Annotated in this window: 52 protein-coding genes, 1 tRNA gene and 1 riboswitch (1 of these 54 running past the window's edge); of the genes, 42 read left to right on the top strand and 11 right to left on the bottom strand. The window is 56.3% G+C overall.

All coding sequences use genetic code 11. From position 1 onward, the window contains the following. The 3 genes from IEX44_RS06410 to IEX44_RS06400 all read left to right on the top strand — a co-directional run. Positions 1-66: the 3' portion of an HPr family phosphocarrier protein gene (locus IEX44_RS06410; RefSeq protein WP_188690622.1), read on the top strand. It extends 204 nt beyond the left edge of the window; only the last 66 of its 270 coding nucleotides appear in the window; the start codon falls outside the window, past its left edge; the stop codon is at positions 64-66. 107 nt (positions 67-173) lie between these two features. Then, positions 174-1,901, top strand: coding sequence for a phosphoenolpyruvate--protein phosphotransferase (gene ptsP, locus IEX44_RS06405; RefSeq protein ID WP_188690619.1), 1,728 nt, complete (start codon positions 174-176; stop codon positions 1,899-1,901). 167 nt (positions 1,902-2,068) lie between these two features. Next, the gene (locus tag IEX44_RS06400) at positions 2,069-2,398 is read left to right on the top strand and encodes a YegP family protein (RefSeq protein ID WP_188690617.1); all 330 of its coding nucleotides are present in this window, start codon (positions 2,069-2,071) and stop codon (positions 2,396-2,398) included. Positions 2,399-2,465: 67 nt separating this feature from the next. On the opposite strand, the gene IEX44_RS06395 is transcribed toward IEX44_RS06400, so the two are convergent. Continuing rightward, positions 2,466-3,860: a phosphohexomutase domain-containing protein gene (locus IEX44_RS06395; RefSeq protein ID WP_188690614.1), complete on the bottom strand. Its 1,395-nt coding sequence runs from the start codon at positions 3,858-3,860 to the stop codon at positions 2,466-2,468. Next, positions 3,857-5,296, bottom strand: a complete 1,440-nt coding sequence (locus IEX44_RS06390) for a mannose-1-phosphate guanylyltransferase/mannose-6-phosphate isomerase (protein WP_188690612.1) — start codon at positions 5,294-5,296, stop codon at positions 3,857-3,859. The genes IEX44_RS06395 and IEX44_RS06390 overlap by 4 nt, the downstream gene beginning before the upstream one ends. Between IEX44_RS06390 and IEX44_RS20830 the strand changes: the two genes are divergently transcribed. Further along, a complete protein-coding gene (locus IEX44_RS20830; protein ID WP_194468903.1) occupies positions 5,295-5,453 on the top strand; it encodes a hypothetical protein in 159 nt (52 codons plus the stop codon). The two genes, IEX44_RS06390 and IEX44_RS20830, sit on opposite strands and share 2 nt — an antisense overlap. A 203-nt stretch (positions 5,454-5,656) precedes the next feature. Here IEX44_RS20830 and thiC read toward each other — a convergent pair whose 3' ends face one another. Further along, positions 5,657-7,570 carry a phosphomethylpyrimidine synthase ThiC gene (gene thiC, locus IEX44_RS06385; RefSeq protein WP_188690610.1) on the bottom strand — a complete coding sequence of 638 codons (1,914 nt, stop codon included), beginning with the start codon at positions 7,568-7,570 and terminating at the stop codon, positions 5,657-5,659. A 62-nt stretch (positions 7,571-7,632) separates the two neighbouring features. Continuing rightward, a riboswitch (TPP riboswitch) is annotated at positions 7,633-7,729 on the bottom strand. Between the two features lie 157 nt (positions 7,730-7,886). Here thiC and IEX44_RS06380 point away from each other — a divergent pair. From IEX44_RS06380 to IEX44_RS06260, 25 genes are all read left to right on the top strand, one after another. Continuing rightward, entirely contained in the window at positions 7,887-8,540 is a 654-nt protein-coding gene (locus IEX44_RS06380; RefSeq protein ID WP_188690609.1) for a protein-L-isoaspartate O-methyltransferase family protein, read from the top strand. An 85-nt stretch (positions 8,541-8,625) separates the two neighbouring features. Then, a complete protein-coding gene (locus IEX44_RS06375; protein WP_188690607.1) occupies positions 8,626-8,949 on the top strand; it encodes a rhodanese-like domain-containing protein in 324 nt (107 codons plus the stop codon). Positions 8,950-9,103: 154 nt separating this feature from the next. Beyond that, positions 9,104-10,162, top strand: a complete 1,059-nt coding sequence (gene rfbB, locus IEX44_RS06370) for a dTDP-glucose 4,6-dehydratase (RefSeq protein ID WP_188690605.1) — start codon at positions 9,104-9,106, stop codon at positions 10,160-10,162. A gap of 1 nt (position 10,163) precedes the next feature. Next, positions 10,164-11,072, top strand: coding sequence for a dTDP-4-dehydrorhamnose reductase (gene rfbD, locus IEX44_RS06365; RefSeq protein WP_229678799.1), 909 nt, complete (start codon positions 10,164-10,166; stop codon positions 11,070-11,072). After that, entirely contained in the window at positions 11,069-11,953 is an 885-nt protein-coding gene (gene rfbA, locus IEX44_RS06360; protein WP_188690601.1) for a glucose-1-phosphate thymidylyltransferase RfbA, read from the top strand. Before rfbD ends, rfbA begins: the two co-directional genes overlap by 4 nt. Positions 11,954-11,955: 2 nt before the next feature. Further along, a complete protein-coding gene (rfbC, locus tag IEX44_RS06355) occupies positions 11,956-12,510 on the top strand; it encodes a dTDP-4-dehydrorhamnose 3,5-epimerase (protein WP_188690598.1) in 555 nt (184 codons plus the stop codon). Positions 12,511-12,623: 113 nt separating this feature from the next. After that, on the top strand, positions 12,624-12,998 hold the full coding sequence (locus IEX44_RS06350) for a GtrA family protein (RefSeq protein WP_229678895.1): 375 nt from the start codon (positions 12,624-12,626) through the stop codon (positions 12,996-12,998). Further along, on the top strand, positions 12,983-13,774 hold the full coding sequence (locus IEX44_RS06345) for a glycosyltransferase family 2 protein (RefSeq protein WP_229678798.1): 792 nt from the start codon (positions 12,983-12,985) through the stop codon (positions 13,772-13,774). Before IEX44_RS06350 ends, IEX44_RS06345 begins: the two co-directional genes overlap by 16 nt. After that, on the top strand, positions 13,771-15,858 hold the full coding sequence (locus IEX44_RS06340) for a hypothetical protein (protein ID WP_188690589.1): 2,088 nt from the start codon (positions 13,771-13,773) through the stop codon (positions 15,856-15,858). The genes IEX44_RS06345 and IEX44_RS06340 overlap by 4 nt, the downstream gene beginning before the upstream one ends. A 26-nt stretch (positions 15,859-15,884) precedes the next feature. Next, on the top strand, positions 15,885-16,643 hold the full coding sequence (locus tag IEX44_RS06335) for a glycosyltransferase family 2 protein (protein WP_188690586.1): 759 nt from the start codon (positions 15,885-15,887) through the stop codon (positions 16,641-16,643). Continuing rightward, the gene (locus tag IEX44_RS06330; protein WP_188690583.1) at positions 16,640-17,263 is read left to right on the top strand and encodes a PI-PLC domain-containing protein; all 624 of its coding nucleotides are present in this window, start codon (positions 16,640-16,642) and stop codon (positions 17,261-17,263) included. The genes IEX44_RS06335 and IEX44_RS06330 overlap by 4 nt, the downstream gene beginning before the upstream one ends. Then, on the top strand, positions 17,260-17,892 hold the full coding sequence (locus IEX44_RS06325; protein WP_188690580.1) for an HAD family hydrolase: 633 nt from the start codon (positions 17,260-17,262) through the stop codon (positions 17,890-17,892). Before IEX44_RS06330 ends, IEX44_RS06325 begins: the two co-directional genes overlap by 4 nt. Further along, complete coding sequence (locus tag IEX44_RS06320; RefSeq protein ID WP_188690577.1) at positions 17,889-18,620, top strand: glycosyltransferase family 2 protein; 732 nt, start codon at positions 17,889-17,891, stop codon at positions 18,618-18,620. Before IEX44_RS06325 ends, IEX44_RS06320 begins: the two co-directional genes overlap by 4 nt. Continuing rightward, entirely contained in the window at positions 18,620-18,952 is a 333-nt protein-coding gene (locus IEX44_RS06315) for a cupin domain-containing protein (protein ID WP_188690575.1), read from the top strand. The genes IEX44_RS06320 and IEX44_RS06315 overlap by 1 nt, the downstream gene beginning before the upstream one ends. Positions 18,953-19,012: 60 nt before the next feature. Next, complete coding sequence (locus IEX44_RS06310) at positions 19,013-20,440, top strand: mannose-1-phosphate guanylyltransferase/mannose-6-phosphate isomerase (protein WP_188690573.1); 1,428 nt, start codon at positions 19,013-19,015, stop codon at positions 20,438-20,440. Positions 20,441-20,446: 6 nt separating this feature from the next. Next, positions 20,447-21,817, top strand: a complete 1,371-nt coding sequence (cpsG, locus tag IEX44_RS06305) for a phosphomannomutase CpsG (protein WP_188690571.1) — start codon at positions 20,447-20,449, stop codon at positions 21,815-21,817. Positions 21,818-21,825: 8 nt separating this feature from the next. After that, positions 21,826-22,623 (top strand): ABC transporter permease, encoded by a 798-nt coding sequence (locus IEX44_RS06300; RefSeq protein WP_188690568.1) that lies wholly within the window; start codon positions 21,826-21,828, stop codon positions 22,621-22,623. Next, positions 22,623-23,846 carry an ABC transporter ATP-binding protein gene (locus IEX44_RS06295; protein WP_188690566.1) on the top strand — a complete coding sequence of 408 codons (1,224 nt, stop codon included), beginning with the start codon at positions 22,623-22,625 and terminating at the stop codon, positions 23,844-23,846. Before IEX44_RS06300 ends, IEX44_RS06295 begins: the two co-directional genes overlap by 1 nt. Next, the gene (locus IEX44_RS06290) at positions 23,843-25,057 is read left to right on the top strand and encodes an FkbM family methyltransferase (RefSeq protein WP_188690564.1); all 1,215 of its coding nucleotides are present in this window, start codon (positions 23,843-23,845) and stop codon (positions 25,055-25,057) included. The genes IEX44_RS06295 and IEX44_RS06290 overlap by 4 nt, the downstream gene beginning before the upstream one ends. Then, a complete protein-coding gene (locus tag IEX44_RS06285; protein ID WP_188690562.1) occupies positions 25,057-28,266 on the top strand; it encodes a glycosyltransferase in 3,210 nt (1,069 codons plus the stop codon). Before IEX44_RS06290 ends, IEX44_RS06285 begins: the two co-directional genes overlap by 1 nt. A 121-nt stretch (positions 28,267-28,387) precedes the next feature. Continuing rightward, complete coding sequence (gene gmd, locus IEX44_RS06280) at positions 28,388-29,422, top strand: GDP-mannose 4,6-dehydratase (RefSeq protein ID WP_188690559.1); 1,035 nt, start codon at positions 28,388-28,390, stop codon at positions 29,420-29,422. A gap of 11 nt (positions 29,423-29,433) precedes the next feature. Further along, positions 29,434-30,318 carry an NAD-dependent epimerase/dehydratase family protein gene (locus IEX44_RS06275; protein WP_188690556.1) on the top strand — a complete coding sequence of 295 codons (885 nt, stop codon included), beginning with the start codon at positions 29,434-29,436 and terminating at the stop codon, positions 30,316-30,318. After that, on the top strand, positions 30,318-31,439 hold the full coding sequence (locus IEX44_RS06270) for a glycosyltransferase family 4 protein (RefSeq protein ID WP_188690554.1): 1,122 nt from the start codon (positions 30,318-30,320) through the stop codon (positions 31,437-31,439). The genes IEX44_RS06275 and IEX44_RS06270 overlap by 1 nt, the downstream gene beginning before the upstream one ends. Positions 31,440-31,442: 3 nt before the next feature. Further along, a complete protein-coding gene (locus tag IEX44_RS06265; protein ID WP_188690551.1) occupies positions 31,443-32,567 on the top strand; it encodes a glycosyltransferase in 1,125 nt (374 codons plus the stop codon). A gap of 389 nt (positions 32,568-32,956) precedes the next feature. Then, positions 32,957-34,036 carry an MraY family glycosyltransferase gene (locus IEX44_RS06260; protein WP_229678893.1) on the top strand — a complete coding sequence of 360 codons (1,080 nt, stop codon included), beginning with the start codon at positions 32,957-32,959 and terminating at the stop codon, positions 34,034-34,036. Positions 34,037-34,112: 76 nt separating this feature from the next. Here IEX44_RS06260 and rng read toward each other — a convergent pair whose 3' ends face one another. The 4 genes from rng to leuS all read right to left on the bottom strand — a co-directional run bounded on the left by rng (position 34,113) and on the right by leuS (position 39,819). Beyond that, positions 34,113-35,564 (bottom strand): ribonuclease G, encoded by a 1,452-nt coding sequence (rng, locus tag IEX44_RS06255; protein ID WP_188690544.1) that lies wholly within the window; start codon positions 35,562-35,564, stop codon positions 34,113-34,115. Positions 35,565-35,652: 88 nt separating this feature from the next. Further along, a complete protein-coding gene (gene holA, locus IEX44_RS06250; RefSeq protein WP_188690542.1) occupies positions 35,653-36,672 on the bottom strand; it encodes a DNA polymerase III subunit delta in 1,020 nt (339 codons plus the stop codon). Continuing rightward, positions 36,662-37,177 (bottom strand): LPS-assembly lipoprotein LptE, encoded by a 516-nt coding sequence (locus IEX44_RS06245; RefSeq protein WP_188690539.1) that lies wholly within the window; start codon positions 37,175-37,177, stop codon positions 36,662-36,664. Before IEX44_RS06245 ends, holA begins: the two co-directional genes overlap by 11 nt. Positions 37,178-37,203: 26 nt before the next feature. After that, entirely contained in the window at positions 37,204-39,819 is a 2,616-nt protein-coding gene (leuS, locus tag IEX44_RS06240; RefSeq protein WP_188690536.1) for a leucine--tRNA ligase, read from the bottom strand. Between the two features lie 289 nt (positions 39,820-40,108). Here leuS and IEX44_RS06235 point away from each other — a divergent pair, with 289 nt between their 5' ends. The 3 genes from IEX44_RS06235 (at position 40,109) to IEX44_RS06225 (ending at position 42,663) form a co-directional block, all read left to right on the top strand. Continuing rightward, a complete protein-coding gene (locus IEX44_RS06235) occupies positions 40,109-40,648 on the top strand; it encodes an iron transporter (protein WP_188690533.1) in 540 nt (179 codons plus the stop codon). A gap of 138 nt (positions 40,649-40,786) precedes the next feature. Next, positions 40,787-41,119: a cupredoxin domain-containing protein gene (locus IEX44_RS06230; RefSeq protein WP_229678797.1), complete on the top strand. Its 333-nt coding sequence runs from the start codon at positions 40,787-40,789 to the stop codon at positions 41,117-41,119. 149 nt (positions 41,120-41,268) lie between these two features. Further along, a complete protein-coding gene (locus tag IEX44_RS06225) occupies positions 41,269-42,663 on the top strand; it encodes a 4Fe-4S binding protein (RefSeq protein WP_188690528.1) in 1,395 nt (464 codons plus the stop codon). Positions 42,664-42,727: 64 nt separating this feature from the next. Here the strand turns inward: IEX44_RS06225 and IEX44_RS06220 are convergent, their stop codons facing one another. The 4 genes from IEX44_RS06220 to ispB all read right to left on the bottom strand — a co-directional run bounded on the left by IEX44_RS06220 (position 42,728) and on the right by ispB (position 45,476). Continuing rightward, the gene (locus IEX44_RS06220) at positions 42,728-43,390 is read right to left on the bottom strand and encodes a VC0807 family protein (RefSeq protein ID WP_188690524.1); all 663 of its coding nucleotides are present in this window, start codon (positions 43,388-43,390) and stop codon (positions 42,728-42,730) included. A gap of 92 nt (positions 43,391-43,482) precedes the next feature. Continuing rightward, positions 43,483-44,145, bottom strand: coding sequence for a phosphatase PAP2 family protein (locus IEX44_RS06215; RefSeq protein WP_188690521.1), 663 nt, complete (start codon positions 44,143-44,145; stop codon positions 43,483-43,485). A gap of 202 nt (positions 44,146-44,347) precedes the next feature. Next, a tRNA-Pro gene (locus tag IEX44_RS06210) sits at positions 44,348-44,424 on the bottom strand. Positions 44,425-44,513: 89 nt separating this feature from the next. Further along, complete coding sequence (gene ispB / locus IEX44_RS06205; protein WP_188690519.1) at positions 44,514-45,476, bottom strand: octaprenyl diphosphate synthase; 963 nt, start codon at positions 45,474-45,476, stop codon at positions 44,514-44,516. Positions 45,477-45,755: 279 nt separating this feature from the next. Between ispB and rplU the strand changes: the two genes are divergently transcribed. The 10 genes from rplU to IEX44_RS20930 all read left to right on the top strand — a co-directional run bounded on the left by rplU (position 45,756) and on the right by IEX44_RS20930 (position 57,365). Continuing rightward, positions 45,756-46,067, top strand: a complete 312-nt coding sequence (gene rplU / locus IEX44_RS06200) for a 50S ribosomal protein L21 (RefSeq protein ID WP_188690516.1) — start codon at positions 45,756-45,758, stop codon at positions 46,065-46,067. A gap of 21 nt (positions 46,068-46,088) precedes the next feature. Beyond that, positions 46,089-46,370, top strand: coding sequence for a 50S ribosomal protein L27 (gene rpmA, locus IEX44_RS06195; protein ID WP_188690514.1), 282 nt, complete (start codon positions 46,089-46,091; stop codon positions 46,368-46,370). Between the two features lie 294 nt (positions 46,371-46,664). Next, positions 46,665-47,846: a GTPase ObgE gene (obgE, locus tag IEX44_RS06190; protein ID WP_188690513.1), complete on the top strand. Its 1,182-nt coding sequence runs from the start codon at positions 46,665-46,667 to the stop codon at positions 47,844-47,846. Beyond that, positions 47,843-48,712, top strand: a complete 870-nt coding sequence (locus tag IEX44_RS06185; protein WP_188690510.1) for a beta-1,6-N-acetylglucosaminyltransferase — start codon at positions 47,843-47,845, stop codon at positions 48,710-48,712. Before obgE ends, IEX44_RS06185 begins: the two co-directional genes overlap by 4 nt. A 66-nt stretch (positions 48,713-48,778) precedes the next feature. After that, positions 48,779-50,038 carry a hypothetical protein gene (locus IEX44_RS06180; protein WP_188690507.1) on the top strand — a complete coding sequence of 420 codons (1,260 nt, stop codon included), beginning with the start codon at positions 48,779-48,781 and terminating at the stop codon, positions 50,036-50,038. 38 nt (positions 50,039-50,076) lie between these two features. Continuing rightward, positions 50,077-50,787 (top strand): hypothetical protein, encoded by a 711-nt coding sequence (locus IEX44_RS06175; RefSeq protein ID WP_188690504.1) that lies wholly within the window; start codon positions 50,077-50,079, stop codon positions 50,785-50,787. Continuing rightward, positions 50,788-53,601, top strand: coding sequence for an AAA family ATPase (locus IEX44_RS06170; protein WP_188690501.1), 2,814 nt, complete (start codon positions 50,788-50,790; stop codon positions 53,599-53,601). 5 nt (positions 53,602-53,606) lie between these two features. After that, positions 53,607-54,833, top strand: coding sequence for a DUF2399 domain-containing protein (locus tag IEX44_RS06165; protein ID WP_188690498.1), 1,227 nt, complete (start codon positions 53,607-53,609; stop codon positions 54,831-54,833). After that, the gene (locus tag IEX44_RS06160) at positions 54,830-55,177 is read left to right on the top strand and encodes an MmcQ/YjbR family DNA-binding protein (protein ID WP_188690495.1); all 348 of its coding nucleotides are present in this window, start codon (positions 54,830-54,832) and stop codon (positions 55,175-55,177) included. The genes IEX44_RS06165 and IEX44_RS06160 overlap by 4 nt, the downstream gene beginning before the upstream one ends. A 1,048-nt stretch (positions 55,178-56,225) precedes the next feature. Continuing rightward, complete coding sequence (locus tag IEX44_RS20930) at positions 56,226-57,365, top strand: THUMP domain-containing class I SAM-dependent RNA methyltransferase (RefSeq protein ID WP_229678891.1); 1,140 nt, start codon at positions 56,226-56,228, stop codon at positions 57,363-57,365. Positions 57,366-57,671 lie beyond the last annotated feature (306 nt).

The raw sequence follows: 57,671 nt of genomic DNA, 5'->3' as shown, positions 1-57,671 counted from the left end.
GATGACCAGATGGCGCTGGATGCACTGGAAGCGCTGATTGCCGATTACTTTGGCGAAGGCGAATAAACGTAACCATATCACTCTGCCGGCATTGGCCGGCACCGCTTCGCTGAGTTTCGTCAGCCGCGTCTGTGCCCATGGGGTTCGGAATGGGCGGTGACACAGGAGTCCGAATGAGTCTTGCCTTGCACGGGATCGGGGTTGGCGGTGGCGTAGCCATCGGGCATGCCCACCTCATATCGCATACCGACATCGAAATTGCGCACTACACCGTGCGCCCGGAAGACATTGCCGGCGAAGTGGCGCGCTATGACTCTGCGGTCAAAACAGCGCGGCAAGAGCTGGAAATGCTTTGGGGCAGCATTCCGGAAAACGCACCGACGGAGCTGGGTGCTTTTCTGAGTTTGCATATCATGCTGCTCAACGATCAGACACTGTCTGTCGAACCCAAAGAGATCATCGAAAAGCGCAAATGCAACGCAGAATGGGCGCTCAAACTGCAGCTGGATGCCTTGCTGGCCCAGTTCGATGAGATTGAAGAAGAGTATCTGCGTGAACGCCGTACCGACGTGATCCAGGTGACGGAGCGCATTTTCAAGACGCTGGCAGGCCATGATATGGCCATGCACACGCCCGCGCCGACAGACCGGGATTCCATCCTTGTCGCGCATGATCTGTCTCCGGCTGACATGGTGCTGTTCAAAGACAGCGAATACCTGGCATTCATCACGGATGTGGGCGGACCAACCAGTCACACCGCCATTCTGGCGCGGAGTCTGGATTTGCCTTCCGTGCTGGCGCTGCGCCACGCCCGCTCGCTGATCCACGAAGACGAGCTGATCATCGTCGATGGCGTCAACGGCGTGGTCATCGTGGACCCCGACGAGCGCACGCTCACTGAATACCGTGCACGGCAGGATGAATGGACGGAGCGCCAGGCGCGCCTGCAGGATATCCGCACCAGCACCCCGGTGACGCAAGACGGTGTTGAGATTGAACTCTTCGGTAACATCGAATTGCCGGAAGACACCGACCAGGTCATCGAAAACAACGCAACGGGCATTGGATTGTTCCGTTCCGAGTTTTTGTTCCTGTCAGAAGACGATCTGCCGACCGAGCAAGAGCAATACGAAGCCTACCGCGCCGTGGCCGAACAAATGAATGGCCAGCCCGTCATCATCCGTACCATTGATCTGGGTAAAGACAAGATTCCCAAATGGCAGGAAGAAACGGATGCGCCCAACCCTGCACTTGGGTTAACGGGGATCCGCCTGTGCCTGGCTGAAGCGCAACTGTTCCGTACACAATTGCGCGCGCTGCTGCGGGCCTCGGCGCACGGCAAGATCAAGTTGCTGGTCCCGATGCTTTCGCACGTCGGGGAGGTGCGCCAGACGCGGCGGCATCTGGAAGAAGTCAAGGCACAGCTGCGTGTGGAAGGCATCCCGTTTGACGAACATATCGAGTTGGGCGGGATGATCGAAGTCCCCGCTGCCGCGTTCACCGTGGAGCATTTCCTGCACCACCTGGATTTCGCCTCGATCGGAACCAATGACCTGATTCAGTACACGCTGGCGGTCGATCGCAATGATGATGCGGTTTCGCACCTTTACGATCCGGTCCACCCGGCGGTGATCCGCTTGTTGCATCATGTAATCAGCACCTGCAATCGTGTCGGTAAACCCATCTCGATGTGCGGTGAAATGGCGGGGGACCCAGCCCTGACGCGTTTGCTGCTGGGCTTGGGGTTGCGGCGTTTCTCGATGTTGCCAGCGCGTTTGCTGAAGGTAAAAGAACAGGTCCTGTCGACAGACCTTGAACGCATCAAACCGTTGATTGCGCGTTTGCTGGACGCCGATGAAATCGAGACGCTCTGGCAGGTGATGGAAGAACTGCAGGCTTGATCTGTCCTTGGTGTTGGCTCGCACATGAAAAAGCCCGGCCTGACCGGGCTTTTTCATGGCCGTTTCGCAGAAATTCTTTTGAAAATCTGCACCTTGTTGCAAATACTGCAAAAAGCCGTGCGCTGTGCGCAGCACGGCCTCAGGTCAACCGGGAACAAGGAGCGGTCATGTCGGGCAAATTCCATCTGAAAACGGCCAAGGATGGCCAGTTCATGTTTAACCTGCACGCCGTCAATGGTCAGATCATTCTGACCAGCGAGTTGTATACCGCCAAGGCGTCGGCGTTGAACGGGATTGAATCAGTGCGCAAGAATGCGCCGGATGATGCGCATTTCGAGCGTAAAGAAAGCAAGGACGGCCACCCGTACTTTGTGCTCAAGGCAGCCAATCATCAGGTGATAGGCAAGAGCGAGATGTACAACAGCAAAGCTTCGATGGAAAACGGCATCGAATCCGTCAAAAAGAACGGGCCAGATGCCACGCTGGTGGAAGACTGACGCCAATTGCGGCATGCATAAAAAAGCCCCGGATCATGCCGGGGCTTTTTTAACGATGGGCGCTTGATCAGGCAGTCCGGGCCTCGGGCATCGTGGCAAAACTGTCTAGTAGCTGCAGGATTTCCGCGGTGCGGGCCTGCATCAGTGCCGGGTTCCCACGGGACTCCACGTTCAGGCGGATCACCGGTTCCGTATTGGAAGAACGCAGATTCATGCGCCAGTCGGCAAACGCCAGACTGATGCCATCTGTTTCATCCACACTGAGGGCATCGCCCTCATAGCGACGGCGAACCTCTGCGATGGCGCCTGGTGCATCGGCCAGCTTGCGGTTGATTTCACCTGAGGATGGAAAGCGCGCAATCCGGTCGGCAACGAGCGCTGACAAAGGTTGGCCTGTATGACTGAGAAGCTGGCAGACCAGCAGCCAGGGGATCATGCCGCTATCGCAATAGGCAAAGTCGCGGAAATAATGGTGGGCGCTCATTTCGCCGCCATAAATGGCGTCTTCTTGCCGCATGCGCTCTTTGATAAAGGCGTGACCGGTTTTACTTTGGACCGGGATGCCGCCCGCTTGCTGGACTACATCGACCGTATTCCACGTCAGACGCGGATCATGAATGATGCGTGAACCCGGCTGGCGCGCCAGGAAGGCCGCCGCGAGCAAACCGACGATGTAATACCCTTCGATGAATTCACCGCTTTCGTCAAACAAAAAGCAGCGGTCAAAGTCACCGTCCCAGGCAATACCCATGTCGGCGCCGTGTTCGCGCACTGCATTGGCGGTATCCGCCCGACATTCTGGCAAGAGCGGGTTAGGGATGCCATGCGGGAACGTGCCATCCGGTTCATTATGGATTTTGATGAAGGTGACCGGCACCTTCATGCGCTGGAACACTGCCTCCAGCGCGTTGACCACATGACCAGCCGCGCCGTTCCCCGCATTGACGACCAGTTTCAGCGGTCGCAGGGCAGAGAGATCAACATACCCCAGCAGATGCTGCACATACGCATCCAGAATGCTCTGGCGTGCCAGGCCTCCGCGCTGCACAGCTGGCGCAAAGTTACGCGATTCAGCCAGGGCCTGGATTTCCCGCAATCCGGTATCTCCACTGATCGGACGCGCACCGCGTCGTACCAGCTTCATGCCGTTGTAGTCGATCGGGTTGTGACTGGCCGTTACTTCAATGCCGCCATCCACATCCAGATGAAAAGCCGCAAAGTAGACCTCTTCAGTGCCGGTCATGCCAATGTCGATGACATCGGCGCCCGCATCCATCAGCCCATTGGCCAGCGCAGTTTTCAGGCCGGCTGTGGACGTGCGCACATCGCCGCCAATGACAACCCGGCGTGCCTGCAAAAACTGCGCATAAGCGCGCCCAATGGCGTAGGCGATGTCTTCATTGAGTTCATCACCCAGCCGGCCGCGGATGTCATACGCCTTGAAGCAACGCAAAGTGCTCATTTGACGACCTCAGGTTTGTCTACGCGGCCATAGGTGTCTTCAAAGCGCACGATGTCGTCTTCACCCAGATAGGCGCCCGATTGCACTTCAATCAATTCGAGTGGAATCTTCCCCGGGTTTTTCAGTCGGTGCGTGGTGCCCAGCGGGATGTAGGTAGACTGGTTTTCAGTCAGCAAGATGTGCTGATCACCATTGTCCACAAGCGCCGTACCTTTGACGACAATCCAGTGTTCGGCGCGGTGATGGTGCATTTGCAAACTCAACTGCGAACCGGGGCTCACGATGATGCGTTTGACCTGGAAGCGATCACCATGATCAATCCCCTCGTAGGAGCCCCAAGGGCGGTAGACCTTGCGGTGCGTGACGGACTCTGAACGGCCAGAGGCATTGAGCCGCTCGACCATTTTCTTTACATCCTGCACCTTGTCTTTGTGCGCCACGAGAATGGCATCTGCGGTTTCAACAATGACGATGTTATCCACGCCAATTGCAGCAACCATGCGGTGCTCTGCGCGGATATACGAACTGCTCACCCGGTCAGTCAGGACGTCGCCGACCAGCGTATTGCCGGCCGCATCTTTGCTACCGATGTCTGCCAGTGCATCCCAGGAGCCGATGTCGCTCCAGCCAAGGTCGGCGGCTTCGATAACTGCCGCTTCGGTGGTTTTTTCCATCACAGCGTAGTCAATCGAGTCTGCAGGGCATGCCAGGAACGCGTCCTTGTTCAGTCGCGTGAAATCACCATCGCGCATGCTGCGTTCCAGCGACAGTTCGGCCTTGAGCAACATGTCCGGGTTCAAGCGGCGCAGCTCAGACAAGTAAACAGAGGCCTTGAGCATGAACATGCCGCTGTTCCAGTAATAGCGACCATCACCCAGAAAACGCTCGGCAGTCGCCAGATCCGGTTTCTCGACAAAAGATTGCACTTTATAGGCGTTGGCCGGGCCCAGTGCATCTCCACGCAAAATGTAGCCGTAGCCAGTTTGTGGTGACGTGGGCTTGATGCCAAAGGTGACCAGTTTGCCCAGACTTGCCACTTCGGCGGCTTCATCGACCAGTCGGGCAAAGATATCGTCTTTGCGAATGACATGGTCCGAAGGCATCACCAGCATCAGGCCATCGGGGTCTTTGGCGGTAACGATCAATGCTGCAATCGCGACTGCCGGTGCGGTATTGCGGCCAGCAGGCTCCAGCACGATGGTATCGGGCACGATACCAATCTTGCGCACCTGTTCCGCAACCAGGAAACGCTGTTCTTCATGCGAGATCAGAATCGGTGCCGCAGCCTGATTCAGGTTTTTGAGCCGCAATGCGGTCTGTTGCAGCAGGCTGGTCTCGCCGGTCAGCTTCAGATATTGCTTCGGGTAACCACCACGAGACATAGGCCACAAGCGCGAACCACTGCCACCACACAAAACCACGGGATAAATAGACATGATGTTGTTCCTGCTCAAGACGGATTTGGCACAACCGGGTGCCCGGCACATGATTACTATAGATGAAATATTAAATCGAATGAACAGTAATTTTGTGATGCGCCTAACTGTGCCGTGGCTGATGGAGATTGATGCGCAACGTGGAAAAATCTTGTAAAAGCAAGCAGCGGGAGGGCTTGGCGCTTTGGGCGTTTCAATCAAAGAATGGATTGAGAAAGCTTTCAGCTTACAACCGTTTATCTAAAAAGGTAACGGTAAGTCTTTGTTGTAAAAGCCTTTTTGTTGCACCGCGTCAAAAGAAGTAAAAAAAACGGACGTCAGCTGACGTCCGTTGCGTTTGGGGTACGCCCTGTGCGCGGGTTATTCCTTGTGATAAACCTGAGCGCCGCGTTTCACGAACTCAATCGACTTGGCCTCCATGCCTTTGTTCAGCGCTTCGGCTTCGGCAATGCCTTGCTGGGCGGCAAAGTCGCGGACATCCTGGGTGATCTTCATGGAACAGAAGTGCGGGCCACACATGGAGCAAAAGTGAGCCAGCTTGGCGCCTTCCTGTGGCAGGGTTTCATCATGGAAGGCACGCGCCTTGTCTGGATCCAGGCCCAGATTGAACTGATCTTCCCAACGGAATTCGAAACGGGCTTTTGAGAGCGCGTTGTCACGGATCTGAGCGCCCGGATGACCCTTGGCCAGGTCCGCTGCATGCGCGGCCAGCTTGTAGGTAATGATGCCTTCCTTCACGTCATCCTTGTTTGGCAAACCCAGGTGTTCCTTGGGCGTGACATAACAAAGCATGGCGGTGCCATACCAGCCAATCTGCGCCGCGCCGATCGCGGAGGTGATGTGGTCATAACCCGGGGCGATGTCCGTGGTCAGCGGCCCGAGGGTATAAAACGGTGCTTCGTGGCAATCTTGCAGTTCAAGGTCCATGTTCTCCTTGATCAGCTGCATCGGCACGTGGCCGGGGCCTTCAATCATGACCTGAACGTCATGTTCCCATGCAATTTTCGTCAGTTCGCCCAGCGTGCGCAGTTCACCCAGTTGGGCTTCGTCATTGGCATCCCACACCGAACCCGGGCGCAGGCCATCCCCCAGGCTGAAACTGACGTCGTACGCCTTCATGATTTCGCAAATCTCAGCGAAATGCGTATAGAGGAAGTTCTCTTTGTGATGCGCCAGACACCACTTGGCCATGATTGAACCGCCACGGCTCACAATGCCCGTCATGCGGTTGGCGGTCAGCGGCACATAACGCAGCAGCACGCCGGCGTGAATGGTGAAGTAATCCACGCCTTGTTCGGCTTGTTCGATCAGCGTGTCGCGGAATAACTCCCAGGTCAGGTCTTCGGCTTTGCCATTGACCTTTTCCAGTGCCTGGTAGATGGGCACCGTGCCAATCGGCACCGGGCTGTTGCGCAGAATCCATTCGCGCGTTTCATGAATATTCTTGCCGGTAGACAGATCCATGATGGTGTCTGCGCCCCAGCGAATGCCCCAGGTCATCTTGTCCACTTCTTCATTGATAGAAGAGGTGACGGCCGAGTTGCCGATATTGCCATTGATCTTCACCAGGAAATTGCGGCCGATGATCATCGGCTCCAGTTCCGGGTGGTTGATGTTGGCGGGGATGATGGCGCGACCACGGGCGATTTCGTCGCGAACGAACTCGGGCGTGATCTTTTCCGGAATGGCGGCACCAAAGCTCTGGCCTGGATGCTGACGCAGCATCAGTTCGGCCATGCGTTTGCTCTTGTCGCCCAGTGCTTGCAGGCTGGCAATGTATTCGTCGCGGCGCAGATTTTCGCGGATGGCCACGTATTCCATTTCTGGCGTCACGATGCCTTTGCGGGCGTAATGCATCTGCGAGACATTCCCACCGGCCTTGGCCCGACGTGGTTGACGATGCAGCTCAAAGCGCAGTTCATCCAGCGATTTGTCACCAGCACGCAGGCGGCCGAACTCGCTGGTCAGATCCGTCAGCAGTTCGGTATCGGCGCGTTCTTCAATCCATGCGCCGCGCACACTCGGCAAACCTTTGCGTACGTCGATCTTTGCGGTCGGGTCGGTGTACAAGCCGGAGGTGTCGTAGACCGTGATCGGCGGGTTTTTCTCGCCACCAAATGCGGTCGGGGTGTCATGCTGGCTGATTTCACGCATGGGCACGCGCAGATCGGGCCGGCTGCCTTCAACGTAGACCTTGCGGGAGTTAGGCAGTGGCTGGATGGCAGCTTCGTCCACATGGGCACTGGCTGCACTGAAATCTGCACGGGTATTCATGGCGTCTTCCTTCTTGAGAAAAGGGCGCAGGGGTGCGCGATAGACGCCAGACCGCGGACGCGGCAAAGGCGGCTTCGCTTCCCTACGCCGGTGTGAACCGGATCAGGTGCAAAGGGACTCTCTCATCCGCGCAAAAGCACGGAACCCCTAGCGAAACTCTGCTGTGACGTTACGCAGTTTATGCGATAATCGCAAGTTAATTTACAAGACAGTCCGGTCAACGGTAGCGCGTCAGCGCGGTATCTGGCGGGGCTGGAACGTCGGTTGGATCGCTCAGAAGACGCCGTCTGGCGCCTGTTTTTTCAAGGTGAAAAGCATGGATTGGGAACACGCCCGTTATCTGCTGGTAGAGCAGCAAATTCGCCCGTGGGATGTGCTGGATCAGAAAGTGCTGGATCGCGTATTGACGGTCAAGCGCGAAGATTTCGTCCCCGCAGACAAAAAAGCGCTGGCTTTTGTGGATTCTGAACTGCCGATCGGCCACGAAGCCACCATGCTGGCCCCCAAGGTCGAAGCGCGGTTCCTGCAAGATGTTGAAGTACAGCCTTCTGACAAGGTGTTGATTGCCGGCGCGGGTACGGGCTACCTGATGGCACTGGCAGCGGGTCTGGCGTCGCAAGTGTATGGCGTGGAAATTGAACCAGAACTGGCTAGCCAGGCTGAAGCCAATCTGGCGCGTGCCGGAGTGCGTAACGCCCGCGTTGTTGTCGGTGATGCCGTGCGTGGCTTTGCTGAGCAGGCTCCGTTTGATGCGATCATCGTAACCGGGTCGTTCTCCAGCGTGCCCGCTGCGCTGAAAGAGCAACTGGCTGTTGGCGGCCGTTTGATTGCCATCGTGGGCGAGTTGCCGATCATGAGCGCCACGCTGGTTCGCCGCGTTGACCACAACGCCTACAGCGAAGAAAAACTGTTCGAATACAACTTGCCACGGATGAAGAATGCGCCGGCGGTATCGGCCTTCACCTTCTGACGGGAACGCAAGACGGTCAGAGCAAAAGGCGTGGCCGTGTGCCACGCTTTTTTTATAACGGTATATGTATCAGGACGCATTACACATGCAGCAACTCACCGCGCAAGAACTGGCAGCCTGGCTGCAGGATGAAACCCGCACCAACCCGGTTTTGCTGGATGTACGTGAAGGTTGGGAATTCGCAATGTGCCATCTGGATGGCAGCACGCACTTACCCATGAATGAAATTCCGCAGCGTTTTGCAGAACTGGACGAAGACGCTGAAATTGTCGTGATCTGCCATCACGGCATGCGTAGCTACCAGGTTGGCGTATTCCTTGAGCGTCAGGGGTTTGGTCATATCAGTAATTTGAGTGGCGGCGTGGACGCCTGGGCTGGTGCAGTCGATCCGGCCATGGCGCGGTATTGATCGTCATCGCAGCTTAATAACGACAATTTCGCGCTGGATGTCAGGGATTCATTGAGAATGCTGGCGTTTCTCGTCAAACTGATCGCTTGATATATGACAATGAATAAGTAGATGGCCGGGCTGCGGCCGCTATCTCTTCGATGGATGTAAAGCAATGATTCTGGTGACCGGTGGCGCCGGGTTTATTGGCGGCAACTTCGTGCTGGACTGGCTGGCGACCAGCGACGAGCCGGTGTTGAACCTGGACAAACTGACCTATGCAGGCAATCTGCAGACGCTGGCAGCGCTTGAGCACGATGCGCGTCATGTGTTTGTCCGTGGTGATATCGGCGACACCACTCTGGTGCCCGCATTGCTGGCCCGCCATCGGCCGCGCGCAGTAATCAATTTTGCCGCAGAATCTCACGTCGACCGCTCGATTCACGGCCCCTCCGAATTTATCCAGACCAATATTGTGGGTACGTTCAACCTGCTGGAGTCGGTGCGCGGCTATTGGTCCGCTCTGCCCGAATCCGAGCGTATCAGCTTTCGTTTTCTGCACGTTTCTACTGACGAGGTTTACGGCTCACTCGCTCCGGACGACTCGCCCTTTCGTGAGACCAATCCGCATGCACCGAACAGCCCTTACTCGGCCTCCAAGGCGGCATCTGACCACCTTGTGCGTGCGTGGCACCACACTTATGGCCTGCCGGTCCTGACGACCAATTGTTCCAACAATTATGGTCCGTATCATTTCCCGGAAAAATTGATCCCGCTGGTGATTTTGAATGCGCTGGCCGGGAAGCCGCTGCCTGTCTATGGGGATGGACAGCAGGTTCGTGACTGGTTGTACGTCAAAGACCACTGCGCTGCCATTCGCTGTGTGCTCGAGGCCGGGCAGTCAGGCCAGACCTACAATGTGGGCGGCTGGAATGAAAAGCCCAACCTTGAGGTGGTGCATACCATCTGCCGCATTCTGGACGAGTTGCGCCCACGCGCAGACAGTCAATCGTATGCGAGCCAGATCACCTTCGTGGCCGACCGGCCGGGCCATGATCGCCGGTACGCGATTGACGCAAGCCGACTGGCGGATGAGCTGGGGTGGAAGCCGGCCGAGACCTTTGATAGCGGCATCCGCAAAACAGTGGCCTGGTATCTGGATAACGACGCCTGGATCAGCAATGTGACCTCCGGCAGCTATCGCGACTGGATCGCGCGTCAGTATGAGGGCTGAGATGCGCCGCATTCTGATCACCGGCAAAAACGGGCAGGTCGGCTTTGAGCTCCAGCGCAGCTTGTCAGTGCTGGGGGAAGTGATCGCGGTCGGACGCGAGGACTGCGATCTGGCTGATCCCGCCGCTATCGATGCGTTGGTGAATCGTATTGCACCTGATGTCATCGTCAATCCGGCTGCATATACCGCTGTGGATCGGGCAGAGACGGATGTTTCTGCTGCCCGCGCAATCAACGAAATGGCACCGGCAACCCTGGCCGCAGCCGCGCTCCGCCATGGCGCATTGCTGGTGCATTACTCCACCGATTATGTATTCGACGGCGCGCAAACCACGCCATACCAGGAAGCCGATGTTGCGGCCCCACGCTCAGTCTATGGCCAGACCAAACGGGCGGGTGAGGTAGCGATCGAACTCAGCGGTTGCAGGCACGTCACCTTGCGGACCAGCTGGGTGTATGGCGTCTGGGGCAACAATTTTGCCAAGACCATCCTGCGATTGGCCCACGAACGTGACGCACTCAAGGTCGTTGCCGACCAATTTGGCGCACCGACTCCTGCAGCATTGATTGCGGATGTCACCGCGCATCTCGTCGCGCGCTATCTGGCCGGCGCGGATGCTGCCGCGTTCCCGTTCGGGACGTATCACCTCACAACGCGTGGGGAGACCAGCTGGCATGGCTATGCAAAGACACTGATCATGGCGGCCCGCGCGTTGGGTGCGCAGATCCGGCTTGATCCCTCTGCGATTACGCCGGTGAGTACGGCCGAATACCCGTTGCCCGCACCACGCCCGGCCAACTCCCGGTTGTCAACTGAAAAACTGCAGAACACTTTCGGTCTTGATCTGCCTCACTGGGAGCAGGCGCTGGCCCACGTTTTACGGCAGCTGATCCCTACGGAGAAGTCATGAGCACCCGTTCCAGAAAAGGCATCATTCTTGCCGGTGGCTCCGGCACCCGCCTTTACCCGGCGACGCTGGCTGTCTCTAAACAGCTATTGCCTATCTACGACAAACCGATGATTTACTACCCGCTTAGCACCCTGATGCTGGCGGGAATTCGCGAGATTCTGGTAATCTCCACGCCGCAAGACACCCCTCGCTTTCAGCAGTTGTTAGGTGACGGCAGTCAATGGGGACTGCATTTGCAATACGCCGTGCAGCCTTCCCCGGACGGTCTGGCGCAGGCCTTTGTGATCGGCCGCGACTTTGTCGGACAAGACAATTGCGCGCTGGTGCTGGGCGACAACGTGTTTTATGGTGCCGATTTTGCCAACCTGCTGGCGGGCGCAACCACCAAACCGGCGGGCGCCACGGTCTTTGCCTACCGCGTCAACGACCCGGAACGCTACGGCGTGGTGGAGTTTGACAGCACCGGCAAGGCCATCAGCATTGAAGAAAAACCGGCGCAGCCCAAATCGCCTTTTGCGGTGACCGGGCTCTATTTCTACGACAACGACGTGCTCGACATCGCCCGCGACATCAAGCCCTCCGCACGGGGTGAGCTTGAGATCACGGATGTCAATTCGTACTATCTGGCCGCTGGGACGCTCGACGTTAAAACCATGGGGCGGGGCTATGCATGGCTGGACATGGGGACGCATGACTCGATGCTGGAAGCCAGCCAGTTCATCCAGACCATTGAGTCGCGGCAAGGGCTGAAGATTTGTTGCCCGGAAGAGATTGCATGGCGCGCCGGCTGGATCGACGCCGCGCTGGTCGAGAAAATGGCCAGACCCATGAGCAAGAACAACTACGGCAAGTATTTGCTGAAAATGCTGGCTGAGGGTTAAGCATGCAAGTTATTGATACCGAGCTTGCCGATGTGAAAATCCTTGAGCCCAAGGTGTTCAAGGACGAACGCGGTTTCTTTTTTGAGAGTTTTAACCAGCTCAAGTTTGCGCAGGCGATAGGCCGCGATGTGGTGTTTGTGCAGGATAACCACTCCCGGTCAAGCAAGGGCGTATTGCGTGGCTTGCACTACCAGACTGCGCGGCCGCAGGACAAACTGGTCCGGGTGCTGCGCGGAGAAGTCTTCGACGTGGTCGTGGATTTGCGCCACGGATCACCCACTTGGGGTCGCTGGGAAGGGCATCTGCTCAGTGAGCAGAACAAAAGGCAGTTATGGATTCCTGGCGGTTTTGCCCACGGGTTTCTGGCAATGTCAGAGGATGCCGAGGTCGCGTACAAAGTGACCGAATACTGGTATCCGGAACATGAGCGTACCTTGCTCTGGCGCGATCCCGATCTGGCGATAGTCTGGCCGCTGACCGGGCAGGTTTTGTGTTCGCCCAAAGATGAATTGGGTGGTCTGTTTGCAGATTTTGATGTATCAAATTTTAGTTATTAACGAAATACAGAGCGATATACCGTTTGTGTCAGATATATCTCACGGGGGCGTCACATTGTGGATGTCCAGTATGAATCCAGACAGGTCTTTGCATGTTTGATAGCCGGTTGAAAGTGCTGGCCAGCTTCTTTGTGAATTCGCTGGCCGGGGTCATCCTCGACGTGTTGCTGTTCCAGTTGCTTTCCCAGGCAGGTGTTGCACCGTTGTACTGCAACCTCGTCAGCGCCGGCGTTGCGCTGACGACGACCTATTTCCTTGTCAGCAAACACACGTTTGGCGCACAGAGAAACCTGTTTGACATGACGGTTTTTGTTGCCTGGTATTCGTTTTCCATTTTCATGTTTTCCTTGGGGATCGATTATTGCTCGCGTCGATTTGGCCTGATGCCAATTCTTTGCAAAATCGGTTCCCTGCCGTTTTCTTTTGCCGTTAATTTTGTATTCAGCCGGTTATTCCTGGGGAGGGCTGTGCAGTGCCAGAAAAAATAATGATCTTTATCCCTGCATACAATTGCGAAAAACAGATTCCGCGAGTTCTGGGAAAAATTAATGACGAAGTCCAGCAATTCGTGCAGGAAGTGGTCGTTATTGACAATGGCAGCGCCGACAAAACGCTGGCTTCCGCTACAGAAGCTATCCAGCCGCTGAAGATCAAGGCAACGATCCTCAAAAACACCCAGAACTACAGCCTGGGCGGTTCGATCAAGCGTGCGTTACTGTACGCGATTGAACAGGGCTACGACTACATGATTGTCCTGCATGGTGACGATCAGGCGGATATCCGCGATTTGTTACCGGTGTTGCGCAAGGGCGAACACCGCGAGAACGATTTGCTGATCGGTGCGCGCTTCCACCCTGATTCGGTGCTGCAGGGTTATTCCGCCACCCGTATTTACGGTAACAAGGTACTGAACTTTGTTTGTTCGCTGATCAATCATCGCCGTGTGGACGATTTGATTGCCGGCATCAACTGCTTCAATGTGTCTTTCTTCAAAAGCCGCTTTTTCATGCAGTTCCCGGACAATCTCACCTTTGACGCGCACGTGCTGCTCTATGCATTCAATAAAAAAGCACGCGTCAAATATGTGCCAATTACCTGGCGTGAAGAAGACCAGATCAGCAATGCCAAGGTGTTCAAGCAGGCCTGGATTATCCTGAAGCTGTTCATGTCCTATGTATTCAAGGGCGACAAAGTCTTTGCCGGCAACAAAAGCGGGCGTCCGGACGGGTTCCAGTACACTTCTGAAGTCATCGCACAGAAATGATTTTCACTGAAAAGAATGCTCGCTGGTTCGCATGGGCTGTCCTGCTGATCACGGTGCCGTTACTGTACGCAAGAATCCGGCTGCATAGCGACTCGCTCTTTCTGGAGTCATTTGCGCGCGACATTCTTGCGGGGCCTGGCAGCCTGCGCGATTGGAAGTTCACGCCTGCACCTGCCTATGTGCCGGACGTGCTGTTGTATTTGCTGGCCTTCAAGTTGTTCAACGGCGCAGAGGCGCACATTTTCTTCGTATCGGCATGTCAGGTGGTCTTGCTGGCGATGTGCGTGGTTTGGGCCGCAAAAAAAATAGATCCGGGACTGTCGTCATTTGCCAGGTCATTGCTGATCATGCTCGTGGCCTTGGTGACGCTGGTGTCCGGCCGTTCGGGCATGTGGCTGTATTTTTACAGCACGAATAACCACTTTGCCGCGCTGCTGGCTTCATTGCTGTTGACCGGGCTATGCCTTGATTTTGTGGCGCGGCCGTCCGCGCGCAATGCCTTGCTGATTGTGCTGGTTGCTGCCATCGCCAAGTCTTCCACCGCAGTATTTCTGATCAGCTTTCTGGCACCGGCACTGTGTTTCATGCTGGTGCTGATCTTCGTTGTCCGTCAGAACGCACTGGTCCCGGCGCAATGGCGTAAATACCTCCTGGCTGCGGTGCTGCTATTGCTGGCGTCGGTACTGGTGTCCAAGGGGATTGATCATTTGCTGACATTCCATGATCCGCTCAAAGGACGCGTCCCTTACTCGATCGAGAGTGCAGCAAGATCTGTTTATCATGTGATTGCCGGGGGGCTTGAAGCGTTTTCTCCGGATAACCCGACGACCATGTTCTACAGCCTGTACGCGCTGATGGGTATCGTGGCTTTGCTGGTCGTTATCCTCAGGCAATTGCGTGCGGACCGGCATGTTCTTGTTATCGAAACGCCCAGGGACACGGACGGAGAGTCAGTGCAGTGGCGCCTCACCGTGACTACGGTGTTCTGGATGGTTGTATGGGCCATCAACGTTGCGGGTGCGATTCTCTCGGGCGGCTTGGTGGATAACGCCGGGTTCCGCTATTTCTCGTTCCCGCTCGCCCTCACACAAATTCTGCTGGTAATTTTCCTCGCCAGAACGGTGCGCTTTGATCGGATGCTCAAAGCGGCTGTTTTTGCGCTGGGCGCAGTCCTTGTGCTGGGCACGGTGTCGACCCTGACCCGTGGCAGTTATTACCATGACTACTACACCTCTGCACGCCGCGCATTGATTGTCAGGCACGAAAATGTCAAACACGACGAAGGCGCTGTGATTGCTTGTCTGGATCAGCTCCGGGACAAGGGGGTGCCCTTGCAGGCGGGTGTCGCAGATTACTGGAATGCGCGGGTCGTGACGGTGCTGTCCGAGCATCACTTTCCGGTCACGGCGTATCTGAGCAATATGAGGCCGTATTTCTGGATGAGCCATATTGGGCAGTTAATACATCCTGAGCGTTATCCGGGGTATTACTACAACTTTGTTCTTCTCCGGCAGGACGAACCCGGTGCCGAGATGGGATTCACCGATGGCGCCATCCGGCCCCAACTGCCAGCAGGTGGGGAAACCTATACTTGCCCGCAAACTGGCACACATATCCTCTTTTTCAAAGATGACACGTTGAACGTCTTTATCCAGAAAACCCAGCAGCTGTTCCTGTTCGAGGAAGGCTTGGGTGGTGCGCTGGAGATGCCGGCATCTACATTGAACGGCAATGTCGGGACGGTCGTCGGCCAGACTCGCCACGCAGATAGTCAGCATGCTGACCCCGGGTACATGATGTTCGGTCCATACATTGATTTGCTGCCGGGTAAGTACCGGATTGCAGTGGATTACGACAATAAATCGCCAGCCGGTGTTTCCCCCGGGTATTTCGAAATTGGCGTATTTTCTGACCCGCAGGATCAGCAACAAATGTATTCAAGCCCCTTCAAGCAAGGCCGAGGCCGTATTGAAACTCAGCTTCAGGTGGGGCCGGCAGGGTTGTCCCGCTTTGAAACGCGCGTCTGGTATAGCGGCAAGGGAGAGATATCCATTGACCGTGTCGAAGTTCGCGAGTTGAACTGACAGAAACTTTGCTGGAAGAAATATTCATGCTTAACATCGTTGTTCCTATGGCCGGTGCGGGCAGCCGGTTCGCCAAAGCCGGTTACACCGACCCCAAGCCACTAATCCCGGTGCACGGCGTGCCCATGATCCAGCTGGTGATCAATAATCTTCGCCCGGCGACTGAACACCGGTTCATTTTTGTGGTGCAACGTGAGCACGCAACGCGTTATGGGCTCAAGGCCTTGTTCAGCCAGTGGGCGCCGGGTTCGGAGCTGATTGAGATTGACGGAGTGACCCAAGGTGCCGCGTGTACGTGTCTGCTGGCTGCAGACCTGATCAACAACGATGACCCATTGATGATTGCCAACAGCGATCAGTATGTGGATGCCTCCATGGAGGCATACCTGGATGAGATGGCGCGTCATCAGGCCGACGGGTTGATCATGACCATGACCGCGAATGACCCGAAGTGGTCATTTGTGGGATATGACGCCCACGGCGTTGTAAACCGGGTGGTCGAGAAAGAAGTGATCTCGGATGAGGCCACTGTGGGTATCTATAACTTTGGCAAAGGTTCGGATTTTGTCCGGTTGGCAAGGCAAATGGTGGAGGAGGAGCGGCGTATGAACGGGGAGTTCTACGTGGCGCCTGTCTATAACGAGCTGATTGAAGAAGGCGGTAAAGTCGTGACCTTCAATATTGGTTCGGAGGCGGTCGGGATGTACGGTCTGGGTATTCCTTCTGATCTTGACCTTTTCTTGTCGCTGGATGTATCACACAAGGCGGTCGGAGCTGTGCGATGAAAATCCTCAGCCATCGTGGCTACTGGAAGTCAGTCGAAGAGAAGAACACTGTGACGGCATTTGAGCGTTCGTTCTCTCTGGGTTTCGGCACGGAAACCGATGTGCGCGATTGTGCCGGCACTCTAGTGATTTCGCATGACATGCCGACCGGAAACGAGCAGACATTTGCATCGTTCCTTGATAGCGTGCCTGATGGGCGTCTGACGCTTGCACTCAACGTCAAGGCTGATGGTATGGCGGCGACTATCCATCGTATGATGAAAGATTATCCGGACCAGGACTGGTTCGTATTTGATATGTCAATTCCGGACATGAAGGCTTATCTGGATCTGGGTATGCCGGTCTTTGCACGGATCAGTGAAGTCGAGCGGGAAATCCCTTGGGTTGAACGCGTCAAAGGCATTTGGCTGGACGCGTTTCATGGGGACTGGTTTGACGCTGATTGCGTTGAGCAGTTTCTGGTGCAAGGCAAGGAGGTGTGTATTGTCTCGCCAGATTTGCATCGGCGGGATCATTTGCCCATGTGGGCCATGCTGCGGCGGGTTGCCCACCATGATCGTTTGACGCTCTGTACTGATTTTCCGGAAGATGCACAGCGCTTTTTCGGAGAAGCTTCGTGATCAAAGCCGTTGTTTTCGATATGGATGGTGTGCTGATCGAAGCCAAGGATTGGCACTATGAAGCACTTAACCGTGCTTTGAAGCTTTTTGGCTTTGAAATCAGCCGGTATGAACATCTGACGGTGTACGACGGGCTGCCCACCGGGAAAAAACTGGAAATGCTCTCGATTGAGCGCGGTTTGCCCGAAGGCCTGCACGCATTCATCAACGAGATGAAGCAGTCTTACACCATGGAAATCGTGCATACGCAGTGCAAGCCACGCTTTGTGCACGAATACGCGCTGAGCACGCTACGGGCTCGCGGATATAAATTGGCAGTTGCTTCCAATTCCATCAGAAAAACCGTCGAGGTCATGATGGAGAAGGCACGCCTTACACCTTATCTGGATGCCATGCTGTCGACTTCGGATATCACCCGTGCCAAGCCGGATCCGGAGATCTATCTCAAGGCGATGTCGATGCTGGGTATTGAGCCCCATGAATGTCTGGTGGTTGAAGACAATGAGAACGGCATTCGCGCGGCTCGGGCGGCTGGCGCACATCTGCTCGTGGTGCATGACGTAGAAGAAGTCAATTTGCAGAACATCACCAAGCGTATCGCCGACATCGAAAAAGGGGCATCGGCATGAATGTGTTGATCCTGGCCGCTGGCAACAGTGGCGTCGACATGCATGATGGGGCTTACCCGTTGTGCCTCACCGAACTTGAAGGTGTGCCATTGATCGAGCGCCTGATCCTGGGGTGTTCGGCCATCAGCAATGCACAGTTCATTGTTGCCCTGCGTGGGCAGGATATTCGTCGTTACCACCTCGACAATATTGTTACGTTGCTTTCGCCTGAGGCCACTATCCTTCGGGTTGCGGAAGACACGCGCGGCGCCGCTTGCACTGCGCTGCTGGCGGCTAGCGAGATCGACAATGATGAAGAACTGTTGATTCTCAACGGCAATGAACTGATTGATATCAATCCTCTTGAAGTCATTGCCGGGTTCCGTGAGGCGCACTACGGTGCCGGAACCATCACATTCCAGTCTGTTCATCCGCGTTATTCTTATGTGCGACTGGATGAAACGGGTCTTGTCGTTGAAGCTGCAGAGAAGAACCCGATCAGTCGGCATGCCACTGCCGGGTTCTACTGGTTTGCCAAAGGCAATGATTTTGTCCGGGCAGTACAGAACATGATCCGCAAGGATGCCTCGGTTAACGGGTTGTTCTACATTTGTCCGGCGCTCAATGAACTGATTCTTGAGCAAGTGGCCATCGGCGTGAAGCACATCGAAGCCAAACAGTATCACCCGCTTAAAACAGAACGGCAGTTGCAGCAGTTTGAAGCTGCAATTGACCACCGGAGAGTTTGATGCAGTCAGCAAGACTGGAAGATATGTTCAAAGGGTGGTTTGTGGGAGCTTTCAAGCCGACCGCGTTCCATACCGATCAATGTGAAGTTGCAGTGAAAAGCTATGTGGCTGGTGAAAAAGAAGCATTGCATTACCACAAGGTAGCCACAGAAATCACGCTGGTACTCTCGGGCACAGTAAGAATGCTCGATAAAGAATGGCACGCCGGCGACATTATTGTTTTGCAACCTGGTGAAGCAACTGATTTTGAAGCACTCACCGACGCGGTAAATGTGGTCGTGAAGACACCGGGTGCACTCAATGACAAGTTCCTGGTAGATAGCGCCGCCTGATCGTGATTCGCCCCGCTCAAGTCGGGGACGCGTTTCAACAGTTTTCTGGAATTTACGAAGATGATTACTCCGGTTATTTTGTGCGGGGGCAGTGGCACCCGTATGTGGCCACTTTCGCGTGGCGGTTATCCCAAGCAGTATCTCGCCCTGTATGGCGATCAGACTCTGGTGCAGCAAACTGCTCAGCGTCTTGACGGGCTTTCCGGGACACAGGCGCCCATGTTCATTACTAACCAGGAACAGCGTTTCCTTGTTGCCGAGCAAATGCGCGCCATTGGTATCGAACCGTCTGCCGTGATCCTGGAGCCGGTTGGCCGCAACACCGCGCCGGCTGTGGCTGCTGCCGCACTGGTGGCGGTGAAGAATGACCCGGATGCCATGATCCTGGTGCTGCCGTCGGATCACGTGATCCAGAACGACAAGACCTTCTGTGACCTGGTCGCGCGTGCGGCCAAAGCAGCGGCCGCGGGCAAGCTGGTGACCTTTGGCATTCAGCCGACTTCCCCGAATACCGGTTACGGCTATATCCGTCGTGGCGCCGCGCTGGCTGAGTTGGATGGCGGTTACGCAGTTGATGCGTTCGTTGAGAAGCCTGATCACGCCAAGGCTGAGGGCTTTTTGGCTGCGGGTGGGTACTACTGGAACAGCGGCATGTTCCTGTTCAAAGCCAGCGTGTACCTGGAAGAGCTGGGCCTGATCCGTCCAGATATCCTCAAACAAGTGACGTTCTCGGTTGAACACGCAGAAACGGACAAGGATTTTCTGCGCCTCGATCACGAAAGCTTCTCGGCCTGCCCGGAGGATTCCATTGACTACGCCGTCATGGAACACACCAAACACGCCGTCGTGGTTGAAGCGGCGGGCCTGGGCTGGAGCGACATCGGTTCCTGGTCGGCGCTGGCTGAGGTGGCGCAAGCTGATGCCAATGGCAACAATCTGCTGGGTGATGTGATGGCAGATCGCGTGACCAATAGCTATATCCGTGCCGAAAACCGCATGATCGCGGCTATTGGCGTGGACAACCTGGTCATTGTTGAAACAGCCGATGCCATTCTCGTGGCTACGAAAGAGCATGCGCAGGACGTTAAAAAGATTGTTCAGCGCCTGAGCGAGTCTGGCCGCAGTGAGTCCGTAACTCATCGCAAGGTATTCCGTCCTTGGGGTAGTTATGAAGGCCTGGACCAGGAAGATCGCTTCCAGGTCAAGCGCATCATTGTCAATCCGGATTGCTCGCTGAGCCTGCAGATGCATCACCACCGCGCCGAGCACTGGATCGTCGTGAAGGGCACGGCAGTTGTCACCAATGGTGAGCAGGAACTCTTGCTGACTGAAAACCAGTCCACTTACATTCCGCTGGGCGTGACGCACCGTCTGCGCAACCCAGGCAAGATCCCGCTCGAAATCATCGAAGTGCAGTCCGGCCCGTATCTGGGCGAGGACGATATCGTGCGTTTTGAAGATACCTACGGCCGTGTTCCACAGAAATAAAAAGCAATGACCAAACTGACCTGTTTCAAGGCCTACGACATCCGTGGCCGTCTGGGCGATGAACTCAACGAAGACATCGCTTACCGTATCGGCCGCGCCTATGGCGAGTTGCTCAAGCCGCGCAGCATGGCGGTGGGGGGCGATGTCCGGCTGACGTCGGAATCGCTCAAGCTGGCACTGGCCAATGGCTTGATGGACGCCGGTGCAGACGTGATTGACATCGGCATGACCGGCACCGAAGAAATCTACTTTGCCGCGTTCCATCTGGACGTGGATGGCGGCGTTGAAGTGACCGCCAGTCACAACCCGATGGATTACAACGGGATGAAACTGGTCAAGCGCGGCGCTCAGCCTATCAGCGGCGACTCCGGCCTGCGTGATATCCAGCGCCTCGCGGAAGAGAATAACTTCGGCCCGGCAGGCAAGCGCGGCACGCTGACGCAGATGTCGATTCTCGACGCCTATGTGGATCACCTGCTGACCTACATTGATGCCGCTGCGCTCAAGCCGGTCAAGCTGGTCGTCAACGCGGGCAACGGCGCGGCCGGTCACGTGATTGATGCGCTGGAAGCACGCTTCAAGGCCTCTGACGTGAAGGTCGAATTCATCAAGGTGCACAACAACCCGGACGGCACGTTTCCCAACGGCATTCCCAACCCGCTGCTGCCCGAGTGCCGGGCTGATACCGCCAACGCGGTCAAGGCGCACGGCGCGGACATGGGTATCGCCTGGGATGGCGACTTCGACCGCTGTTTTCTGTTTGATGAACACGGTGAATTCATCGAGGGCTACTACATCGTTGGTTTGCTGGCTGATGCATTCCTTGCGCGCCACCCGGGCGAGAAAATCATCCACGATCCGCGTCTGACCTGGAACACGGTCGACGTTGTAGAAAAGGCGGGCGGTGTGCCGGTGCAAAGCAAAACCGGCCATGCTTTCATCAAGGAACGCATGCGCGCCGAGAACGCCATTTACGGCGGCGAGATGAGTGCGCATCACTACTTCCGTGATTTCGCTTATTGCGACAGCGGGATGATCCCGTGGCTGCTGGTGACGGAACTCGTTAGCCGCAAACAGCAGTCGCTCTCATCGCTCGTGGCTGATCGCATGCAGGCTTACCCCTGCAGCGGCGAGATCAATTACCGCGTGGAAGATGTCCCGGCGGTGCTGGCACGGATTGAAGCGGTGTACGGCGACAAAGCCGAACTGATCGAACGGGTGGACGGCGTCAGCATGTCGTTTGCCGACTGGCGTTTCAATGTGCGGGCATCGAACACAGAGCCGCTGTTGCGCCTGAATGTGGAGTCGCGCGCTAGCGCGGAACGCGTCAACCAGTGTGTCGCGGCCCTTGAAGCATTGATCCTCGAAGGGAAGTGAGAAATCTGATGTTGATTGCCTTGTCCAGATCAATCTGGTCTTACCGCGGGTTCGTGCTTGGCAGCGTCAAGCGCGAATTCCAGTCGCGCTATCGCAACTCCTTGCTTGGTGCTGCGTGGAACGTTCTTAATCCATTGGCCATGATCATCGTTTATACCGTGATCTTTTCCCAATTGATGAAGGCCCGCTTGCCTGGTGCATCGAGCACCTTTTCGTACAGTATCTACCTGTGTGCCGGTTCGCTGACTTGGGGTTTGTTCTCAGAAATTGTGACTAGGGCCCAGGGCGTGTTCATTGAGAATGCTAATTTACTCAAGAAAATCAGTTTTCCGCGTCTGTGCCTGCCGGTGATCATCATTTGCAGCGCATGCCTGAATTTCTGTATTGTTTTTGGCCTGTTTTCGGTATTCCTGATCTTGAGTGGAAACTTTCCGGGCTTGCCGTTCTTGGCGTTGATACCGGTCTTGGCGGTGATGATTCTGTTTGCAATCGGCCTGGGAATTACGCTTGGGGTATTAAACGTATTTTTTCGGGATGTCGGTCAGTTCTTTGGTATTTTCCTGCAGTTCTGGTTCTGGTTTACACCCATCGTGTATGTCACGAGCATTTTGCCTGAGCGAATCCGAATTTTGCTGTTGTTAAACCCGATGGCGGGCGTCGTGGAGGCATGTCAGGCAATTTTGGTGCAAGGGCAATGGCCGCAATGGTTTACGCTGCTGCCGGTTACCCTGATAGGCATACTGCTATGTATCTTTGGATTGAACCTGTTCCGCAAGCATGCGGCAGAGATGGTGGATGAGCTGTAATGGGGACAATCAACGTTAAGAACCTGGGCAAGGCATACAAGCAATACCCCACCCGCTGGTCACGCCTTGCAGAGTGGCTGCTTCCCGGCAGCAAATCGCACCATACCCTTAAGTGGGTGATGCAGGACGTCAGTTTTAATATTGCTCCGGGGGAAGCGGTTGGGATTATCGGTGTCAATGGCGCGGGCAAGAGCACGCTGCTAAAAATGGTTACCGGGACCACCGCGCCGACTATTGGCTCGGTATCGATCTCAGGTCGTGTTGCCGCCATGCTCGAGCTAGGAATGGGCTTTCACCCCGACTTTACTGGAAGGCAGAACGTATACATGTCTGCCCAGCTCTTGGGCCTCAAAGCAGATCAGATTGATGGTCTGATGCCACAAATTGAAGCCTTTGCTGAAATTGGTGATTACCTTGACCATCCAGTGCGAGTGTATTCCAGCGGCATGCAAATGCGTCTGGCATTCAGTGTCGCAACGGCAGTACGCCCTGACGTCTTGATTGTTGATGAAGCTTTGTCGGTCGGTGATGCTTATTTTCAGCACAAAAGTTTTGATCGCATTCGCGAATTCAGTAAACAGGGCACTACTCTGCTGATTGTTTCTCATGACAAGCAGGCTATCCAAAGTATCTGCGATCGAGCCATTTTGCTGAGCGGCGGCAAGGTCGCCATGGAAGGCGAGCCAGAAGCGGTAATGGATTATTACAACGCGTTGCTGGCCGATAAGCAGGACCAGCAAATTCGCCAGATCAAGACAGAAGACGGTAAAACACAGACAATTTCCGGGACTGGCGAGGCGCTCGTTACTGATATTGCCTTGATCAATCAGGATGGTCGGCGAGTTGAATATGTCAATGTAGGCGAGCGCGTGATTTTGCAGATTGAAGTACAAGTTAATGCAGACATTCCTCGTCTTGTGCTGGGCTATAGCATCAAGGACCGTCTGGGACAGGTGGTTTACGGAACAAATACAGACTTGAAAAACCAGCCACTCGGGCACGTTACGGCAGGAAGCAAGGTGATGTTCCGGTGCGAATTTGACGCCAACATTGGGCCAGGGAGTTATTCAGTGCAAACGGCGCTCGTCAGCACTAATACTCATTTGGAAAACAATTATGAGTGGCGTGATCTGGCGTTCCTGTTCAATGTTGTAAATATGGATAAAACGGATTTTGCTGGCGTGGCATGGCTGGATCCGCAGATTGGAATCTCTCAACAATGAATTTTGTTTCTTACGCCCAGAATCTGGAAGATGTCATTCTCTGGCGTGCTCTCAAGCAGATTCAGAACGGCTTTTATATTGACGTCGGTGCTGCATGGCCCGTTGCTGACTCAGTAACGAAAGCCTTCTATGACCGGGGCTGGCATGGCATCAATGTTGAACCCAACCCACAACTGAACCAGTTGTTGGTCCTGGATCGTCGGCGCGATACCACGCTTCGGGTCGCTGTTTCTGATCAGCCAGGCGTCATGGCCATGACGTTCGTGCCCGACACAGGGCTCTCCACGCTGGATGACAATATTGGTCAACAGCATCAGCAAGCCGGATTCATTGCTAGAACCGAAGAGGTTACGGTCACGACGCTGGCTGCACTGTGGCAGACACATGTCCCGGCTGGTCAAGAAGTACATTTCCTGAAAGTGGATGTGGAAGGGTTTGAAACCCAAGTGCTCAGTGGCAATGATTGGGTCGCCCATCGACCATGGGTCATCGTGGTCGAGGCAACCCTTCCGATGAGCCAGATTGAGTCTTACCAAGGCTGGGAGCCTTTGCTGCTGGAAGTAGGGTATCAACTTGTCTATGTTGATGGCCTTAATCGGTATTACGTGGCTGCGGAACATCAGGAGTTGGCGGTTTCTTTCAAATACCCGCCCAATGTGTTTGATCGTTATGTCATGGCCGCGCAGGCGCAGGCCGAGGAGCAGCTTTCTTCTGCGTTACAGCGCGCCACCAATGCCGAAGCCCGTGTAGCAGGCGCGGAAAAGCGAGCGCACGAGGCAGAACTTGATGCCAGAAAAGCGCGACAAGAGGCCCATTACTGGTGGACTGTCTATGGCGGTGTCATCCATAGCAAATCCTGGCGACTCACTGCGCCGTTCCGTGTTTTGTTGCGAGAGGCCAAGGTCGGTGTGCGCTTTGCCCGAGCATTTGTAAAACTGGCTCCAGGCAGCCTTTCGCGTCGAATGCTGGGCAAGCTACTGATCCTGCTGGGCCACTGTCCGCCGGGCTTGAAACGGCCAATACTCGCTCTGATCGGGCGTTTCCCTGGTGTGCGCATGAAATTGCAGGCACTCTATTTTTCTACCTTGCACGGGCTTGATGGTAACAAAAGTGCTGTACGTATTGGCATCGACGACCTTTCCCCATATGCCCAGCGTGTTTATACACAGATCACCGGTGGTGTTGACCACAAAGAACGGGATGTAGCTTGATGCGGTTAGTTATTGATCTCCAGGGGGCGCAAGCATCCAGCCGGGCCCGCGGTATCGGGCGTTACGCGCTGTTGCTGACCCAAGCGCTCTTGCGCCAGCGAGGCGAGCACGAGGTACTGATAGCGCTCAATGGGTGCTTTGCCGACACCGTCGCTCCAGTCAAGTCAGCCCTTGCAGGTCTCATCCCTGCCGAAAATATCAAGGTGTGGGATACCCCCGCCGCTGTGTTCTCTGCAGATCCGGACAACGCTGAACGTCGGGTTGCTGCGGAGCTGATCCGGGAAAGCTTCCTTGCGAACTTGCGGCCTGACTGGATACTGATTGCCTCCACGGTCGAAGGTTTATCCGATGATGTTGTGGTGAGCATCGGACAAATGACCAGTGATGTTCCTACCGCTGCGATTCTGTATGACTTGATCCCCCTGATTCATAAAGAGATCTATCTGACCAACCCGGTGAGTGAACGCTGGTATCTGAGCAAGATGGATCAATTGAAGAAGGCTGATCTGCTGCTGGCAATTTCCACTTCATCGGGGGCAGAGGCGGTCGCTCATCTTGGTTTTGATCCACTTCACGTCGTGAACATTTCCGCTGCTGTGGATGAACGGTTTACACCCGGCGTGGTGTCTGCCGAGGACATGTCTCGATTGCAGAAGCAATACGGGCTGGTACGTCCGTTTATCATGTATACCGGCGGGATTGACCATCGCAAGAATATCGAAGGCTTGATCGCGGCCTATGCGAAATTGCCGGTATCCTTGCGCCGGGCACATCAGTTAGCAGTGGTCTGCTCCGTTCAAGCGGTTGATCGCGCCAGATTGCAGAAATTGGCGGCTGAGGCAGGGCTTGGTAGCGACGAGCTGGTATTGACCGGCTTCGTCTCGGATGATGATCTGCTGACATGCTACCGGGCCTGCAAGTTTTTCGTGTTCCCATCCTGGCATGAAGGTTTTGGCTTGCCCGCGCTGGAGGCCATGCAATGCGGCAAAGCCGTTATCGCTACAGACTGCTCCAGCTTGCCCGAGGTGGTTGGCCGGAGCGATGCGCTCTTCAAGGCGCACAATGTCCAGGCAATAACCGACAAGATGTTTGAGGTCCTTGAGAACGATGCTTATCGGGTCGAACTCGAACAACATGGTTTGACACAGGCTACGAAATTCTCGTGGGATGCCAGTGCTCGTATTACGTGGGAAGCCTTGGAAGTCCGACATGGAATGCGGGCTGTCCCGAAAAACGTGGTGAAGCCACGGCCGCGGTTGGCCTATATTTCGCCACTGCCTCCCGAGTCGAGTGGCATCAGTGATTACAGCGCAGAGTTGCTTCCTGCGCTTGCTGTTCACTATGACATTGAAGTGGTTGTGAGTCAGCCTGAGGTCACGTCTGAATGGGTTCGGAACAACCATCCGATTCGCAGTGTGCAATGGTTCCAGGAAAACGCGACCAATTTTGACCGCATCTTGTACCACTTTGGTAACTCTCATTTTCACAGTCATATGTTCGGGCTGTTGCAAGCCTACCCAGGCGCGGTGGTGCTACATGATTTCTATCTATCCGGCATTGTTGCGCATCGTGAATTGACGGGAGAACTACCCCACGGTTGGGCGCGCTCGCTGGTCGAATGCCATGGTTGGGCGGCAGTTGCCGAGCGCTTTCAGGCTAAGGATATTGCTGAGGTGATTTATCGGTACCCTTGCAATCTGCCGGTTCTACAGGATGCCCTGGGTATTATCGTCCATGCGGATTATTCCCGACAGTTGGCGATGCATTGGTATGGACCGGATGCAGCGGACCGTTGGGAGCAGATTCCTCATCTGCGTCAGCTACCCTCTGGTGAAACTAAAGCGCAAGCACGTGCCACTCTGGAGATTAATGAGGGTGATTTCGTTGTTTGTAGTTTAGGCTTTGTTGCGCCTACCAAATTAAATCATCGCCTTCTGAACGCTTGGTTGACATCGCCATTGGCCCTGGATCCGAAATGCAGATTGGTCTTTGTTGGCAGGAACCATGAGGGGGATTATGGGAAGGAGTTCCTGTCCACGATCAAATCTTCCGAGGCGCGTAACCGAATTACTATCACGGGTTGGGCGGACGGCGATATCTACAGACGCTGGCTGGCTGCATCAGACCTCGGTGTACAACTAAGGACAATGTCTCGAGGCGAAACCTCGGGTACTGTGCTTGACTGCATGAATTATGGCCTCGCAACGATCATCAATGCCAACGGCTCCATGGCTGAGATGCCTGAAAATGCGGTTTGGATGCTGCCCGACTCGTTTGAGGATGAGGAGCTGATGGAAGCCTTGGTGACGCTTTGGCAGGACAAGGTACGTCGCGAACAGTTAGGCGCGCAAGCTCAAATGCTGATTGCTACAAAACACTCCCCGGCGGGTTGTGCTGCCCAATATGCAGCCGCAATTGAACGTTTTTACGCGGATCCAGATCAGCAACGTTACCATCTGGCTCAAGCGCTCAAGGCGCGAAGCCCGATTTTGGCTGACGCTGATTGGGCGCAGATTGCGCGAGCTGTTGCGCGTAACATACCGGCCCATCCAGCTTGTCGGCAACTTCTTGTCGATATTTCCGATCTCCATGGTAACGGGCTGCATGGCTCTGTGGACACCGGGCTCGCGACACTGTTACGTGGGTGGCTCACCGCAGAACATAAGGGTTGGCATGTTGAACCGGTCTATTTCTGCGAAGAATCTTCCAGTTATAGATACGCGCGATTCTTTGTTTGCCGGCTCTTGGGTCTATATGACGGTTGGGTTCAGGAAACCTTGGCCGAAGCCTGGGATGGAGATGTTATGGTTCGTCTCGTCCAGCAGCCTGAAGTTTCCCAAGTAGAAATGGCAGCAATTCAGGAATGGTTCGCTCGTGGAGTGGCGGTTCAATTTCTGCTTGACCACGACCTGGGCGAGCTTGGTGAGGAACCTGCAGCAGCAGAAATACAGGCATGGCAGTCTTGGCTGCAGGATACGCTTGCATTTGATGGTGTCATCTGTCTATCAAGCAAAACGGCGCATACATTGGAAGATTGGTTACGAGAGGCTGACCGCAAACGGACAAAAGGGTTTGTGATAAACTCTGTGCCAACCAATGACAATTCAGCAAAGGGCAGTTCTAGGCAATTGTCGCCCGACCAGGCATCTCAGTTGCTACAGATGCTCGCTGCGGTGCGACAAATGCCTCAGGCAGGCGCTCCCCACTAAGTGGGTATTAAACGCAAATGTTCATAAGGGAGCTTGGCTTGATAGCGAGGCTTAATGCGATTGCGTCGAATTTGTGATTTGCCTATCAAAGATTAATTATTTAACGAATTAGAGAAAGCTCATGAAAAAGGCAATTATCACCGGGATTTCCGGTCAGGATGGCGCGTATCTGGCCCAGCTTCTGCTGGAAAAAGGCTACGTTGTGTACGGCACCTACCGCCGCACCAGTTCTGTTAATTTCTGGCGTATCGAAGAGCTGGGCATTGCCCAACACCCCAATCTCCATCTCGTTGAATACGATCTGACCGATCTGGCCTCCAGCATCCGCCTGGTGCAAAACTGTCAGCCGGACGAAATCTATAACCTGGCTGCGCAAAGCTTCGTGGGCGTGTCGTTCGACCAACCGGTCACGACAGCCGAAATCACCGGTATCGGTCCGCTGAACCTGCTTGAAGCCATCCGCATCGTCAACCCGAAGATCCGCTTCTATCAGGCCTCGACCTCCGAGATGTTCGGCAAGGTTCAGGCCGTGCCGCAGATCGAATCAACCCCGTTCTACCCGCGTAGCCCGTACGGTGTGGCCAAGCTCTATGCGCACTGGATCACCGTGAACTATCGCGAGTCGTACGATATCTTCGGTTCCAGCGGCATCCTGTTCAATCACGAGTCCCCGCTGCGTGGCCGTGAGTTCGTGACACGCAAGATCACCGACAGCGTCGCCAAGATCAAGCTGGGCAAGCTTGATGTACTGGAACTGGGCAATATGGATGCCAAGCGCGACTGGGGCTTTGCCAGGGAATACGTGGAAGGCATGTGGCGCATGCTGCAGGCGGACAAGCCCGACACTTATGTGCTGGCGACGAACCGTACCGAAACCGTTCGTGATTTCGTCACCATGGCCTTCAAGGCCGCGGGTATCGCAATCGAATGGTCGGGTACGGCAGAGTCTGAAAAGGCTGTGGATGTGTCGAGTGGCAAGACTGTTGTACGAGTGAACCCCAAGTTCTACCGCCCGGCTGAAGTGGAGCTCTTGATCGGTAACCCGGAAAAAGCCCGCAAGGAACTGGGCTGGGAACCGGCGACGACGCTGGAACAACTGTGCCAGTTGATGGTTGACGCTGACCTGCGTCGCAATCAGCAAGGCTTCTCGTTCTGACAGGGGCGGCCATGCCGGCAAAAACGGTTTTGCTCACCGGAAGCCACGGCTTCACGGGGCGCTATGTCAAAGAGGCGCTGCAACAGGCTGGCTATCACGTCGCCGGTCTGGTGCAGCACGCGCCGGCTGAAAATGAGGTTGCGGCAGATCTGGCTGATCTGCCGGCTTTGTGTGACGCGGTCAACAAGATCAAGCCGGATTACGTGATTCATCTGGCGGCCATTGCCTTTGTGGCACATGCTGACCAGATGGCACTGTACCGGACCAATGTGTTCGGTACGCTGAACTTGCTGGAAGCACTTCATCGTAGTGGCTCTCCACTGCAGAAGGTGATTCTGGCCAGCAGCGCCAACATCTACGGTAACCCGCCGGTTTCACCGGTGGCCGAAGAAACCGCGCCCGCACCCGTCAATCACTACGCGATGAGCAAACTCGCCATGGAACACATGGCGCGGACCTGGGTTGATCGCCTGCCTATCCTGTTTACGCGGCCGTTCAATTACACTGGCGCGGGTCAGGATGACAAATTCCTCATCCCCAAGATCATCGGGCATTTCCTGCGCAAGGCTGACCATATCAAACTGGGCAACCTGGATGTTGTGCGCGAGTTCAACGACGTGCGCATGGTCGCACAGGCGTATGTTCGCCTGCTGACTGAAGGCCGGCCGGGTGATACCGTGAACCTGTGTACCGGGCGTGGTCACGCATTGCTGGATGTGGTGGAAACCGTGAGCAGGCTCAGCGGGCATACCTTGCGCGTTGAAGTAGACCCGCAACTGGTGCGTGCCAATGAGCTCAAAGTACTGATTGGTTCTCCAGACAAATTGCAAGCCGCACTACCTGATTTGCCGGATTACTCCCTGCAGGATACGTTGGGCTGGATGCTGGAGGCCTGATGCGAGTCGGAATTGGCACGACAGTGCTGGAACGGGCACTGGCCACGTCTGGTCATGTCGATGGGATTGGTACCTACACCGAAGAATTGCTGCGCTATTTGCCGGCGGACGGCGTTGAAACCCGTCCGCTGGCGTTTCTGGATGCACCGGCTGCGGCAGGGTCCAGCGCGTTGCAGGGCAGCTTCAAGACCAATGTGCTGCGCAGCGCGGTTACGCCGCTCTCATTCGCGGGCACGGCCGAGTTGTCGCGCAAGATCGACATTTTTCACGCGACGGATCACTACATCCCCAAACTCTCCGGCATTCCGCTGGTAGCGACACTGATGGACCCGGTCCCGTTAATGCGTTCGGATTGGGTCACCGTGAAGCGTCGCTGGCTTAAAAACTGGTTGTTCAAGCGTTCTGCCAGCTGGGCGGATCATTACATCACCATTTCTGACTATGTGGTGGGTGATTTGGTCGAGCACTTCAGGATTCCTCGAGAACGAATTACCCCAATCCACCTGGGCGTGGATGAGCGTTACTTCGGGCGGATTGATGAAGCCCGCAAACAGGAAGTGCTGACCAGACTGGGTCTGCGTCCAGGTTTCTTGCTGTTTGTCGGGACCTTGCAGCCGCGCAAGAACGTCGGCCGTGTCATTGACGCCTTTGAAAGCCTGCCAGCGGAACTACAAAAAGTGGCGCCGCTGGTAGTTGCTGGCAGACACGGCTGGTCTGCTGAAGCCGAGGTTGAGCGGCTGAAGAGCATTCAGGCACGGGGTGCGGGCCATTGGCTGGATTACGTCACCGACGAAGAAAAGCAGGTGCTGCTTCAGTCTGCGTCTGCCCTTGTGTTCCCTTCTTTGTATGAAGGATTTGGCTTGCCAGTACTAGAGGCATTTGCGTCCGGTTTGCCAGTCATTACATCCACGGTTACTTCGCTACCAGAAGTGGCTGGTGATGCAGCATTGTTGGTTGACCCGGAGCGCCCGGATGCCATCGCCGATGCCATTTCCAGAGTGCTCCAGGACCCTGCATTGGCCAGTTCACTGAGCGAGCGCGGGTTAGCCCGTGCACAGACTTTTACATGGGCGGAAACCGCACGGCGTACCGCTGCGGTTTATCGTCAACTGGTGAGCTGACGCGTGAAGGTTCTGCACGTCTATAAGACGTACTACCCGGATACGGTGGGTGGTATCGAGCAAGTGATCCGTGGTTTGGCCATGGGCGGACGGGGTCACGGGGTGACTGCTGAGGTCCTGGTGTTGTCCGCAGCGGTAAAACAACCCGAGACGCTGGTCATTGACGAGGTCACCGTGCACCGGTATCCCACGACGATTGATCTGGCGTCTACGCCTTTCAGCATCCAGGAGGCGCGCGACTTTGGTCGTTTTATCGCGCCTTATGATCTATTGCATTATCACTTCCCATGGCCGTTTGGCGACGTCCTGCATGCCTTGGCGGGACATCGCAAGCCCTCGGTGGTTACCTACCACAGTGACATCGTCAAGCAGAAATGGCTTAAGAAAGCCTATTCTCCGTTGATGACCTGGTTTCTTGGTCATGTTGACGCCATTGCGCCAACCAGTCCGGGCTATCTGGCTAGCAGCGCTGATCTGGAGCCATTCCGTGAGAAGTGCACGGTCATTCCACTTGGCCTTGACCCGGCGTCCCACCCGGCTCCGGACGCGCATGCAATTGCAGCGTATCGTGACCGTTTTGGGGCGCGTTATTTCGCTTTTGTTGGCGTGTTCCGCTATTACAAGGGTCTTCAGTATCTGATTGAAGCCGCCGCCAACGTGGCTGAAAATATCGTGCTGATGGGGGATGGACCACTACGCAAGGAATATGAAGCCGAGGCTGCGCGGCGGGGCTTGACCAATCTGCATTTCATGGGACTGGTCGATGAGCAGGTCAAGATGGACATCATGGCGGGGGCGCACGCGTTTGTATTCCCATCGCATTTACGTTCTGAGGCGTTCGGGCTGGGGCTGGCGGAAGCAGCCATGATGGGTAAGCCCATGATTTCTTGCGACATTAATACGGGTACTAGCTTTATTAATCTGCATGGTGAAACGGGCCTGGTTATTCCGCCGGCAGACCCGGTGGCACTGGCGCAAGCCATGAACGCGCTAGCTGGGGATGTCGAACTGGCCCGCCAGCAAGGTGAAGCGGCGCGCGTCCGGTTCATGCAAATGTTCAGCCTGGAGCAAATGGTCACCGCCTATGCAGCGCTTTATCGCCATGTACTGGATCGGCGGAAGGGCTAGTTCCGCCTCTAACATGCCGGATTGTGCCAATTCAATCGGTATGATTATGGCGTGCTGCCTTTGATTGCGGCGGGAGGTGTGTGCGGCGCACCCGCAGGAGCTTGCCGATTTCATTACTCCCCTGCGATCACGATCGGCATTCCAGATGAGCGCAGTTATTCCATGAAAGGGTCGCAGGCATGCTTCGCATGGTCAGGGGGGCGCAAGCGACTTTTTACTAAAAGCTGTCTCCAATCTGTTTGGTTTTGGGGGTTGCCGGAGGCGCTTACAAAGGTGCATCAGCGGGTAACGTCAATATCCGTCATAATAGGTGAGCTTTTTTACCCTTAGTTGCCCGGTACAACGTGCTCCCTATTGTTCTCGCTTTTGCAATCTCTTTTCTCGTGTCCATGTGGCTCGTCCGCAGTGGTCATATCCATGGTCGTTTCAGTGCAGACTCTGATCTGCATGGCATACAGAAATTTCATGTTAATCCGGTGCCTAGAATTGGTGGCCTTGCCATCATTATTGCGTTGGCGGCCAGCTGGGCGGTGCAGCTCTATTTAGGCCGGCCAATTGGCGATTATTTTCTGCATCTGTTGATCGTGGTTTTTCCGGCCTTTGCCAGTGGCTTGTTTGAGGACATCAGCAAGCGCGGCGGGGTGGTCCTGCGCATGGCCTGTATTATCATCTCGGCCGCACTTGCCTGGGCCTGGTTAGGGATCCGCGTAACTCGGCTTGATCTGCCTGGCATAGATATGCTGCTCGCGTTTCCGGCGGTATCTTTGCTGTTCACGATCATTGCACTGGCTGGTGTGACCAATGCCATGAATTTCATCGATGGCTATAACGGCCTCGCTGCTGCCGTGGCCGCGATCATGTTGACCGGCATTGCGTATGTCGCCATTTTACAGGCCGACTATGTGGTGTGGTCGCTGGCGATTGCAGGGATTGGCGCCTGCCTGGGGTTTCTGTTCTGGAACTGGCCCCGCGGATTGATTTTCCTGGGGGATGGCGGGGCGTATCTGCTCGGGTTCTGGATCGCATCGCTCGTCATCATGCTGGTAGCGCGCAATCCGCAAGTTTCACCCTGGTTTGCGTTCTTGTTGGTGAGTTACCCGGTGGTGGAGACGGTCTTTACCGTGTTGCGCAGGCTTTCGCGTCAAAGTAACCCCGGCATGCCAGATGCGGCGCATTTACACCAGTTGGTCTACAAACGCTTGATGCGTTGGGCGGTGGGTAGTCCTGATCCGCGCCACAAGGTCTTCCGTAATTCAATGACTTCGCCGTACCTCTGGTTGTTGTCATCGTTAGGGGTGGTGCCCGCCGTGTTGTTCTGGAATAACACACTGGCGCTGCAACTCTGGGCTTTGCTGTTTGTGTTTGGCTACGTCTGGTTGTACCGCTGTATTGCCCGCTTCCGGGCGCCGCGCTGGCTGGTGGTTCGTCGCGCGCATCGTGGTGCACGTCGCCACAAACGAGATCAATAACGTTATTCGGGTTGGCGTCTGAACATAAAAAAGGAGGGAAATCATCCCTCCTTTTTTATATTGCAGTTGCGGTGATTTACATGAGCACGACGTCGAACTGCTCTTGCGTATACGCGGTTTCTACCTGCAAATAGATCGGCTTGCCGATAAAGTCCACCAGCTGTGCAAGGCTGGCGGACTCTTCGTCCAGAAACATGTCGATCACATTCTGCGAGGCCAGGATGCGGTACTCGCGAGCCTTGAACTGGCGTTCTTCCCGCAGGATTTCCCGCAGGATTTCATGGCAAACCGTTTCTGCAGTGCGGATTTGCCCGCGGCCCTGGCAGGTGGGGCAGGGTTCGCACAGGACGTGAGCCAGGCTTTCGCGCGTGCGCTTGCGCGTGATTTCAACGAGGCCCAGGCTGGTGAAGTTTGAGACGGTCACCTTGGTGCGGTCGCGTGACAGCGCCTTTTGCAGTTCTTCCAGTACAGCGTGCTTGTGAGCTTCGTTATCCATGTCGATAAAGTCGACGATGATAATGCCGCCCAGGTTGCGTAACCGTAGTTGCCGCGCGATGACGTGCGTGGCTTCCAGGTTGGTTTTGAAAATGGTGTCGTCAAATGAGCGGTGGCCAACAAACCCGCCGGTATTGACGTCGATGGTGGCCATTGCTTCGGTCTGATCGATGATCAGATACCCCCCAAACTTCAGATTCACGCGGCGGGCAAGGGCACGTTCGATCTCCGCTTCAACACCGTATAGTTCGAACAGCGGGCGTTCCCCACTGTAGTGCTGCACGCGCGGGAAGACATCTGCAACAAAAGACTGAGCGAAGTCGCGCATTTTGGCGACGTTCTCGCGCGAATCAACCAGCACTTCTTGCGTCTCGGTATTGACCATGTCGCGCAGTGTGCGCAGCTGCAACGAGAGATCCTGAAACAGAAGTGATTTGGGCGGTAGCGTTTGAGATTTCTGGCGGATGTCTGCCCAGATCAGATTCAGGTAGTCGATATCAGCCAGGAGTTCTTGATCTGTGGCATGGTCGGCCGAGGTACGAATGATATAGCCCAGGTGATCTTGTGCCAGCAGGCTTTCCAGGCGCGAACGCAGGCGATCACGTTCTTCGTTGTTTTCAATGCGCTGGCTGATGCCAATGTGGGTTTCCTGTGGCAGAAACACAAGGAAACGGCCGGCAATACTGATCTGCGTTGAAAGCCGGGCACCTTTGGTGCCGATCGGGTCTTTAATGACCTGGACCAGGATGGGCTGGCCTTCGTGGACCAGGCGTTCAATCCGCAGTTCATCGTTCGGGTGCTGGCGTTGTTCGATGACGTCAGCGATATGCAGAAAGGCTGCGCGCTCCAGACCAATTTCGATAAAGGCGCTTTGCATGCCTGGCAGCACGCGTTTGACCACGCCCAGATAGATGTTGCCGACGAGACCGCGTTGCGACGCGCGCTCGATATGGATGTCCTGCACCACGCCGTCCTCAACGGTCGCTACGCGGGTTTCTTGCGGGGTGATGTTGACCAGAATCTGTTCTTTCATCGTCGGCTTGCTCGCGTATCTTGTGGGCGGTATGTGATTGTTGTGCGCCGAGGGCAGCGTCGTGATTCAAGTGTAACGACTCTGGCGTTCAGCGTCCCGGGCGTGTTGCAGTCGGCTTGAGTAATGGCAGGCACATCGAGAGAAGTTCATCCCACGCGTCGCCTTGCCCGACCCCTTTGTTGATCTGGTCAATTCGCGCGGCCATGGACAACGCCTGGCGTAATTGTGGCCCGCTGACCCGGTCCAGGGCTTTATCAACCAATCCTTGCTTGGCGCCCCAGACACGGTTTTCTTTGTAGAGCTGCCCCATATTGGCGCCATTGGCGCGCCCTTGGGCCAGTCGCCACAAGGCACGGACTTCTTCCGATAGCGCCCACAACACCAGATGTGGTGCTTCGCCTTCGGCGCGCAAGCCGTCGAGCATGCGCACAAAACGGGTTGCATCCCCAGCCAGCAAGGCTTCACCCATCTGGAATACGTCATAACGAGCCACGTTGGCGACGGCTTCGCGGACCTGTTCCAGCGTCAGGGTACCTGGGGCATGCAACAAACCGAGCTTGAGAACTTCCTGGTGTGCGGCGAAGAGGTTGCCTTCCACACGATCGACCAGAAACCGCATTGCATCGGCATCAAGTTGCTGTTGCTGGGCTGTGAGGCGCAGCGCAATCCAGTTGGGTAGGGCGCTGCGCTCAATCGGCCTGGCTTCGATGACCTCCCCGTGTTGCGAGAGCGCTTGAAACCATTTGGCGTTTTGTGTGGTGCGATCCAGTTTGGGCATCTGCACTACGGTGACGGTGTCCTCCGGCAAGCGGCTCGCGTAGGCTTCGAGCACCTTCGCTCCTTCTACGCCGGGCTTGCCAGTAGGGACACGTAATTCGACCAGCTTTTTTTCGGCAAACAGACTGAACGAATTGCCGCTGGCCGTGAGCTGGCTCCAGGAAAAACCACTTTCCACGGTGAGCACTTCACGCTCGCCAAATCCGTGGCGCAACGCGGCTTCACGAATGGCCTGCGCTGACTCCAGCGTCAGAAAGCCTTCTTCGCCATGCAAAACATAAAGAGGGGCCAGCCCGCCTTTGAGATGGCGGACCAGGTCTTCAGCGCGCATCCTGGCCGTGTGTAGCGACAGCGTTGATCCGGCGCAGGATCAGCTGGGAAGCGTCCTGCTGCATGTCCTTGACCAGGCGATTGGATTCACCGGTCATGGCGATCGGGTTGTTCGGGTCGTACGAATAGCTGCGCGACAGAGTGACTTGCTGGCCTTCCATGATGGCTGAGCCATCCGGGCGCCAGGCGCTGAAGGTCACGACCAGCGAGGTCAGATATTCTGTAGCCTGACCAGAGCTGTTGATGGTCAGCACGGTATTGTTGGAGATCTCGCTGGCGATGCTGATCTTGGCCACATCCTTGATGGTTGGGTCTTTGACCAGCTTCACGTTGGGCAGCAGCGGCAGATACAGGCGCAACTGCTGTGCGACGCCGCCATTACCGTCAACATAGGCCTCAGGGTAGGCAAAGCCCGAATTCGGACCTTGCCCGCGCAAATGAAAGCCGCAGGCTGCCAGCAGGCTGATCAGGATAAGTGCCGTCAGGCGGCGCAGCAGTGCAGTCATTGCAGAACCCTTGGTGTTGATCATGTTCAGGCGACGATGTTAACGAGGCGACCCGGCACCACGATGACTTTCTTCGGTGTGCCTTCGACAAAACGTTGCACGTTTTCGTCGGCCAGCGCGATGGCTTCGATGGCGTCCTTGCTGGCGTCCTTGCTCACGCGAATGGTCGCACGCAATTTGCCGTTCACCTGAACCACCATGTCGATTTCGTCTTGCACCAAAGCAGTTTCATCGACTTTCGGCCAGGCTTGTTCGGCCAGACGTGTGCCCGGTTGCAGTTCGGACCACAGCGCGTTAGCGGCGTGCGGCACGATCGGTGACAAGAGCAACGTAGCAGCTTGCAGCACTTCTTGCGCTACGGCGCGACCTGGTGCATCGGTAATTTGTGCTTTGCCCAGCGCGTTCAGAAGCTCCATCACTGCGGCAATGGCAGTGTTGAATTGCTTGCGGCGACCATAATCGTCGGCCACTTTCTGGATCGTGCTGTGCAGGGCAAAACGCAAACCCTTCAGTTCGGCAGACAGATCACCACCGGCATACGCGGCGACCGGGCCACCTTGCGATACATGCTCATGCACCAGCTTCCAGAGGCGACGCAGGAAACGGTAAGCACCTTCTACACCAGCATCAGACCATTCCAGGCTTTGATCGGGCGGTGCGGCAAACATCATGAAGAGGCGCGCGGTGTCTGCACCGTACTTCTCAATCAGCGCTTGCGGATCAACCCCGTTGTTCTTGGACTTGGACATCTTTTCGATGCCGCCCACGCTCACCGGCTGGCTATCACTCTTGAGGATGGCCTTGATGATCTTGCCCTTGCCGTCGCGCTCGATGTCGATGTCGGCCGGTGCGTACCAGTCTTTCTTGCCGTCAGCGTGTTCACGGAAGAAGGTCTCGCACACGACCATGCCTTGCGTCAGCAGGTTGCGGAACGGCTCGTCGGTGTGGATCAGACCTTCGTCGCGCATCAGTTTGTGGAAGAAGCGCGCGTACAACAGATGAAGAATGGCGTGTTCAATCCCGCCGATATATTGGTCAACGTCCAGCCAGTATTTGGCGCGGTCATCGACCATGCCGGTTTGTGCATCAGGCGAGGTGTAACGAGCGTAGTACCAGGATGACTCGACAAAGGTATCCATGGTGTCGGTTTCACGACGGGCCGGCTTGCCGCAACACGGGCATGTGGTTTCGTAGAACTCCGGCATTTTGGCCAGCGGGTTGCCACGACCATCCGGTACGACATTTTCCGGCAGCACCACCGGCAGTTGATCTTCCGGGACCGGTACGTCGCCGCAATCCGGGCAATGGATCACCGGAATCGGACAGCCCCAGTAGCGCTGGCGGCTGATACCCCAGTCGCGCAGGCGGTATTGGGTGCGCTTGGCGCCGTGCGTGTTGCCTTCCAGATCACCGACGATACCATCGAAGGCGCCCTGGAAATGCTGGCCGTTGTACTTGCCGCTGTTGATGGTGCGCACGGATTCATCCTTGGCACCGTACCATTCTTGCCAGGTCTTGCTGTCAAACTGCGCGTCGCCAGCAACCGGTTCATAGACCTGCACGATGGGCAGGTTGTACTTGTTGGCAAATTCAAAGTCGCGTTCGTCGTGACCCGGCACGGCCATCACGGCGCCTTCGCCATAACCCCACAGTACATAGTTGGCGATCCACACCGGCAGTTTGTCGCCGGTGAGGGGGTGGATGACGAACTGGCCGGTCGGCATGCCTTTCTTTTCCATGGTGGCGACATCCGCCTCGGCCACGGAACCGGATTTGCACTCGGCAATAAAAGACTGCAGTTCAGGCTTGCTGGCGGCGGCCATTGTGGCCAGCGGGTGTTCGGCAGCAATGGCGACGTAGGTCGCGCCCATCAGCGTATCAGGGCGGGTGGTGTACACCTTTAGTTCACCGGCCTGGCCAATGGAGTCAACGTCATAGTCAAACGCGACTTCAGCACCAAAGCTCTTGCCGATCCAGTTGCGCTGCATGGTTTTGACCTGTTCCGGCCAGCCATCCAGTTGGTCCAGATCTTGCAGCAGTTGTTCTGCGTAATCGGTGATGCGGAAGTAGTACATCGGGATTTCGCGCTTCTCAACCAGCGCACCAGAGCGCCAGCCGCGGCCATCAATCACTTGCTCGTTGGCCAGCACGGTGTTGTCGACCGGGTCCCAGTTGACCATGCCGCTCTTTTTGTAGATCACGCCTTTTTTATACAGCTTGGTGAACAACCACTGTTCCCAACGGTAGTAATCAGGCTTGCACGTCGCGACTTCACGTTCCCAGTCGATCGCCAGACCCAGCGATTTCAACTGTTTTTTCATGTAGTCGATGTTCTCGTACGTCCACTTGGCCGGGGCGACGCCGTTTTTGATGGCGGCGTTTTCTGCCGGCATGCCAAATGCATCCCAACCCATCGGTTGCAAGACGTTGAAACCATTCATGCGCATAAAACGGGTCAGCACATCACCGATGGTGTAGTTGCGCACATGCCCCATATGCAGTTTCCCGGACGGGTAGGGGAACATGGATAGGCAGTAATACTTGGGTTTGCTGGCATCTTCCAGCGCGCGGTCGGTCTGGTGTTGTTCCCACTCGCTTTGCGCGGCGGCTTCGACGGTCGCTGGGGTGTATTGCTCTTGCATGGCCTGGTCCGGGAAATGAATCGGTCAAAAGGGGCTAATTATACGGGGAGAGGGGCGGGGGCGTCACGGCATGCACGATGCGCTGCAGTATCAGGCACGCAAATCATGCCGGATGGGGGCTGCTGCTGTGGTAATCGGCGCAATGCATATCAATGTTACGTTTTTACGCTTGAGGCTTTTTTGCCGGTCAGGCATCATGCGCTATAAATGAGAACGTTTCTCAATTCTCAAATTAATACCACCAACCGCACCTGCGCTGATACTCAACTTCTGACGAGGTAACTACATAATGCGTGTTTCGATTCTGGCTGGCGCCGTTGCCGCGCTGACTTTGACTGCTTCGGCCTGGGCGGCTGAATACCCGATCGGCAAGCCGCTGCTCAAGGGTGGCATGGAAATCGGCGCGGTCTACCTGCAGCCGATCAAAATGGATCCGGAAGGCATGATGCGCAAGGCCGAAGAATCGGACATTCACCTTGAGGCGGATATCCACGCCTTGAAGAACAACCCCAATGGCTTTGCCGAAGGGGAGTGGATGCCGGCCTTGTTGGTCAAGTACGAAGTGACCAAGGTAGGCACCAATCAGAAGGTGTCCGGCGACATGATGGCGATGGTGGCCAATGATGGCCCGCACTACGGCGATAACGTCAAACTGTTTGGCCCGGGCAAATACAAGCTCAAGCTGACCATTTTGCCGCCGTCCAAGAACCCGATGGGGCACTTTGGTCGTCACGTGGACAAGGAAACCGGCGTAGGCCCATGGTTTGACACCATCACCAATGATTACGAGTTCACCTTCGCCGGTACTGGCAAGAAGGGTGGTTACTGATCGGCGTGTGCTGACCAGGCAATACAAATGGGCGTGCAGCGAGGCTGTGCGCCTTTTTGTGCTTGAGTCGGCCGTTTGATGCCACCGTCATGTCGCTTGCAGCGTCTTGATGTGGAAGCTGTTAAAGGAATGAGATCAATGCGCAAGACCCTGTTTGCACTGGTTCTGGCCCTCGCGTCCCTGTCTGGCGTCGCACTGGCTGATGACACGCATGAAGTCAAAATCGAATTCAAGGATGGCAAAGCCAACCCGACGGTACTGAATGTGCCAGCAGGCAAGAAAATCCGCGTGGTATTGACCAACACCGGTACGCAGGCTGCAGAGTTTGAAAGTACGCAACTGCGCAAGGAAAAGGTACTGGGTCCTGGCGTGACCTCGTTTGTGATTCTGGCGCCGCTCTCACCGGGTGAATACACGTGGTTTGATGATTTCCATCAAGCGACCGCCAAAGGCAAGATCATCGCGAAATAATGATCTGGCGCGGATGAGCCAACAGGTGCATTCGCGACATTGAATCATGCTAGACCTGGTTGTTTCTGGAGAATGCTAAGCATTCTCACCAGATAAGCCGTTATGATGTGCGCTCACGGCGCATGACGGTTGGAAGGAAGGCGGCAGCAATGCAGCAAAGTTGTAGTATCCCGGCAAAGAAAACGGTGCTCGCCAGCGCAGCTGACTGGCTCGCGCGGCACCGTGGCGCCATCATTACTGCACAGTGGGTAGTGGTGGTGTTTTATGTGTCTTTGCTGGTTTTCCCGGTGTTGCGTCCACTGCCCGATTCAGACGCACGCATTCTCAATAACCTGACCGTATTCGCCCAGTTTCTGTTCTGGGGCATCTGGTGGCCGTTTGTATTGCTTTCCATGGTGCTGTTTGGTCGGCTGTGGTGTGGCGTGCTGTGTCCGGAAGGCGCGCTGTCCGAGTGGAGTAGCCGTTTTGGCCTGAACCTGCCGTTACCGCGCTGGATGCGGTGGTCTGGCTGGCCCTTTGTGGCGTTTGCGGGGACGACCATCTACGGCCAGATGGTCAGCGTTTATCAATACCCCAAGGCCGTGATTGTGGTGCTCGGCGGTTCGACCGTGGCGGCCATGATCATCGGTTTTCTATACGCACGTGACCGGCGTGCCTGGTGCAAATATCTGTGCCCCGTGAACGGCGTGTTCAATATGCTGTCGCGCCTGGCGCCCATCCACTTCAAGGTCAACAAAGAAGCCTGGAAGCAGTCCTACCACAGTCACAAAGTCATTCCGATTGTCTGTGCGCCGATGGTGCCAATGCGGGATATGCAAGGCAACGCGGATTGCCATATGTGCGGCCGCTGCAGTAGCCATCGCGATGCGATTACCTTGTCGGTGCGCTCGCCCAACGAAGAAGTGGTGCGTGTTGGTCCGCCCAAAGACGCGCGCTGGCAATCCGTGCTGGTGTTGTTCGGCATGCTGGGTCTGGCGATCGGTGCTTTCCAGTGGACCGTGAGCCCGTGGATGATTGCCATCAAACAGACGCTGGCGGAATGGTTGATCAACCACAACATCATGTGGCCGCTGGAAAAATCGTTGCCCTGGTTCATCTTTACCAACTACCCGCAGCAAAATGATGTCTTCACGCTGCTGGATGGCACGCTGGTCGTTGGCTGGATTGTGACCGTAGGCCTGGTGATGGGCTCCGCATTGACCGCAATTCTGGCTGTCGCCAACAGCCTGTTGGGATCGTGGCAAATGCGGCGTTTCCATCATCTGGTGTTGGGGCTGATCCCGCTGGCTGGCTGTGGGTTGTTTCTGGGCTTGTCGGCGACCTCCATTACCATTCTCAAGCCAGAGGGGGTCTCGCTGGTATGGGTGAGCCCGGTGCGGATTAGCATGCTGGTGCTGGCCAATCTGTGGAGCCTTGGGCTTGCTGCAGGCATCGTGCGCCAGTATGCCGCACCGTTGTGGCGCCAGTTCTCTGCCTGGTTGGTGTTTATCGCCGCATTGGTGCTGATCGACCTGACCTGGTGGCTTATGTTCTGGGGCTGGTGACCGGATCACCGCCAAATAAAAAGCCCGTCCATGCGACGGGCTTTTTGCTGAAGACTGCTTGCGCTCAGAGGGTCTGGTTGGCCTGGCCAACGATGCCTCGGCCAGAACTGCGTAACTGATTGCGATACCACCACGTCCACGCGCCCAGAGCGGCGTAGATGCCATAACTGATCCACGGTGCGACCAGCAGAAACTGCGCAACCGGAATGATCTTGATCAGCCAAAGGCGCAGTAGCGTCTCGGCCAGCAAGCCGCCACCCCAAACCAGTGTCATCACGGTCATCCAGCCAGCGACCCGTCCGTTGGCGTCGATAAACAACTGTTCAAAGCGCGCTTTGCTAAAGCCGGATTCGCGCGCCAGTGCGGCTCTGGCGAGGTAGTACGTCAAGGGTCGACGCAGCAAGGCAGACACCAGAAAGGCCATGCCGATAGCCCCGGTGATCAACGACTCACGCATCAGTAACAGGGCCGGGCTGCCCCCCAGCATGACAGCGCCCAGTGACAACAAGATGCCGACCACGACCAATGCGCTCATGGCATCCAGCCGACGATGCCGAACCAGCCCGACGGCGCTCCAGATAATCGGGGGCAGGGCGGAGGCCAGCAAGGCATTATGCTCACCCCAGTGCGGTTGCATTTGCCGGTATACCAGCCACGGCAGGACGAAGTTGACCAGGATTTCAAGCACAAAGCCGGGTTTGATTCGCTGCAAGAAAGAGGTAGTCATGATGACGCCTGAGTAGTTGGGGTGATGGCAGTGAGTATGCGGCTTCGTGCGATGCCTGTCGGGATGTGCGACGAACTGCGCTAAACAGCGGATCAAACGCCCCAGGGGTCGATGTAACGTATTTTGCGATACGGGCTATTGGGCCACGCGGTATACCGGTTGTACGCAACCGGGCGGCCGGACATGGCAATCGCCCAATGGGCAATGGCGTTTTGCGTGGGCGCTCGTTCGCCATGCAAGCTGCACATCACCATGATCACGATCGCGCTGGCCAGTACGAAGTGGTGGGTCGGACGAGAATCAAGTGCAGAGAGCCAGGTCCAGGTCAGGCTGACCATGGTACCCAGGGCAACGCCCGCAACCACCTCGGAAACAGAATGTTTATGCAAAACCAGGCGCGAAATACCAACGACCAACGCAAACAACCAGCCCAAGAGGTAGGCGGCCGCATGATTGCGTGGCTGCATGCGTTGCACGATCCATACCGCAAGGGTTGGGTAGATGGCCATGGAGAGGGTTGTGTGGCCACTGGGCCCGGTGAAGTCCAGTTGTTCGATGCCGATGCCCCATCCCAGAAACGCCAGCTTGGCCCCGAGCACCACGGCGAGCGCCGGGACAAAAAGCAATAACCAGATAGTGGCGCAACGCCAGGCTTTTTCATAAAGCATCCAGCCAACCAGAATGGCTGCCACCGGCAAAAGCAGGGCCGAATCGCCAAAATTGGTCACAATCTGCCAGATTTGCCAGGCTTTCATGAAGGTCCTGTCTGAGAGTGCGGGAATGATACTGACTGTCGTTCTTTGTAATTGTTGCAGTGCAACTGAAAGAAATGCCAGAAAATCGCCAACTATTTGCCGTTATTGTGAACCATCTCGCAAACCATTGGCGTTTTGACGAAGCGTAGCGCAAACGAAAAAGCCGGATCAGCGTTTGCTGAATCCGGCTTTTCGTGAAATCTGGTCGGGGTGAGAGGATTCGAACCTCCGGCCTCTACGTCCCGAACGTAGCGCTCTACCAGGCTAAGCTACACCCCGATTTCTGGTGCTCCGCAAACTATGCCGCTCGCGAAGAACCGGGATTATGTCTGCGGCCCCCAGGGCTGTCAACTGTTTCGAAATTGTTTCTAGCTATTTCTGTGGATGGCCAGATCAGCCAGGGCCAGGAGTGCGCGTTTGGCCTGGCTATCAGGCACGCCTTCCAGTTCTGCCTTGGCGCGATCGGCCTCTGCAGTCGCAATATTACGGGCGTAATCCAGTGCGCCGGTGGCGTGGATGGCGCGACTGACGTCATCAAAACGATCACGGCTGGCGTGAGTCAAGGCTTCACGCACGGCGTTGGCGTGTTCCGGCGCGCCATTGCGCATGACGTAAATCAGCGGCAATGTTGGCTTGCCTTCGGCCAGATCGTCACCCAGGTTTTTGCCAATTTCTTCTGTATGACCGGAGTAGTCCAGCACGTCGTCGATAATCTGGAAGGCCGTACCCAGGTGCATGCCATAACGGGCAAAGGCAGATTCGGTCGCAGTATCGGCACCAGCCAGAATTGCACCAAGGCGCGAGGCAGCTTCAAACAGTTTGGCGGTCTTGTACTGGATGACTTGCAGGTAACCGGCTTCGTCAATGTCGACATTACCAATGTTCATCAGTTGCAGCACTTCGCCTTCCGCAATGATGTTGGTGGCCTCGGCCAGTACTTCCATGACGCGCATGGAACCCACCGACACCATCATCTGGAAAGAACGCGTGTAGACGAAGTCACCTACCAGCACACTGGCGGCGTTGCCAAACATGGCATTGGCTGTTTCGCGGCCACGGCGCAGTTCTGATTCATCGACCACGTCGTCATGCAACAAGGTGGCGGTATGGATGAACTCGATCACTGCCGCGAGGGTCAGGTGATGTTCGCCCTGATAGCCCAATGCCTTGGCGGTCAGCAGCACCATGATGGGCCGCAAACGCTTGCCGCCGGAAGAAACAATGTACTCACCGACCTGGCGCACCAGCACGACATCTGAATAGAGCTGTTTGCGAATCAGGGCGTCAACCGCCGTCATGTCCTGGTCGACGACCGATTTGACCAACTCCATTGCCACGAGCGCCTCGCTTGAACTGGTATTGAATAAACACGCAATTTTAGCATGGAACGGCCATATTCTTCGATCGCGTTGAAGTTCTGCCCGTCAATGCGGCGAACTGTCAGGCGACCCAAGGGTTTTTTGGGGGCGCTGGCCTGCCGTTTGAAATGCGTTAAGTGTTTGACGTGTAAAGAAGATCGGGGTATAGTCGCCGATTCTTTCCGCACGGGCGGGAAGGCTGCGTCTGCAAAGACGCGGTTTTTTGGGTGCAAACTCTTTGGAGCTTGTTAAATGTATGCAGTCGTAAAAACCGGTGGCAAGCAGTACAAAGTTGTCGTCGGCGAAAAACTTAAAGTAGAACAGATTGCTGCAGACATCGACAGCCAGATCGTACTGAATGAAGTATTGATGGTGGCAAACGGTGATGCAGTGACGATCGGTACCCCTGTGGTTGCCGGCGCCGCCATCAAGGCAACTGTCGTGTCGCATGGTCGTGGTGATAAGGTTCGCATTTTCAAGATGCGTCGCCGTAAGCACTATCAGAAGCACGCTGGTCATCGCCAGAATTACACTGAAATCCGCATCGATTCCATCGACGCGTAATTAATCAGGAGCTAACTAACCATGGCACACAAAAAAGCTGGCGGTAGTTCCCGTAACGGCCGCGACTCACATGCCAAACGTCTGGGCGTTAAAGCCTACGGTGGCGAGCTGATCAACGCTGGTTCGATCATCGTGCGTCAACGCGGTACCGAATTCCATCCTGGTACCAACGTTGGCATGGGCAAGGATCACACCTTGTTCGCGCTGGTTGATGGTTACGTGAAGTTCATGATCAAGGGCGCCGCAAAGCGTCGCACCGTGTTCATCGAACCGTACGAAGGTGAAGTGATCGAAGTTGCTTAAGCAACCTTGATGACTGAACACAAAAGCCCTGTCCTGTGATGGGGCTTTTTGTTTATGGACGGGGTTTGTCGTCCATATGCCAGTGAACCGGACAGTGTATCCGGCCAACTGGACTGAATTGTTTGATGTTTGCCGTTGTTGCCGTCAAAAGCGGCACTATTTATATAATGTTTTAGCATCCGCATACCCGTAGCCTGGGTCGCCGCGGTTTTTTGGGGCGCTGGCCGCATACAAGGCGGGCAGTTTTGTGAATACCGTTCACGCCTAACCCCTCACTGGAAAGCAGAATTCACCATGAAATTCATTGACGAAGCCAGAATTGAAGTCATCGCCGGTAAAGGCGGTAAAGGGTCGGCCAGTATGCGCCGCGAAAAATTCATCCCGCGCGGCGGCCCTGACGGCGGCGACGGCGGCCGTGGTGGCAGCTTGTGGGCCGTGGCGGATGAAGACATCAATACCCTCGTGGATTACCGCTTCGTCAAGAAATACAAAGCCCAGGATGGCGAGTCCGGCCGTGGTGCTGACTGTTATGGCGCAGCGGGTGATGACATCGAACTGCGCATGCCAGTCGGCACGGTGATCGTTGATGCAGAAACCGAAGAGATCATTGCCGATCTGACCCACAACGGTCAGCGCGTGGTGGTGGCCAAGGGCGGCAAGGGCGGTTGGGGCAATATCCACTTCAAATCATCGGTGAACCGTGCGCCGCGTCAGACGACGCCAGGCGAAGCGGGTGAACGCCGTGAACTGAAGCTGGAACTGAAAGTCCTGGCCGACGTGGGTCTGCTGGGGATGCCCAACGCGGGCAAGTCCACGTTCATTCGTGCCGTATCCGCCGCCAAGCCCAAAGTGGCCGATTATCCTTTCACTACCTTGCACCCCAACCTGGGCGTCGTGCGTATTGATGACAATCGCAGCTTTGTTGTGGCCGACATTCCAGGTCTGATCGAAGGCGCGGCGGAAGGCGCAGGTCTGGGGCATCGCTTCCTCAAGCATTTGACCCGCACTGGCGTGCTGCTGCATATCGTCGACCTGGCTCCCTTTGATGAAGGCGTGAATCCGGTCGCGGAAGCCAAGGCTATTGTCGAAGAACTGCGCAAGTATGACGAAGAGTTGCACGACAAGCCGCGCTGGCTGGTGCTGAACAAGCTGGATATGGTGCCGGAAGAAGAACGCGCTGAACGCGTGGCGAACTTCCTCAAAGAGTACGGTTGGGACGGTGGTGAGCCGGATCCATACAAACCGTTTGATCCGATGCAACGCCGCATGTTTACCATTTCCGGTCTGACGGGTGATGGTTGTAAAGAGCTGACCTGGGCGATCATGGATTACCTTGATGCCGTGCGCGCCTTGCGCAAGGAAGAGGCCGCTCATGCCGCAGATCACGCCCCGACGCCGACGCCCAACGTTTGCGAAGGATTGACGCCGGAAGAATGTGCCGCCGCGCTGCGTCACGTGGACGGCGACGAGGCTTGAGCCTTTCGATTGCGTATCTGATTCTGGCGCATGGCCAGCCAGCCCAGTTGGGCCGGCTGGTCGCACGCTTGTCTGCGCCCGGCGTGCGCTGCTATCTGCATATCGACGCCAACACCGATCAAGCCACGTTTGATGCCATCAAAGCCGCGATGCCTGCGAGTGCCGCGGTGACCTTTATTGCGCGTCGCTCCTGTCGCTGGGGCGGTTTTTCTTTGGTTGATGCGACGCTGGATCTGGTGCGCGCAGCACTCAAAGATGGTTTTGACTGGGCCCAGCTACTGTCTGGTGCCGATTACCCAATCAAATCTTCTGCGCAGATCAGCACGTTTCTGGCACAAGCCTCGGCAGCTGGTTTTATTGATCTGCGTTCGCAAAATCAGTTTGACGTGCGTTACCGCTGGCAGGCGTTTTTCCTCGAACAACTCCATGGCACGCGCGCTGGCAAGGCATTGCAAAAATTGCAGCGCGGCCTGAATCGCGTTGGTCTTCGTCGCAGCCTGCCTGCTCCGTTGACGGCGGTCTGGGCTGGATCGCAATGGTGGTGCTTGTCGAGCGAGGCTTGCAACGCACTCATTCTGTTCGTCGACGAGCATCCACGCGTGTCGGCATTCTTCCGCAGTACGCTGGTGCCTGATGAGATGTTCGTTCAGACCGTGCTGATGGCGACGTCGATTGGCCCGCAACTGGCCACGCATAACCTGCATCAACTGCGCTGGCAGGAAAACGCCTGGTCGCCGGCGGAGTTCATCCAGGCCGATGTGCCGCAACTTCTGGCCAGTCCAGCTCTGTTTGCCCGCAAGTTCTCTCCAGACGGCGTGACCACCGGCATGATCGACGCGGCGCTGGACATCACACACTCCGTCTAGTTACTGCCATGAAACGCGTGCAAGCGCGTAAAATGCGCCCTTTCCAGAAACACAGCCTTCGCCTGCATGCAACCTACAGAATCTCCGCTTGCCGAGTTTTTCCAGCCCGGGTTTAACCCGGCTGATCTGGCGCCGCTGGCGAGCCTGTTGCGCGCGCGTGAATCGGTCGGCGCGTTGATTACCTTGTTCCGGGGTGGCGAAGACGAAGTCATGGTGCGGTTATTGATGCTGCGCGTGATTGGTTCGCGCGCGGATGCGCCGCGCTGGAGCCCGCAAGAACTCGAAACGCATTTCTCTTATATCAACCCGGTCAAACGCGACACGGTACTCAAGCGCCTGCGCGAAAACGGCTTGCTGGTGTGGGATAGCGATGAGGGCCTGTACAGCCTGTCGGAATCGGCCCGGATTGCACTGGCCGCCATCGCTACGCTGACCCAGTTTGCCGACGGGGATGCCGAACTGGGTTATCTGACTGCGCAGGTCGCGGCCGGGCAGGCAGTGGGGAATGTGTCTCCGGAGTCGCTTCAACATTTGCATGCGCGCCTGAACGAATTGCATGCCGATTTTGAAGAAGCGCTGGAGTCTCAATCCGAATTCCAGATCCGCAAGGCCCGCGCGAAACTGCAAAGCGTTTGGAACTGGGTGGAAAAAGGGACCGAGGTCGTCCGCTCTGTGCTTGAAGATGAATCAGGCGAACGGCACGTTCAGCAAGTTGCGCAGGCGATTGCGTTGGCTCAGGGCCGCATGTTGCGCATGACTAGCGTGTTCCAGCGCCGTCTTGCTGAACTGGGCGCGCAGCGTGTGCATCTGGGGCAGTCCGGTCTGACCTCGACCAACGTGGCTGACTGGTTGCGTGAGCGCTCGCAAGAAGAACTGGCCGGGTTGGGGCGTGATCTGCTCACATTTCATCCGGAACCGGGTTTTGTGGTGTCCGATATCTTGCTGGATGTCACCGAGTTCGAACTGCTGGAGCGTGAACGCGACCAGATTACAGACGCTGCTCTGCCCTCATCCGAGTTCTCTCCCTCGGTGACAGCGCTGGAAGCCGAGCGGCTAGTTCATGCCGAAGAGCTGTACGCGCTCCTGCAGGGTATTGATCTGGAAACCCCGCTGGCCAATGCTGTGTTGGCCGATACTTACCCGGAAACGGCATATCGCCTCTCGCTGCTGTCCCTTTTGGGTGACCAGGAAGCTGCGCTGGAGCAGAGCGTGGTGGCGGATGTGGTGAAGCTGCCGTTGTCGCTGGTGACGGAAGATGCCATCGACGAAGTCGATCACCCCGAAGTGGCCACGCTGACACGTGGCCGCCTGGTGCCGCACAAATGATCTTGCTGCCTGCCAGACCAAACGGACAAGACTGAACTATGGATCAAGCTTTGAACATTCTGGTGGCGCGATTGCTGGCCCACCGTTTTATCCCCCGCAAAGACCCGTTGGCCCGCCGTGCGCTGGTCGACGAAGTTTTCCGTGAAAGCCTGGAGCACCGCCTGGAAGAATGCGGCCTGCAGTTGCTGGAAAACCCCTACGCAGAACACATTGCCGTGGGCCTTAAGCCTGAAATGGAAGACTGGGTTTTTGGCGAGGGCGAGAACTGGTTGTCCAACAATATGGGTCTGCCGCGTGACGCCATCGCATTGTTGGTCGTGGTCTGGGCGCTGATCATTTTGCCCAAGCGGGAGCGCCAGATTGCGCGCGCCTCGGCTGCTGGCGATACGCAGACAGATATGTTTGGCACAGAAAAACCCATCACACGGGGCGAGGAAGTTGCTCCAGGGGTGCCAGAGGATGCGATCTACGCCGACTTCGGCAAAAAACTGGGCGGCAAGTCACGGTTTTCGATGAATCTGGGCCAATTGGCCAAGCTGGGTTTTGTGATCCGTCGCAACAAAATGATCCATGAAGGCCCCTTGCTTGATCTGATGATCGACTACACCAAACTCGCGCCACGCATTATCGAAGGCGCGCTGGCCGAAGTGCTCAAACTGACCGGTACGCGTATTGCCGTTGAAGACGATGCCGGTCATGAAGATGCCCCCGAAGACACCGCCGAGACCACATCGGGGGAAGAAGTTTAAATGTTCCAGATCCGCGAACTTGAAATGATCCACTGGGATTTCTGGCGCGCCATTCGCGTGCCGCTAGATGCCCAGATTGTCACCATCGTCGGCCCTAACGGCTCTGGCAAAACCACCTTGCTTGATGCCTTGCGTACGTTGCTGGCACTGAAATGTTCTGGGCGTCGCGACTACAAACGCTATGTGCGGAACAACCGCGAAAACTATGCCTGGTTGCGAGGCGTTGTCTCCAACCCGCGCCGGGAAGCCGGTGGCTTGTTCCCGACACTGTTTTTCCCGGCCACGAGTGAAGTGGTGACGTTGTTTTGTCGTATCCGCAAACAGGGTGGCGACTGGATGCGTCAGTACGCCATTGCTGAGGGCGATGTCACGCTGGATGCGCAAACCGAAAGCACATTGCAATGGCTGGGCGTGAATGAATACAAACGCCGGCTGGAGCAAGCCGGACTGACGCCGGCGATTGCCGAAGTGCTGGCGCTTGAGCAAGGCGATACCGACAAGTTGTGTGAGTACTCGCCCAAGGCATTGCTCGAACTGGTGTTCCAGGTATTTGGTGACAAGCAGGTGCTGGATCACTATGCCGAGGCCAAGCTGCGCCTGAAAGAGGCTGAAGCCGAACTCAACAAGATGGAACAGCAGCTCGCGCAAGTCGGGCTGGACGTCGAGCGCCTGAAGCTGCGCGCCAACAACTATCTGGAATGGCGTTCGCTGCAGGACGACATTGAAAAACTGGAGCAGCAGGCGGTGCCTGCGCTCAAGTATGTTGAACAATGGGAAAGCCTGCGCGGCTACATCAACCAGTTCCGCGGTGCCAGAAAGAGTCTGCGGCAGAAACAAGACGAACTTGACACGCTCGACGTGCAGTATCGTGCTATTGCTACGGGCCAGGAGTCGGCCCAATCGCAGGAAGAGGCCGCACGCAAAGAGCATGACGATGCGTATATCGCTTTCCAGACGGCACGTGATGCCGCACGCGACAGCGAAAAAACAATGAAAGAAGCGGAACGTCTGCGCCAGTTGGCGGAGGCTGAACATGGCGCAGATAGCGTCGCGCTCAATGACAGACTGGCGCAGCAGCGTGATACGGCGGGCAAGCTCAAGCAAGCCATCAAATTAATGAAGGATGAGCGCCAGGAACTGGCGCAGGCTCAGTTTGCTCTGCAACAAGGTCGTCAACCGCATCCGGACTTCGTGAACCGCATGCGTGCTGCATTGGATGAGGCCGGTATTGCGCACCAACTGCTGACCGAGATCGTGGAAGTGCGCGATCACAGTTGGCAGGACGCGGTCGAGGCGCTGCTGGCGCCATATCGGCACATCATCTTGCTTAACCGTACCAGCGATCGCAAAGAAGCCTTTGGTATTGGTCAGCAGCTGAAGTATCGCCATTTCATCGTCCCGGACCGTGAGCCGGTGGAGCGCGCAAACCGCAACTCGATTCTGGAAGTGGTCGACTTTAAAGCAGATGCGCCAGGATGGCTGGTTGGCTTGTTGAATCGCACGCAGCGTGCCAAATCCGTGGCAGATGGCGAGCATCTGGACGGTGACTGGATTACCCGCGACGGTTATCACAAAGAACGCCGGGGTGCGCGCGATATCTCGGCCCGACCAGGCGATTACGCCTTTGGTGAGGCCGCGCGGCAATCCCGCCTGAATGAAGCAACTCGCCGGCTGCGTGACCTGAATGAACAACTGCTGGATGACGAAGGCAAGCTGGTTGAGCTGGAGCGGGATATCTCAGCGCTGCAGCAATCCCTGATGGGTATGCAGGCTGTTGTGCAACTGGCTGCGCGTCAGGACGAGTTCGATGCAGTTGCTGAGCGCTGGCCCGAAGAACAGCGCCGCGTGCAGGAGGCTGGTGCGGCCATGGCCATGGCGCAAGCCAGTTGGGATGAAGCGCGCAAGTTGCGTGAAGAAGGTCGTCTGGGTTACGAAAAACTCAAGGATCGTCGCGAGCAACTTGACCGCGCAGTTAACGCAGAACTGGAGCAGCTAGCCCGCCAGCGTGATGAACAAACCCGCCGCGTTAATGATCTGCGCAAATCCCGCGCGGGCATGCCCGATGAAGTGCGCAACGCCGAGCGCCTGCGCGTATTGCGTGACAAATATGGTTCTGCGCGCGAAGTACAGCACATGGTCGAGCGTGAACGTGAACGCCTGGCGCAGATGGAGTGGGAAACCGACGCGACCATCCTGGCGCGCCGCGATAAGGTGGCCGATGACTACCGCGCACTGGAACGTGATACCCATGCGCACCGCAACGAAGTCCAGCGTACAGAACAACTGACAGATGAAGCGCGCGGCGCTTATATCAACAAACTCAAGGCGACAGTGCGTGAGTATGGCCGGAACCTGAAACGGTTGGGCGAGTTGTCTGGCATTGATGTTGAAACCGATCTGCCGCATCTGGAAAACGACGATCTGGTGCTGTCGCAAGCGGGGTTGACGGTCCGTTTCAACTTCGACCAGAAGGGCATGATGGGTCTGAACGATGGCGAAGCTTCAGGCGGGCAGCAGGTCATGAAGTCACTGATCATGCTGATTGGCCTGATGATGGACGATGCTAATCCGTCTGGCTTCGTGTTCATTGACGAGCCGTTCGCCCACCTGGATATCTTTAACATCGACCGTGTCGGCGGCTTTTTGAAAGCGACGCAGGCGCAGTATCTGATTACGACACCGCTGACTCATAACACTAACGTGTACGGTCCGAGTGAATTGACGCTGACCACGCGCAAAAAACAACCTGGTGAAACCTGGGCACCCGTGATTGCGCAGACCCGCCGGCGAACCCGTGCTGTAGCGATGGAATAAACCACATGGTCGAAGACTGGCGCGCGCATGAGTCGCTGCCCGGCGCGCTGACTTTGCGCCTTGGTGACCCTGCTCGTGCCAGCTTGTCTGATCGGCGCCGTGTCAGGGGTGAGGTCGATACGCCGCAGTCTTTGGCCGATTGGCCCCAGGAACGGCGCGCATTATTGATCGAGTGGCTGAAGCAAACCCGTTCCGAACATCCCAAGTGGGTCGCGCTGTTGGATCAGGCCGGATCGCAGCGTCATCACCTTGCTGTGGACGCGCTGCTGGGGTTGTTGTTGAGGGGCTGGATCGAATACGAGGAGGTGACCAGCCGTGCCTTGCGCGGTAGCTGGCAACCCCGCTCGTTGACCTGGCTTGATTTGAATGCATTACGAGAGCATCTCGGATTGAAAGACCCCGCCGCAGAAAGAGCGCGACGGGAAAACCAGCGCTGGCTGGCCGTTGGAGATGAACGCTTGTTAGCGCTGGCAATGGCCTTGGCAGGCAGCCCCGCGCGCTCTATCTCTGCACGGCGCCAATTGTGTGATGCTTTGGTTCGCTGGTTGCAGCAGGGTAAACGAGGTACCCGTCGTCACTTTGCACAGTTTGCACGTGATCGCACCAAGGCCATTCACACCGCAGAGTGGCAATGGCTGGCGCAGCATGTCGATCTGCCCGCGTGCGGCATTTCAGAGCATGCGCCAATGATGACGCTGGGTGGTCGCTGCACGCTGATTGCCAAAGGATATGTACTGATTGACCTGGCTGTCATGCCACAACACATGGCACTGACACCTGTGAGTCTGGCTCACTGTGACCAACTGGCTGGCGTATTGCAGATCAGTATTGTTGAGAATCTGACCAGCTTTACTCAGGCCTGCGAGCAAGCCCGCGCGGGTGAGTTGGTGCTGTGGCAGCCCGGGTACGTCGCCTCTTGGTGGCTTCAAGGCCTGCAACATCTCGTCAAACTGGCACAGTGCCCGGTGCGTATTGCGTGTGACTGCGATCCGTGGGGCATTGATCTGGCTATGCGTGCGGGTGCTGCCGTCAGTCAGGCTGGTGGACATTGGCAACCGTGGCGCATGGATGCCGCTACACTGAATGCATGCCGGCACCGGATCGAACTTACCGATGCAGATCGGCGCAAGCTGGAACAAATACTATTGCAGGATTTACCGCCTGAACTGGCGGCGCTGGCGCAAGAGATGGATCGCTTGAGCCAGAAAGCCGAACAGGAACAATACCTATGAATCTGGACCAATTCCGGGCAAAGTGCGCAGCTTTGCCGGGCGTGACCTGTGACATCAAGTGGCAAACGCGAGAGGTTTATTCTATCGCTGACAAGATGTTTGCCGTGGTCAGCCCCGATACCGGTCAGGTCTCACTCAAAGTAGAGAAAATGCGCTTTCTGGAACTGACCGACCACGCCGGCGTGATACCCGCGCCCTACCTGGCGCGTCACGGCTGGATTGCCATCACCAACACCCGCGTCTTGCCGGCTTCACAGCTGGCTGACCTGATCAACACTTCATGGCGCCTTGTGCGGGACAAATTGCCCGCACGGGTGCGTCACACCTTGCCTTTTCCGGATTAATCCCATGAGCGACAAAAAAACCCTGAAACTGCCTCCCAAAGAGGCGGCTCAATCTGCCGGCAATACGCGCCGACCCTCCAGACCGGCTGGCCGTGCTGCAGCCTTTTCTGGCGGTCAGGCGCAAAAACCTTATCAACAGGATCCCGCCTGGCAGGGTAAGAGTGAAGGTGAAGGTCGCGGCGGTGCGCGGCGTGATGGCGACAAGCCCCGTTATCAGGGGGATCGCGACAATCGCGGTGAGCGAGCGCAAGGTGATCGTCCGTCCTTCCGGCGCGATGATCGCGATGCACCGCGTGGCGGCCAGGGATATGCCGGCGATAAACCGCGTTATCAGGGCGACCGGGACAACCGGGGCGAGCGAGCGCAAGGTGATCGTCCGTCCTTCCGGCGCGATGATCGCGATGCACCGCGTGGCGGCCAGGGATATGCCGGCGATAAACCGCGTTATCAGGGCGACCGGGACAACCGCGGCGAGCGCCCACAAGGTGATCGCCCGTCCTTCCGGCGAGACGACCGTGATGCGCCGCGCGGCGGGGGATATGCCGGTGATAAACCACGTTATCAGGGTGACCGGGACAACCGGGGCGAGCGCCCGCAAGGTGATCGCCCGGCTTTCCGGCGTGATGACCGTGATGCGCCGCGGGGTGACCGTGCTTACGCCGGCGACAAACCGCGTTATCAAGGCGATCGCGATAATCGGGGTGATCGCCCGCAAGGTGATCGTCCCGCATTCCGCCGGGATGACCGCGACGCCCCACGTCGTAATCCGGATGACCGCAGCTTTAGTGGCCAGGCACCCCGCGCGCGCCGGGATGATGATCGCCCGGACTTCGAGCGCCCGCGCGGTGAATGGCAGGACCGGCCGCAGCGCGAGGGCCGTGATGCCGGCCCGCGTGAGCGCGGGGATTCATTCGGTGATCGGCCACGGCGCGATAGCAATCAAGGTGGTTATCAATCTCGCGGTAATGGCTACCCGGCCCCGGGTGGCGGCGCGGCGCGGCAGGCTGAAGCCATTGCCCGGCCTCGTGCATTTGACTGGCAAGCGGTACTGCATTTTTATGCGCCTTGCCCGCGGGGCCTGGAGCGCTTGCTCGCGGATGAACTGGAGCGCCTTGGTGCACAGGCCGTTCTGGCCGGCGAGGGTGGGGTTGCCTTTGAGGGGCATGTTGATCTGATGTACGCGGTGAACCTGCACTCGCGTTATGCCAGCCGTATTCTGCTACAGCTCGATGAACGCGCTTACCGCAACGAAGCCGATCTGTACCGCCTTGCCACCCGTATCGACTGGCCTTCGCTATTTGATGTTTCGCGCACCATCAAGGTCAATGTGACAGCCCAACATAGTTCGCTGCGCAGTATTGATTTTGTCGCACTCAAAATCAAAGACGCGATTTGTGATGTGTTCCGCACGATCAATGATGAGCGGCCCAGTGTGGATACCCATAATCCGGACATCCGTATTCAGGTGTTCCTGACTGATCGCCTGGCCACGCTATATATAGATACCTCCGGTGAACCATTGTTCAAGCGCGGCTACCGTCAAGAAAGCGTGGAAGCGCCGCTACGCGAGAATCTGGCTGCTGGCCTGTTGGGGCTGGCTGGCTGGAAGGGTGACCGTCCGCTCTTTGATCCCATGTGCGGTAGTGGCACATTCCTGATCGAGGCGGCCCAGATTGCGCTCAACCTGGCTCCTGGCCGCCTGCGCAATTTCGGCTTCGAAAAACTGTTCGCCTTTGACGCGCAAGCCTGGGCTGACTGCAAGGCGCGTAGTGAGGCGGCAATCAAGACTGATTTGCCTTTCCCGATCGTAGGGAGTGATCGTGATCTGCACGCCGTTGATACCGCTTTGCACAACATCGAAGCTGCAGGGCTCACGGGAAAGATCAAAGTGCAGGTTGGCGATGTATTGTTGGCCCAGGCGCCCGCGACTGAAGGCGTGCTGATCACCAACCCGCCATATGGTGTGCGTCTGGAAGAGCAGGAACAGTTGAGCGAGTTCTATCCCCAATTGGGTGACGCACTCAAACAGCGCTTTACCGGCTGGAATTCGTACGTGCTGACCGCAGACCTGCGCCTGCCAAAACTGATCCGGCTGAATGCCACCAAGCGCATCCCTGTTTATAACGGTGCGCTCGATTGCCGGCTGTACGAGTTCAAGGTGGTGGCAGGCTCCAATCGCCCGAGCTGATGGCGCAGCGCGTGCATATATATATCTATATGTGTTGTACGCCAGCAAACAAAAAGGCCGCCCACAAGGGCGGCCTTTTTGTTTATTTGTCTGGTTTGCCGAGTTTTGATTGCTACGGCGGGCCCGTCATACGCCTGTTTCAAACGGAAAATCTGCTCTGAAATATCATTGCGTAACAAATGTGAAATGAAATGATTTCGGAATTTCCTTACGGATCAGTCTCTTGTGGAGAAGACGGGAAATTTGTTGCAGGAAGGTGTTGACGGGTGTGGGGATGGTCCGTATAGTTCGGTTTCTCCGCTGCAG

The sequence above is a fragment of the Silvimonas amylolytica genome (assembly GCF_014645555.1).
Taxonomy (GTDB): Bacteria; Pseudomonadota; Gammaproteobacteria; order Burkholderiales; family Chitinibacteraceae; genus Silvimonas; species Silvimonas amylolytica.
The sequence above is the reverse complement of the archived record's forward strand: the minus strand, read 5'-3'. Positions and strand labels throughout refer to the sequence as shown.

Bases quoted from the DNA above. Each gene is read 5' to 3' on its own strand.
- ptsP (WP_188690619.1), top strand. From the start codon at position 174: ATGAGTCTTGCCTTGCACGGGATCGGGGTTGGCGGTGGCGTAGCCATC.
- IEX44_RS06400 (WP_188690617.1), top strand. From the start codon at position 2,069: ATGTCGGGCAAATTCCATCTGAAAACGGCCAAGGATGGCCAGTTCATG.
- IEX44_RS06395 (WP_188690614.1), bottom strand. From the start codon at position 3,860: ATGAGCACTTTGCGTTGCTTCAAGGCGTATGACATCCGCGGCCGGCTG.
- IEX44_RS20830 (WP_194468903.1), top strand. From the start codon at position 5,295: ATGATGTTGTTCCTGCTCAAGACGGATTTGGCACAACCGGGTGCCCGG.
- IEX44_RS06390 (WP_188690612.1), bottom strand. From the start codon at position 5,296: ATGTCTATTTATCCCGTGGTTTTGTGTGGTGGCAGTGGTTCGCGCTTG.
- thiC (WP_188690610.1), bottom strand. From the start codon at position 7,570: ATGAATACCCGTGCAGATTTCAGTGCAGCCAGTGCCCATGTGGACGAA.
- IEX44_RS06380 (WP_188690609.1), top strand. From the start codon at position 7,887: ATGGATTGGGAACACGCCCGTTATCTGCTGGTAGAGCAGCAAATTCGC.
- IEX44_RS06375 (WP_188690607.1), top strand. From the start codon at position 8,626: ATGCAGCAACTCACCGCGCAAGAACTGGCAGCCTGGCTGCAGGATGAA.
- rfbB (WP_188690605.1), top strand. From the start codon at position 9,104: ATGATTCTGGTGACCGGTGGCGCCGGGTTTATTGGCGGCAACTTCGTG.
- rfbD (WP_229678799.1), top strand. From the start codon at position 10,164: ATGCGCCGCATTCTGATCACCGGCAAAAACGGGCAGGTCGGCTTTGAG.
- rfbA (WP_188690601.1), top strand. From the start codon at position 11,069: ATGAGCACCCGTTCCAGAAAAGGCATCATTCTTGCCGGTGGCTCCGGC.
- rfbC (WP_188690598.1), top strand. From the start codon at position 11,956: ATGCAAGTTATTGATACCGAGCTTGCCGATGTGAAAATCCTTGAGCCC.
- IEX44_RS06340 (WP_188690589.1), top strand. From the start codon at position 13,771: ATGATTTTCACTGAAAAGAATGCTCGCTGGTTCGCATGGGCTGTCCTG.
- IEX44_RS06335 (WP_188690586.1), top strand. From the start codon at position 15,885: ATGCTTAACATCGTTGTTCCTATGGCCGGTGCGGGCAGCCGGTTCGCC.
- IEX44_RS06330 (WP_188690583.1), top strand. From the start codon at position 16,640: ATGAAAATCCTCAGCCATCGTGGCTACTGGAAGTCAGTCGAAGAGAAG.
- IEX44_RS06320 (WP_188690577.1), top strand. From the start codon at position 17,889: ATGAATGTGTTGATCCTGGCCGCTGGCAACAGTGGCGTCGACATGCAT.
- IEX44_RS06315 (WP_188690575.1), top strand. From the start codon at position 18,620: ATGCAGTCAGCAAGACTGGAAGATATGTTCAAAGGGTGGTTTGTGGGA.
- IEX44_RS06310 (WP_188690573.1), top strand. From the start codon at position 19,013: ATGATTACTCCGGTTATTTTGTGCGGGGGCAGTGGCACCCGTATGTGG.
- cpsG (WP_188690571.1), top strand. From the start codon at position 20,447: ATGACCAAACTGACCTGTTTCAAGGCCTACGACATCCGTGGCCGTCTG.
- IEX44_RS06300 (WP_188690568.1), top strand. From the start codon at position 21,826: ATGTTGATTGCCTTGTCCAGATCAATCTGGTCTTACCGCGGGTTCGTG.
- IEX44_RS06295 (WP_188690566.1), top strand. From the start codon at position 22,623: ATGGGGACAATCAACGTTAAGAACCTGGGCAAGGCATACAAGCAATAC.
- IEX44_RS06290 (WP_188690564.1), top strand. From the start codon at position 23,843: ATGAATTTTGTTTCTTACGCCCAGAATCTGGAAGATGTCATTCTCTGG.
- IEX44_RS06285 (WP_188690562.1), top strand. From the start codon at position 25,057: ATGCGGTTAGTTATTGATCTCCAGGGGGCGCAAGCATCCAGCCGGGCC.
- gmd (WP_188690559.1), top strand. From the start codon at position 28,388: ATGAAAAAGGCAATTATCACCGGGATTTCCGGTCAGGATGGCGCGTAT.
- IEX44_RS06275 (WP_188690556.1), top strand. From the start codon at position 29,434: ATGCCGGCAAAAACGGTTTTGCTCACCGGAAGCCACGGCTTCACGGGG.
- IEX44_RS06270 (WP_188690554.1), top strand. From the start codon at position 30,318: ATGCGAGTCGGAATTGGCACGACAGTGCTGGAACGGGCACTGGCCACG.
- IEX44_RS06260 (WP_229678893.1), top strand. From the start codon at position 32,957: ATGTGGCTCGTCCGCAGTGGTCATATCCATGGTCGTTTCAGTGCAGAC.
- rng (WP_188690544.1), bottom strand. From the start codon at position 35,564: ATGAAAGAACAGATTCTGGTCAACATCACCCCGCAAGAAACCCGCGTA.
- holA (WP_188690542.1), bottom strand. From the start codon at position 36,672: ATGCGCGCTGAAGACCTGGTCCGCCATCTCAAAGGCGGGCTGGCCCCT.
- IEX44_RS06245 (WP_188690539.1), bottom strand. From the start codon at position 37,177: ATGACTGCACTGCTGCGCCGCCTGACGGCACTTATCCTGATCAGCCTG.
- leuS (WP_188690536.1), bottom strand. From the start codon at position 39,819: ATGCAAGAGCAATACACCCCAGCGACCGTCGAAGCCGCCGCGCAAAGC.
- IEX44_RS06235 (WP_188690533.1), top strand. From the start codon at position 40,109: ATGCGTGTTTCGATTCTGGCTGGCGCCGTTGCCGCGCTGACTTTGACT.
- IEX44_RS06230 (WP_229678797.1), top strand. From the start codon at position 40,787: ATGCGCAAGACCCTGTTTGCACTGGTTCTGGCCCTCGCGTCCCTGTCT.
- IEX44_RS06225 (WP_188690528.1), top strand. From the start codon at position 41,269: ATGCAGCAAAGTTGTAGTATCCCGGCAAAGAAAACGGTGCTCGCCAGC.
- IEX44_RS06220 (WP_188690524.1), bottom strand. From the start codon at position 43,390: ATGACTACCTCTTTCTTGCAGCGAATCAAACCCGGCTTTGTGCTTGAA.
- IEX44_RS06215 (WP_188690521.1), bottom strand. From the start codon at position 44,145: ATGAAAGCCTGGCAAATCTGGCAGATTGTGACCAATTTTGGCGATTCG.
- ispB (WP_188690519.1), bottom strand. From the start codon at position 45,476: ATGGAGTTGGTCAAATCGGTCGTCGACCAGGACATGACGGCGGTTGAC.
- rplU (WP_188690516.1), top strand. From the start codon at position 45,756: ATGTATGCAGTCGTAAAAACCGGTGGCAAGCAGTACAAAGTTGTCGTC.
- rpmA (WP_188690514.1), top strand. From the start codon at position 46,089: ATGGCACACAAAAAAGCTGGCGGTAGTTCCCGTAACGGCCGCGACTCA.
- obgE (WP_188690513.1), top strand. From the start codon at position 46,665: ATGAAATTCATTGACGAAGCCAGAATTGAAGTCATCGCCGGTAAAGGC.
- IEX44_RS06180 (WP_188690507.1), top strand. From the start codon at position 48,779: ATGCAACCTACAGAATCTCCGCTTGCCGAGTTTTTCCAGCCCGGGTTT.
- IEX44_RS06175 (WP_188690504.1), top strand. From the start codon at position 50,077: ATGGATCAAGCTTTGAACATTCTGGTGGCGCGATTGCTGGCCCACCGT.
- IEX44_RS06170 (WP_188690501.1), top strand. From the start codon at position 50,788: ATGTTCCAGATCCGCGAACTTGAAATGATCCACTGGGATTTCTGGCGC.
- IEX44_RS06165 (WP_188690498.1), top strand. From the start codon at position 53,607: ATGGTCGAAGACTGGCGCGCGCATGAGTCGCTGCCCGGCGCGCTGACT.
- IEX44_RS06160 (WP_188690495.1), top strand. From the start codon at position 54,830: ATGAATCTGGACCAATTCCGGGCAAAGTGCGCAGCTTTGCCGGGCGTG.